The organism is Streptomyces ruber, assembly GCF_014648075.1.
In the GTDB taxonomy this organism is placed as follows: domain Bacteria; phylum Actinomycetota; class Actinomycetes; order Streptomycetales; family Streptomycetaceae; genus Streptomyces; species Streptomyces ruber.
Genome location: NZ_BMQK01000004.1, coordinates 239082 through 295930, shown reverse-complemented (window position 1 = coordinate 295930; position 56849 = coordinate 239082). Strand labels below are relative to the sequence as shown.

Sequence of the window (56849 nt, the reverse complement as noted above, 5' to 3'; positions counted from 1 at the left end):
GCCGTGGCGGACCTCGTGGCGGCCCAGGCGAAGGGGTACCGGAGCGCCGGGGTCGCGGCCACCGCCAAGCACTTCCCCGGGCACGGCGACACCGACCTGGACAGCCACGTCGACTTCCCCACCATCGGGCACACCCGCGAGGAGTGGGAGCGGCTGGACGCGCCGCCGTTCCGGGCCGCCGTCCGGGCCGGCGTCGACTCGGTCATGACGGCGCACCTCGCGGTCCCGGCCCTCGACCCGTCCGGCGATCCGGCCACCCTCTCCCGGCCGATCCTCACCGGCGTCCTGCGCGGGGAGCTCGGCTACGACGGCGTCGTGGTGACGGACTCCCTCGGCATGGAGGGCGTGCGGAAGAAGTACGGCGACGACCGGGTGGCGGTGCTCGCCCTGAAGGCGGGCGCCGACCAGCTCCTCAACCCGCCCTCCCTCGGCATCGCCTGGCACGCGGTCCTGGACGCCGTGCGCGAAGGCGAGCTCACCGAGGCGCGCCTGGACGAGTCGGTCCTGCGCGTGCTGCGGCTGAAGCGGCGGCTGGGGCTGTTCGAGAGGCCGTACACCGGCGGGGCGGACGTGGGCCGGGTGGTGGGCGCGCGGAAGCACCTGGCCGCCGCCGACCGCATCGCCGGGCGCACCACGACCCTGCTGGCCGACGAACGGCGGCTGCTGCCGCTGTCCCGCCGTACGCACCGCGACATTCTGGTCGTCGGCGCCGACCCGGCCTCCCCGTCGGGCACCACGGGCCCGCCCACCACCGTCCTCGCGGACGCCCTGACCGAGCTGGGCTTCACGGCCACGGCCCTGTCCACCGGCACGGCGCCCGCCGCCGCGGCCGTCGACCGGGCGGTGGCGGCGGCCGGGGGCAGGGACGCGGTGGTCGTGGTGACGTACAACATCACGGCGGCCAGTGCGCAGCGCACGCTCGTGGAGCGGCTGGTCGCCACGGGCGTCCCGGTCGTCGCGGTCGCCGTCCGCAACCCGTACGACGTGGCCCACCTGCCGGGCGTCGGCGCCTTCCTCGCCACGTACGGCTGGACCGACGTCGAGGTCAGGGCCGCCGCGCGGGTGCTGGCCGGACGCGTGGGGCCGCGCGGGAGGCTGCCGGTGCCGGTGCAGCGGGCGGACGATCCGGCGCAGGTGCTGTACCCGGTCGGGCACGGCCTGACGTACTAGACCTACGCCGCACATCGGGCAGACCACCACCAGTCAACGCAAAGCGTTCCCCACATCTGGCGTGACTCCCCGCGCGGGCGTCACGCTGGACCGGGGGTGCCCCGAGGGGCGCCGGGGGGACGGTGGTCATGCGAGGTGTTCAGGTGGTTCGACCCGCGGTGGCGGCGGTCGTCCTGGCGGCAGCGGCGGTACTGGCCGGCTGTCACCAGTCGTCGGGGGTGGCCGGGGCGCCCGGGACATCGGCGGCGCCGGGGGCCGGCCCGGGGCTGGACGGGACGGCTCCGGCGGCGACGCGGACCTCCTCCCACCGGTCCTACGGGGCGGTGTTCCTCGGGATCGACGAGTGCAGCTCCTTCGGCACCACCAGCTTCACCGAGGTGTCCTGCGCGGGCGAGCGGGCGGCGGCGCGGGTGGTGGCCCGGCACGACGGCAAGGTCTCCGAGGGACCGCCCTGCCCGGCGACCACGGACTTCGTCCTGCACATCAGCGAGTCCGGCTCCTCCTACGACGAGTACGACGAGGACGGCGACGGCAGGGTCGTCCGGGGCTACGCCTGTATGCGCAGGCTCCAGCCGCCGCACCCCGGCGACCCGGGCGCCGGGGGCGGGCCCCGCACGATCCCCGGCGACTGCGTCTACGGCGCGGGCAGGGGCGAGGTCCGCGAGACGGCCTGCGACGGCGGAGGCAGGAACGCCCCCGAGTACAAGGTGACGCGGGCCGTCACCGAACGCGCGCGGTGCCCCGCGTCGACCACCCTGTACGTCGATCTCGGCGGCCCCGAGCCGGTGGGATGCGCACGGCCGTTGTGACGGCAGGGGGTGTGCGATGGTGCGGCCCGGCCGACCACCCGGACCGCACCACCGCACCACCGCCTGCCTATGCCGCCGGTACCGCCGACGCGACCGCGACCGTCACGGCCGCAGCCTCCGCTCCCGCTCGACGTCGTGCCGGTCGAGCTGCGCGTCGTACGCCGCCAGCGGCCGCGCGGCCTCCGGGTCGGCCTGGACCGCCGGTGACGCCACGCCCGCCCACTGCTGGATCCGCGCGGTCGCGAGGTCGCGCTCGGACTTCACCAGACCGGCCACGTTGGCGCCGTGGTTGGCGCCGGGGGCGGTGAAGACGTACGAGTCGCGCGCCTTCTTCCCGAGGCGGAACGGTTCGGCACCCCACGGGTCGTTCTCGCCGTACACGAAGAGCATCCGGTGCGCGTTGTTCCGCACCCAGGTGTCCACGTCACGCATCGCGTTCGGCTGGAACTTCATCCCTATGTCGCGGGGCACGAAGTTCCGCGGCGGCTGGTAGCCGTAGCGGATGTACTTCTTCTCGATGTGCGGGAAGTGGATCGTCGGCGCGCCCAGCTGCGTACCCGCCTGGTAGTAGTACGGCGTGTACGCGCTCAGCCCCTGGTCGGTGTAGGCGGAGAAGCCGGAGACCGTGTCGATCGACGCCCATATCTCCTCGTCGCTCGCGTCCGCGGCGTCGGCCGGGACGAGGTCGCTCTCGCAGTCCGCCGGCGTGCTGTACTGCCAGAAGCCCCACACGTAGTCGAGGACGACCGCCTCGTACGCCCGGTCCAGGCCGCCGATCGTGTCGAAGGTGTAGCCCTCGGCGGCCGCGTACGCCTCGTACTTCTCCTTCAGCGGCGCGCGGCGTACCAGGGCCTCGCGCTGCACCGCGTTCAGCCGGTCGCGGCACTCCTCGGTGCCGACCCGCCGGAAGAACCGGTCGTACGCCGAGTCCTCCTTGTTGTTCACGTCGTTCGGCGCGACGTACGCGACGACGCCGTCCATGTCGCGCGGGTAGAAACGCTCGTAGTACGTGGCGGTCATGCCGCCCTTGGAGCCGCCCGTCGCGATCCAGTTCTCCGGGTAGACCGGCTTCAGCGCCCGGAAGAGGCGGTGCTGGTCGCTCGCCGCCTGCCATATGTCGAGCTTGGACCAGTCGGCCGGGTCGGGCCGGGACGGGGTGAAGAAGCGGTACTCCATCGAGACCTGGTTGCCGTCCACGATCTGGGTCGGCTCGCGGCGGCTCGGGTTGGCCGAGACGTTGTATCCACCGGTGTAGAAGACCGTGGGGCGGCTGGTGTCCTTGTGCAGCACGGTGATCCGCTGCTGGAACGTGCCCTCGGACGGCCGCCGGTGGTCGACCGGCTGGGTGTAGTTGAGCACGAAGAAGCGGTAACCGGTGTACGGCTTCTCCTCGATCAGGCTCATGCCCGGGATCGCGAGCAGCCGGTCCTTGATGTCGGCGGAGGCCGCCGTTCCGGTGTCACCGTCGACACCGATGCCACCGATGTCGTCCGTGCCACCGAGGGCACCGGCCGTCGCCGGCTGAGCGGCGACCGCCACCCCGGCCGTGCTCGACGTGCCTATGAGCACCGTGAGGGCCAGCAGCGATCTGAGCGCCTTGCGCATGGACTCTCCCCTGTGAAACAACTGTGCGCCGGAACCTAGCGGTCGCCCGGCGCGCGCACCAGAGGGACCGGCGCCAACCGGAGCAGTCCCGGCCGTGTCGGCCGGGGCCAGGGGGGCGCCTCAGCAGAGGGTCCAGCCCGAGCGGACGCTCCCCTTCCCCACCACGCCCTCGACCCACACGCAGCGCCCTCCGGCGTGCACGGTCACCGGTCCCGCGTGGTACCGGAACCGCCCCCGGTCCACCACCGGCCGCCCGCCGCGCGCCCGCACGCTGACGGACATCCACTGCCGCACGCCCTGTTTCCCGGCCACCGCGATGGCGCAGACGTACCCCCGGCGCTTGTGGACGTGGACGGTCCCGGTGGAGAAGGGGAGCGTGCGGACCACGCGGCCCGCGCAGGGCCCGGCGGCGGCCTGCGCGTCGGCCGGGTCCGCGATCAGGAGCAGGCCGGCGGCGGTCAGCAGGGCCGCCGCGAGTGCCGCGCTCCTGCGGAGCGCACCGCGGACTCCTCTCGGTCCACAACTCACTGCCGTCCCTCCCGCCACACAGACGTACTGCTGTACGGACGCACAGCGGACTCCGCATGGTTGCGCCACCGGGCACCGCGGCGGACCTGGGCCGTGGTGGTCGCACGCCGCCGTGGTGGTCGCACGCCGCCGTGGTGATCGCACGCCGCCGTGGTGATCGCACGCCGCCGTGGTGATCGCACGCCGCCGTGGTGGCCGCACGCCCGTGGTGGCCGCACGCCGCCGTGGTGACCGCACGCCCGTAGTGGCCCGCACGCCGCCGTGGTGACCGCACGCCCGTGGTGGCCGCACGCCGCCGTGGTGACCGCACGCCCGTAGTGGCCGCACGCCCCCGTAGTGGCCGCACGCCGCCGCAGCGGCCGCCCGCCGCCGTGGCCTCAGCCCGCCGCCGTGGTGGCCGCCGGCTCCCCCACGAACGTCCGCCACAGCCGCGCGTACCGGCCGCCCCGCCGCAGCAGCTCCTCGTGCGTGCCGTCCTCCACCACCCGGCCGTGGTCCATCACGACGACCCGGTCCGCGCGGGCGGCCGTCGTCAGCCGGTGGGCGACGACCAGGGTCGTACGGCGGCCCGCTATCCGGTCGGTGGCCTGGTTGACCTGGGCCTCGGTGGCCAGGTCCAGGGCGGCGGTGGCCTCGTCGAGGAGCAGGATGTCGGGGGCGACGAGCTCCGCGCGGGCCAGCGCGATGAGCTGGCGCTGCCCGGCGGAGAGGTTGCGGCCGCGTTCGGCGACCTCGTGCAGATAACCGCCGTCCAGCGTGGCGATCATGTCGTGGGCGCCGACGGCCCGGGCCGCGGCCTCCACCTCGGCGTCGGTGGCGTCGGGCCGGCCGTACGCGATGGCGTCCCGGACCGTGCCCGGGAACAGGTACGCCTCCTGCGGGACCACCCCGAGCCGGTGCCGGTACGAGGTCAGGTCGAGCTCGCGCAGGTCCGTGCCGTCGACGGTCACCCGGCCGCCCGTCGGGTCGTAGAAGCGGGCGACCAGCTTCACCAGCGTGGACTTGCCCGCGCCCGTCTCGCCGACGAAGGCGACGGTCTGCCCGGCCGGGATGGTCAGGTTCACCGCGCTCAGGGCCTCCTCCTCCGCCCCGTACGCGAAGTGCACGTCCTCGAAGGCGATGTCGCCGCGCAGGGAGGTGACCTCCCGCGGCTCCGCCGCCGCCCCGGTGGACGTGGGCTCCCGCAGCAGTTCCTGGATGCGGCCGAGCGAGACCGTGGCCTGCTGGTAGCCGTCGAAGACCTGCGAGAGCTGCTGCACGGGCGCGAAGAACAGGTCGATGTAGAGCAGGTACGCGACCAGCGCGCCGGTCGTCAGCGTCCCGGCGTCGACGCGTCCCGCGCCCACGATCAGCACGGCCGCGGCGGCCACGGACGACAGCAGCTGCACGAACGGGAAGTACACGGAGATCAGCAGCTGCCCGCGGACGCGCGCCCGGCGGTAGCCGTCGCTGCCCGCCGCGAACCGCGCCCCGCCGTCCCGCTCGCGCCGGAACGCCTGGAGGACGCGCAGCCCGGCCACCGACTCCTGGAGGTCGGCGTTGACGCCGGACACGCGCTCACGGGCGAGCTCGTACGCCTTCACGCTCGCCCGGCGGAAGAAGAAGGTGCCGACGGCCAGCGGCGGCAGCGTCGCGAAGACGACCAGCGCGAGCTCCACGTCGATCACGAGCAGCGCGGCCATGATGCCGAAGAAGGTGACGACGGAGACGAATGCGGTGACCAGACCGGTCTGCAGGAACGTCGACAGCGCGTCGACGTCGGTCGTCATCCGGGTCATGATCCGCCCGGTCAGCTCGCGCTCGTAGTAGTCGAGACCGAGCCGCTGCAACTGGGCGAAGATCTTCAGCCGGAGCGCGTACAGGACCCGCTCGCCCGTCCGCCCGGTCATCCGGATCTCACCGGTCTGCGCGGCCCACTGCGCGAGCACGGCGAGCAGCCCGAGCGCGGAGGCGGCCCACACGGCGCCGAGGGCGAGCCGGCTGACCCCGTCGTCGATGCCGTGCCGGATCAGCACGGGGAGCAGCAGCCCCATGCCCGCGTCGACGGCGACGAGCAGCAGGCTGAGCAGGAGGGGCCGCCCGAAGCCGCGCAGCAGCTGCCGCAGCCCGTACGCGCCCGTCCCGTCCTTCCCGGACTCCGGGCGGACCGCCCGGGCCTCGTCGACGTCGGGCGTGTCGGTGGCCGGGGGCAGCGCCTCGACCTGGGCGAGGAGCTCCGGGGTGGCGGGCGTCCCGGAGAGGGCGGTGTCGCGCGGCTCCCGGTCGCCGGTCCACAGCCGGGGGGTGATCCCCCGCTCGGCGTCGAACTCGGCGTCCAGCTCGTCCCTCCCCCACTCTCGGAAGGGCTCGAGCGGGGGGACCCCCATGGACACGTCCTCGGCCGGCGCGGCGGGCTGGACGTGCCCGGGCGAGACCCCGCCCAGCTCGTCGGGGTCGGTGAGCAGCCGCCGGTAGAGGGCGGACCGCCGCTCCAGCTCCTCGTGGGTGCCGATGTCGGCGAGCCGCCCGCCGTCGAGGACGGCGACGCGGTCGGCGAGGTTGAGGGTGGACCGGCGGTGGGCGATGAGCAGGGTCGTCCGCCCCGCCATGACCTGCCGGAGCGCCTCGTGGATCTCGTGCTCGACCCGGGCGTCCACGGCGGAGGTGGCGTCGTCCAGGACGAGGAGCCGGGGGTCGGCGAGGATGGCGCGGGCGAGCGCGATGCGCTGCCGCTGGCCGCCGGAGAGGGTGAGGCCGTGCTCGCCGACCTTGGTGTCGTACCCCTCGGGCAGCTCGGCGATGAACCGGTCCGCCTGAGCGGCCCTGGCAGCCGCCTCGATCTCCTCCTGGGTGGCGTCGGGACGCCCGTACGCGAGGTTGGCGCGCACGGTGTCGGAGAAGAGGAACGAGTCCTCGGGCACCAGCCCGATCGCGGCGCGCAGCGAGTCGAGGGTCAGCTCCCGCACGTCGTGCCCGCCGACGAGGACGGCGCCGCGCGTGACGTCGTAGAACCGCGGCAGCAGCAGCGACACGGTCGACTTGCCGGATCCGGAGGCCCCGACGACCGCGAGGGTCTCCCCGGCCCGGATCTCGAAGGACAGCCCGTCGAGCACGGGCGGCTGCCCGGTGTCGTAACCGAAGGAGACGTCGTCGAACTCGACGGTGGCGGGGGCGTCGGCGGGCAGGTCCTTGCTGCCGTCCGTCATCACCGGCCGGGTGTCGATCAGCTCCAGCACCCGCTCGGTACCGGCGCGGGCCTGCTGCCCGACGGTGAGCACCATCGCGAGCATGCGTACGGGCGAGACGAGCTGGGCGAGGTAGCTGGAGAAGGCGACGAAGGTGCCGAGCGTGATGTGCCCGTGCACCGCGAGCCACCCGCCGAGCGCGAGCATCGCTACCTGCCCGAGGGCGGGCACGGCCTGGAGGGCGGGGGTGTACCTGCTGTTCAGCCGGATGGTCCGCAGCCGCCCGGCGAACAGCCTGCGCCCGACCTCCCGCAGCTTCCCGGTCTCCTGCTCCTCCTGCCCGAACCCCTTCACCACGCGTACGCCGCCGACGGCGCCGTCGACCACACCGGCGACGGCGGCGGCCTGGGCCTGCGCGTACCAGGTGGCGGGGTGCAGCCGGGAGCGGCTGCGCCGGGCGATCCACCAGACGGCGGGCGCGACGGCGAGGGCGACGAGGGTGAGCGGCGGCGACAGCCACGCCATCACCACGAGGGAGATCACGAAGAGGGCGATGTTCCCGATGGTCATCGGCAGCATGAACAGCAGCCCCTGGATCAGCTGCAGATCACTGGTGGCCCGCCCGACGACCTGCCCGGTGGACAGCTCGTCCTGCCGCCGCCCGTCGAGCCGGGTGACCGCGTCGTACATCTCGGTACGCAGGTCGTGCTGGACGTCGAGGGCGAGACGGCCGCCGTAGTAGCGCCGTACGAAGGTGAGCGCGTACACGAGGACGGCGGCACCGATCAGCAGCCCGGCCCAGGGAGCCATCTCGCGCGTGCCGTCCCCGATCACGTCGTCGATGATCACCTTGGTGATGAGCGGCACGAGGGCCATGACGGCCATACCGGCGAGCGAGGCGCCGAGCGCGAGGACGACGTCCTTGGGCCGCCGCCAGGCATAGGCGGCGAGCCGCCGGGCCCAGCCCGGACCCGTAGGTCTCCCCGCCCCGCCCTTACAGTGCTCGTCCCCCTGCTGCGCTGCCACCCGGGTGCCTCCCTCATCTGCTGTTCTGCCCGCTGTCTGCCGGAAGGCACCAACGCGGGCGGGGCGGGATTTCATCCCGCTGCAACAATCGGCCGGGGCCGCCCCTCGTCCGGGCGGTGGCGCAGGTGTTCGGGCCCGACAGGCTGCCGCGCTGGAGGATCATCGCGCCCGTGCCTGACGTCCCCCAGCCCGCTGCCACGGTCACCACGCTCCGGCAGGCCGTCAGCCAGATCGCGCCTGCCGCGCTTCCGGCCTTCACCCGGGAGCCGGACCAGGCGGCCGACCGGTCCCGCCAGGGCTCCGACCCGGCACCGTTCCAGCGGTTCGTCGCCCAGTGGGCCGTCCATGTCCACGTCCGGCGTCAGCCCGGCCTGGCAGCGGACCTCCGTCACTGGGTGGACACCGCCAGGACGGGTGACGCGGACCGGGCACGACGGGCCGCCTCCGAGATCGGACGGATCCTGGACGCGGCCCACGCGGCCGTCGGCCTGTCGGCGCGGTGAGCAGAAGCACGATGCTTGCGTTCGACGCGTTGTATCCGCTTCACCGCACGTCGCTCGCGCCTCGGCGCCGTGCACGGTTAACGCGAATATCGGTTGGCCATGGTCACCGATACGTGTAGCTTCCGAGCATGGTGAGGCTGGAGCGGCTCCGAAGTGATCACGCGGCGGCCCTGCTGGCCTTCGAGCGGGAGAACCGGGAGTACTTCGCCCGGTCGGTGCCGGATCGCGGGGACGCGTACTTCGCCGGGTTCGCCGACCGCCACCGTGCGCTGCTGGCCGAGCAGGACGCCGGGGAGTGCCACTTCCACGTGGTGTTGGACGAGGACGGCGAGCTGATCGGCCGCGTCAACCTCGTGGACGTGGGCGCCCAGGAGGAGGGCAGCGCCGAACTCGGCTACCGGATCGGCGAGCGCGCGGCGGGCCGGGGTGTGGCGACGGCAGCGGTGCGGGAGGTGTGCGGTTCGGCCGCCACGGCGTACCGGCTGTCCTCACTGACCGCGGTCACCACGCTCGACAACGCGGCCTCCATGACCGTGCTCGGACGCACCGGGTTCACCGCGGCGGGGTATGTCGACGTCGGCGGGCGGCCCGGGGTCCGATTCGGGCGCCGGCTCGTGACGACACACTGACCAGCATCACTGACGCCGTACCGGCAGCTCGCGGAGACAGGACCGGTCAGGGAAGAGCTCCGGCCCGGGCGTTCCGGCGCCGCCGTCGAGGTCCTCCGGCGATGCGGCCCGAAGGGGATCCGGTCATGTGGCGGCCCTCACGGGGGCACGGCGTGCCAGGGTCCGTCCAGTCCGGAGCGGGTGTGGACCGCCGGCCGGCGCACCGGTGCCGGGGGACGGGAGATGGGAGGGGCCGGGAGGGATGGCGCGAAGAGGACCGGCGTACCTGCACGTGGCAGCCGGTCGTGGTTCTCTGGCGTCAGGCCCCCTTCCCCCGAACTCGGGAGACGGAGACGTGAGCGCGTCGTGTCCGAGGGCCGTGTCGGCCGATCGCCGACGCCCGCGACGTACCTCGGCGCCGGTGCACCACACGGCGCCCGCGCACCCGCGGCGACGCCCGCCTGTCCGCCACATCCGCGGACCGGCGTCACGGCACCCCGCACACGCCGCACCCATGCCGATCGCCGGCTCTCCGCGCGGTTCGGCGTACCCGGGTGTGGTCGGCGCCGGTTCCGGTGCCGACCGTTCCGTACGAGGAGGGAGGACCGCGGATGCCCGTCTTCCTGCCGGCGACGCCGGCCGGCCCGCTCGCCGAGCGGATCACCGGTCGCCTCGCCCGCGCCCTGCTGGCCGCCGCCGGTCGGCTGACCAGCCCGCTCACCCCTGACGACTACCTCGGCCTGATCGACCCGCTGCTGTCCGCGCGGCACCCCGCGGGCCGCGTGACGGCCGTACGTCCCGAGGGGCCGGGTGCCGTCACGCTGGTGATCCGGCCGGGGCGGGGCTGGGCGGGACACCGGGCCGGCCAGTACCTGCCGGTGGGGGTCGAACTGGACGGCGTACGGCACTGGCGTACGTACTCGCTGACCTCCCCGCCGGAGGACGGCACGAGAAGCCGGGTGCTGACCGTCACCGTCAAGGAGGACCCGCGGGGCGCGGTCTCCCCGCACCTGGTGCACCGCACGTCCCCGGGGACGGTGCTCCGGCTCGGGCCCGCGCAGGGGGAGTTCGTCCTGCCCGAGCCGTCGCCCGCCCGGATGCTGATGGTGACGGCCGGCAGCGGCATCACCCCGGTGATGGGAATGCTGCGCACGCTCGCCCGCCGTCCGCCCCCGGCCCGGACCGACGTCCTCCTCCTGCACAGCGCACCCGGTCCCGGCGACTGCCTCTTCCGCGCCGAACTGACCGGGCTGGCACGCCGGGCGCCCTGGCTCCGCCTGCACCTGCACTACACCCGGTCAGCCGGCCGGCTGACCGCGGAGCACGTCGGCCGGCTGTGCCCCGACTGGGCGGCCCGGGAGACCTGGGCCTGTGGTCCCGCCGGGCTGTTGGACGCGCTCCGGGCACGCTGGGACGCGGCCGGCGCGGCCCGGCGTCTGCACGTGGAGCACTTCCGGCTCCTGCCCCTCGCCCCGCTCGCGCCCGCCGCCGACGGCGGCGGCCGGGTGCGGTTCGAACGCAGCGGAGTCGAGGCCGAGTCGGCGGCGTCCGTCCCCCTGCTGCACACCGGTGAGGCCGCCGGTGCCGTGCTCCCGTACGGCTGCCGCCGGGGCATCTGCTTCGGGTGCCTGGCGCCGCTGCTCCACGGCCGCGTACGGGACCTGCGCACCGGTGAAGTGCACGGCGAACCCGGCGAGTTGATCCAGACCTGCGTCAACGGAGCCGCGGGCCCGCTCGCCCTCGACCTGTGAACCCGGTGCCCGCCGGTGCCGGTCGTCCCAAGGAGCCCCCATGACCTCGACCCCCGCAGCCCTCCCGCCCCTCTCCCCCGCCCGCGCCGAGGAGTTCGGCGCCGCGCTCGACCGTATCCGCGCCGAGGTCGTCGCCACGCGCGGGGACGAGGACGCCCGTTACATCCGTACGGTGATCGCCGTGCAGCGCGGCCTGGAGGCCGGCGGACGTCTCGCGCTCGCCGTCTCGCTGCTGCCGCCCGCGTGGTGTGCGGGCACGGCGATGCTCACCGTCGCCAAGACCCTGGAGAACATGGAGCTGGGTCACAACATCCTGCACGGCCAGTGGGACTGGATGGGCGATCCGGCGATTCACTCGACCACCTGGGAGTTCGATTTCCTCACCCCCGCCGACGCCTGGAAACACACCCACAATCACCTGCACCACACGTACACCAACGTCGTCGGCCGTGACCGCGACCTCGGTTACACGATCCTGCGCATGAGCCCCGAGCAGCCCTGGCACCCGGTGCATCTGCTGCAGCCGCTGTACGCCGCCCTGCTCGCCCCCGTCTTCGAGTGGGGCATCGCCCTGTACGACCTGGAGGCGGACGCGGTCACCGACGGTCGCAAGAGCGTGCGGGCCTTCCTCGGTGAAGTCGCGCACCTGGCGCGGAAGGCGGTGCGCCAGTGCGCCAAGGACTATGTCCTCTTCCCGCTCCTGGCCGGCCCCTCCGCCCTGCCCTGCCTGCTCGGCAACGTCACCGCGAACGGGCTGCGCAACGTCTGGGCGCACACCGTCATCTTCTGTGGCCACTTCCCCGGGGACGTGCGGACCTTCACCGAGGAGGAGATCGAGGACGAGAGCCGCGCCCAGTGGTACCTGCGGCAGGTCCAGGGCTCGGCGGACTTCGAGGGAGGTCTCCTCCTCCGTGTGCTCAGCGGGAACCTCGGCCACCAGATCGAGCACCACCTCTTCCCCGACCTGCCCAGCAACCGTTACGCCGAGATCGCCCCGCGGGTACGCCGACTCTGCGAGAAGTACGGCGTTCCCTACGCGACCGGACCGCTGTGGCGGCAGTACGCGTCGATGTGGGGGCGGGTGCTGCGGCACGCCGTGCCGTGGGACCTGCGGCGCTGATCGGCGGCGGCGGTCCTCGGCTGCCGCGTGCCGCGCCGCTCGGGCGTCCCGTCGGCGAGGCGCGGAAAGGACGGGCCGGTCCGGGAGTCCCGGAGCGTCCCGCCCCGGGTGACGGCCGGGTGTCAGTCGAGCTGTGCGGTCGTCGTCCGCCAGGGGGCGAAACGGTACACCGGCGCGGCGGGCGGGGCCGGATGACAGGTGAAACCGAGCCTGGTCAGCGCCCTGCGCATCTCGCTGGTGGTGATGTCGCGGCGGTCCTGCCTGGTGATCACTTGCCCGACCTGCATGACGGGGTAGGTGCGGCGGCAGATGGTCACGGACATGCCGGTGACGGGTTCGGGTCTGACGCCCCCCATCGACTGCTCCACTTGGCCCTTGGTGAGGTCGAAGGGGAAACCGGCGATGACACAGCGCATGATGCCTCCGGGAGTGAGGGAGTGAGGGAGTGAGGGAGTGAGGAAGTGAGGGAGTGGATCGCCGGACCGGTCCGACGCCGTGGGGGATCAAGGGAGGAGGGCGAGGGTGCCCAGGGTGTAGCCGTTCTCGTCGACCACGGGGGACAGCCCCAGTGTCCGCTCCCGCATGGCGGTCTCCGCGTCGCCGAGTGCGGCCGAGGACGAGGTGAACGGCCCTCGGTCGAGCGCGATGTCCCGCAGGCATGTCCGGTCGCGGTACCACGTTCCACCGCGGTGCGCGGCGAGCTGGGCCCGGGTGACCAGGCCGGCACACCGGCCTTCCTCGTCGCGGAGGAGCAGGTGCGTGACGTGGGCGCCGAGAAGAACCGACAGTGCCACGTCGACGGCCATGTGGTCCTCCACCTGGAGTCCAGGGTTGTCCATGGCGTCACCGGCCGTCGGGACGGCGCCGAAGGTGTCATCGGCTCGCTGGGGCCACGGTGTTCGATCGGACGGCGTCAATGGTTGCTCCTTCTCCATGGGATGGGCGGGGACGGCCGACGTCTCGATACGGCACCTGTCGGAGAATTGCCGTAGGCGGTCGCAGGCGGCACAGAACCGAACCGTGAACGAGGACCGATACACCGAGGTGAAATTGGCGGGTGTTTCGCGGATGCGGCGAAGAGGGCTCCGATGCGTATCAGCCTCGGCGGCCGATGTATTCCCACGGGAAGAATCGAGGGAACGGATAAACGCAATGAACCGGGGTCCGCACCCCAGATGTGCGGGCCCCGGTCGTACGGAAAGCTGTGGTGTCAGGCGGCAATGATGTTGCCGGCCTGCGGACCCTTTTGACCTTGCGTGAGGTCGAAGGTCACCTTCTGGCCCTCCTGGAGTTCACGGAATCCCGAGGCGGCGATGTTCGAGTAGTGGGCGAACACGTCGGCGCCGTCACCATCCTGCTCGATGAAGCCGAAACCCTTTTCCGCGTTGAACCACTTCACTGTGCCGGATGCCATGGCGAATCTCCCTTGGGGCACTGCCCGAGTCCACGCTCTGCGGACCTGAAGTCGCCGCAATGATCGCCCTTCCGGGCAACATCCGAGAAGAAACGGAAATCACAGGAAAGGCAGGAGTGCTCATCGATGGAAATCGTACGAGCATTCGATCTTTCCAGTGACCAGAACTGCAACTTTTATCAAGGTAGCACAGGTCCCAGCAAAGGGCCTACATGCGTCTGCTATTACGTCCGCCGGTCCGGGAAAATCTGCGGGGATCCGCCCGCAAATCCGCACCGTCCGCAGTACGTCGAATGTCGGCCCCCACGCCTCTCACTTCGCCGTGCGCACCCGCAGTGAATAGAACCGCGTCGTCTGGGCCGCGTTCTCGTTGTCGTCGCTGGCGAGGAGGACGTCCAGGCGGCCGCCCTTGCCACGGCCCGTGACCGTCATGGCCTCGATGTTGTCGAGGAGCGGATTGGGCTGGGGCTGCTTGGCGGTGGCGCCCAGGGTCGGGCAGTTCACCAGGTCGGCGAGGAGCGTCTTCCTGATCAGTCGCACGCCCCGCTGACCGGTCAGCGTGTCGACGCCACCGACGTCCGTGGCGTGCCGCGGGTCGGCCAGGTAGAGGCGGACCGTGTTGCCGACGCCGGCGGTGAAGCCGCGTTCCAGGACGAGGAGGCGGCCGTCCGGAATGGCGGTGACCTCGGGGACGCCGAGGCCGGGGTCGGTGCGGTAGGCGTACTGGGCGGACAGCCGGAACTGTCCACCGCGCGCGTTCTCCTTTCGCTGCCAGGTCTGGAAGCGCACGATGTCCGTGCTGTCACCGGAGATCGCGTACTCCATGGCGGCGAGCAGCGTGCGGTCGCCGGGCAGCATGGTCAGGCCTTCGAAGGTCCCGTTCGTGGTGGCGCGCCCGGCCGGGGCGACCCGGAGTCCGGCCGGTACGGGCAGTTCCTCCAGGACCCGGCCGTCGCGGGCGTGACGTCGTACGGCGGGCCCGGTCTCGTCGCTGATCAGCCGCGTACCGTCACGGTCGACGACCAGGCCCTCGGCGTCCAGCGCGGTCCCGTTGCCGTCGGCGAGCTGCACGACACCGGTCGGCCGGAGGCTGCGGCGATCCAGCGAGAACAGGGCCGACCGGTCGGAGACCGCGAGGAGGCCGCCGTTGCGGTCCATGGCGAGGGCCGAGAAGTTGCCGACGTACGTGTTCTCGTACGTCGTCTTGTCGAGGGCGTCGGAGAAGCCCTCGACGGAGACGGCGGGCGAGCAGGCGTTCACGGTACGGGGGCCGCTCGCGGCGGCCGGTCCGGCGGCCGTCAGCGTGGTGGCCGCCGTGAGGCCGGCGGCCAGGGTCGCGAGGAGAAGTCTCAGACGCATGGCGTCACCGTAGGCCGGGAGGGGTGGTCCGCAGGTGGACTCACCGTGAACGCACGGGTGTTCAGCTTCCGGGCGGCACGGGTACGTACGCCTCTTCCGGTTCGTCCGGGGGCTCGTACCGACGCCCTCCAGGGGTGGCGGGCACGAGGTCCGCGTGGACGGCTCGGGCTATGCGCTCGATCGTGGCCACGCCGTAGTTCATGGTGCTGTTGCCGTGGGTCAGGACGACGATCGTGTAGTCGTGCCCGTTTCCCCGGAACGCCCCGATGCTGTGCACGCGCCATCCGTACGCCGACCGGCACAGCCACCCGTTCTTGACGTGCACCGAGACGTCGGCGGGCGCCCCGGCGGGCGTGCCCCAGCGCTGCGAGGGGATGACCTCGCCCATCAGTTCGAGGATGTACGCGCGGTTGTCGTTGCTCAGCACGGAGTTCTCCGTGGTGATCAGCACGAGGAGCTTCTGCTCGTCCCGGGCGGTGATCTGGGTGAGTCCCCAGTAGCCGCCTGTGCCCGCCCTGGTCTCGGTCATTTCCGCCGCCGTGAGGAAGCCCCTGATCTTCGTCATGCCCAACTGCCGCCACAGCGCGCTGGTGGCCGCGTTGTCGGACCTGGTGATCATGGCGGTGGAGAGCTTCTTCTCGCGCTGTGTGAGCATGCGCCCCTCTCTGCGCGCGTCCCAGAGGAGGGTCGCCAGCACGGTCACCTTGACGACGCTCGCCGAGTCGAAGGCGGTGTCGGCGCGCAGGGTGCAGGTGGTGTCGGTGGCCCGGTCGCGCAGGCCCACCGCGATCGTGCCCCTGCGGTGCGCGAGCGCGGTGGTGATGTCCCGACGCAGGGCGGCGGCCAGGCCCGTCCGGGCCGACGTGCACTGGAGCCGCGGTACGTCGCCTCCCCCGGCCGGGCCGGCGACGGCGGCGGTAGGTACGAGCAGGGCGGCTCCCACAGCACCGACGACGGCCATGCGTGCGTGTGCGAGCTTGCGGTGAGTCATGAGGGGTCCCCTCTCCCTGCCCCCCGCCGTACTCGCCTTCTCGATGCACCGCAATGACCGAGTGTGCTGCGGATACGTGGCGCAGCGGTTACCGGTCAGGCTTCGGGCGGGCGCCTCGGCTCTCCGCGATGCGGTGTACGTCGGCCAGCGCCTCGTACATGCGTGCGAGCAGGTACCGGAGCTGCGAGGACGTCGCGCCGCGGTCGGCGAGCATGTCGGCCGCGTGTCCGAGGATGTCGCCCGCCATCCCCATCTGCACGGTCTCGATCGTGTCGGCCACCCGTGAGAGATGGCCGGTTCCGTCGGTGATCAGGTAGCAGCGCTTGCCCTCCGGGCCCGACCAGGGCAACAGGCGGGCCCTTTCCATGCCGCCGTCACTCATGCCGCCGCCTCCACCCCGTCGAGGTGCGCCAGGACATACGGACGCACCAGGTGGTTGTCCTCGCCGCGGAGGGGGCGCGAGCCGACCCGGTGGACGGTCGGCATGTCCGGGTAAGGGGTGAGCGGCGGCGGGACGGACCGGACGGCGGTGCGGCGGTGCCGTCCCCGGCCGGGGAACAGCAGTCGCAGCAGCGGCTCGACGAGCCAGGCGATACGGTGACTCATGTCGTCAACTCCTTTGGTTGCCTTGATGACCACGCCCCCGGACCGGTCGCTCGGTCGCGGGGGTATCGCTTTGTGTAGCGATGCACTCACAGAGTGAGGCGGCTGTGGCTAGGCTCGCCAGAGGGCTGTTGGTGACAAAGCGGCTGTCACACGGGAGTTGACACGTTGAGCGATATCTACGGCGACTGGCTCAAGGAGCGGCGCGAAGCCGCGGGATTGACTCAGCAGGAGTTGGCCGACGCAGCGACCATGACGCGTTCGCACATCGCGCACATCGAAGCGGGCCGCAGAATCCCGTCGAAGGAGGACGCGCGGCGGCTGGACGAGGTTCTGAACACGGGGAATGTGCTGAGCAGCTTCCTGCCGCGGGAAAAGGCGGCAGTCGCCGACTACTTCGAAGCGGCCCGGCAGTTCGAACAACAAGCGGTGATGATCCGCGAGTTCGCTCTGTCACTCGTCCCCGGGCTCCTGCAGACGGAAAGGTACGCGCGTGCGGTACTCAGCGCGATGTTCCCTCCTGTGAGTGAAGAGGCGTGTGACAGACGCCTTGTCACACGCCTTGAGCGCGCGGCGATTCTGGACGATCCGGTGACCCCTGTCGTCTGGGCGTTGCTGGACGAGGCGGTGCTGCGCCGCGTCGTGGGTGGGCGAGAGGTGATGGCGGAGCAGTGCGAGCACCTCATCCGACTCGTGGACCACAGGCGGGTGCGCGTGCACGTACTGCCGTACGGAGTCGGCGCGTACCACTTGTTGCAGGGCATGCTCACGCTGATGCACTTCGAGGACCAGCCGCCGATCGCCTACTCGGAAGGGGTCCACGTGGGCACGGTGCACGACTCCCCAGCCGTGGTCACCAGGCTTCAGGGCGCCTACGATCTGGCACTGAGCGACGCTCTCCCCCTGAAGGAGTCCGTCGCCATGCTGAAGACGACAGTGAGGGAGTACGAGCGCCGTGGCTGAGCGAACCAGGTGGCGCAAGTCGTCCTACAGCGGCCCCGAAGCCGGCAGCTGCCTCGAAGTCCTCGACCACCACCCCACAGGCATCCCCGTCCGGGACTCCAAGGTCCCGGACGGCCCCGCACTGCTCTTCCCCCCAGCCCCTTGGGCGTCGTTCGTCACCGCCGTCAAGAACGGCGAACTGCCCGCCTAGGACGAAAGCTTTCGGCGCGCGAACAGCGTCGCGTCATGGGCGTGGACGGTCTCGCCCTCCCGGTTCAGCTCCCGTGGACGCTGTTCCGCGACCAGGACCTCGAAGTCGTCCGGCAGGCCGGGCAGCAGTTCCTCGGCGAGGAACATCGCCTTGCGGTGGCTCGCGGAGAGCTCGGCGAAGACTCCCGACGGCGCGTGGCCGACGACCAGCAGGTGACCACCGGGGGCCACCGCGTCGGTGAGGCGGCGGGTGACCTCCACCATTCCGCCGTCCGGTGCGTGCAGGTAGTGGGTGGTCACCAGGTCGTACGAGCGTCCGTCCGCCGTGAGGGTCCGGGCGTCGACCTGCCACCAGTCGACGCGGTCGGCGACCCCGGCCTCCGCCGCGTGCCGGGCGGCGCGGGCGAGGCCGTTGGCGGAGAAGTCGGCGCCGGTGACCTTCCAGCCCTGGCCGGCCAGCCAGACCACGTCACCGCCCTCACCGCAGCCGACGTCCAGCGCCGTTCCCGGGGTCAGCCGGGAGGCGACGGCGACGAGCTGCGGGTTGGGGTTCCCTCTCCAGAACCTCTCCTCGCCCGCGTACCGCTCCTCCCAGGCCGACGGCTCGAACATGTCGGCCGCCTCCTCGTGCCTGTGCTCGTGCTGGGCGACATCGTCGTGAGTACTCATGCCGCGATGGTGCACGCGACCCCGGAGGACCGTCACGAAAGATTGCCGGAACGGCAAAGCCTGAGGCGCGCGCCGCCCGCGCTCAGACCGTCTCGCCGGCGGGGCCACTCGTCCCGGCCACGACGTCCTCGGGTCCGAGGGGCTTGCCCTCCCACAGCAGCGCCCGCCAGCCCTGGTCGGGTGAGCCTTCGAGGACGACGATGCCGGTGTTGCGCAGCTCGTGGGTGGCCGCGTAGTCCATGCCGACGTTCCGCGCGCGGGCGGCGACCCACATGCGTATCACCGCACCGTGGCTGACCATGGCCACCGTCTCCGCTCCGGTGGCGGCGGCCTCCTCGACGACGGCGTCGTAGCGCGCGAGGGCCTCCACGCCGTTCTCCCCGCCCGGCATGCGGAGCTCGGTGTTCCCCGCGGACCAGGCCAGGGCGGTGGCCATGTAGGTGTGGGCGGCCTCGTCGTCCCCGCGCATCTCCAGGTCACCGGCGGAGACCTCCCGGATGCCGTCCCGGACACGGGGCTCCAGCTGCTTCGCGGCGGCCAGCGGGGCGGCCGTGAGGTGGGTCCGCACCAGCGTCGAGACGTACAGGGCGTCGATCTTCTCGTCCGCCAGCGCCTCCGGCAGTGCGGCTGCCTGCTCCTGCCCCAAGGGGGTCAGCCCGGGGCCCGGCTCCGCGGTGTCGAGAAGGTGCTTGACGTTGGAAGGGGTCTGGCCGTGGCGGATGAGCAGCAGGCGCATGTAAGGGTCTACCTCCTGGAAGGCTGGTCACGTCCTTCCACTCTGCCAGTCTCCGGCCTCGCCCGATCGTCCGGCTCCTCTCACCCGGATGGCCGCGCGTTTACAGATACCTGCCGCGGGACTCCACCGGCCGAGGACACGGTGTCCCCGCGACGCGGGCCACCGTGTCGGCACGGCCCCTCGCCCTGCGCGTTCCGGTGCGGGGCACCTCGCCACGCGCATACCGCTATCCCACCCCCCGGAAGGTGTTGCGGTATGCGCGTGGCGACACGCCGAGCACGTCCCGGAAGTGCTGGCGCATGGCCGTTCCGGTGCCGAAACCCACCAGGGCGGCGATCCGGTCCACCGGTTCGTCGGTGCGTTCGAGGAGCCGCCGGGCCTGCTGGAGGCGCTGGTGGGCCAGCCACTGTGCGGGGGTCATGCCGGTCTCCTGGCGGAACTTCCGGCTCAGGGTGCGCACGCTGGCCGATGCCTCCCTGGCCAGATCGGAGAGCGTGACGGGGTCGCCGAGATGGCGCAGGGCGTAGGTACGGGCGGCGGCCGTCGAGGTGTCGTGGGGCTCGCGGACGGGCTGTTCGATGTACTGGGCCTGTCCGCCCTCGCGGTGCGGCGGCACGACCGTGCCACGGGCCACCGTGTTGGCCACGTCCGCGCCGTGGTCGCTGCGGATCATGTGCAGGCACAGGTCGATCCCGGCGGCCACGCCGGCCGAGGTGAGGACGCCCCGGTCCTCGGTGTACAGGACGCCGGGGTCGACGTCGATCTCCGGGTACAGCGCGCGCAGTTCGTCGCACGACTTCCAGTGCGTCGTCGCCCGTCGGCCCGCCAGCAGGCCGGCGGCCGCGAGAACGAACGAGCCCGTGCAGATCGAGGCCAGCCGCGCGCCCGCGGGGACGCGGGCGAGAGCCTCCCGCACCGGTCCGGCCAGCCGCCCCCGCTCCTGCGGCACGTAGTCCTCCGACGCCGCGGGCACGATCACCGTGTCCGCGTCCGCCAGCACCTCGGGTCCGTGGGCCACGTTGACCGTGAAGTCCGTGTCGGTGGTGACCTCGCCGGGCACGGGCGTGCAGGTGGTCACGGAGTACAGCCGCTCTCCCGCCGGCCCGGCCGCCGTCGTGAACAGACGGTGCACGATGCCCAGTTCCATGGGCAGCAGCCCGGGACGGACCAGCACCGCCACGCGATGTAGACCCTCACTGCTCATGGCCGGATTCTTTCAGTACCTGTCCAGGTGGCCAGTGGCAGGGGCATGCAGACACCCGAAGGATGACATCCATGGAGACGACGACCGGACATCCCCGTACCGCTCTGGGCCACCGTGCCTGGTGGGTGGCTGCCGCAGCCGGAGTATCCATCGTGGTCGCCGGGGCCTTCTCCACGATGCCCGGGATCCTCCAGGCACCGCTCCAGCAGGAGTTCCACTGGTCCCGGGGCTCCATCGGCCTCGCCTCGTCGGTGAACATGGTCCTCTACGGCCTCACCGCCCCCTTCGCGGCCGCCCTGATGGACCGTTTCGGCATCCGCCGCGTGGTGCTCGCCGCCCTGAGTGCCGTCGCGGGTGGCGCCCTTCTCACCACAGTCATGAGCGCCTCGTGGCAGTTCGTCCTCTTCTGGGGCTTTCTGGTCGGACTGGGCACGGGTTCGCTGTCCATGACCCTCGGCACCACCGTCACCAACCGCTGGTTCGTCAGGCGTCGCGGACTGGTCACCGGAATCCTCTCCTCCGGCAGCGTTCTCGGGCAGATGGTCTTCCTCCCCGCGCTCTCCTGGATCATCGACCACCACGACTGGCGGCCGGCCCTCGTGACCCTCGCCCTGGCCGCACTGGCCACCGCGCCCCTGATCCGGCTGACCCTGCGCGACCATCCCGCCGACACCGGTCACCGCCCCTACGGCAGTGACACCTTCGTGCCCAAGCCGCCCCCGGTCACCGGCGCGGCCCGCCGCACCCTCACCGTCCTCCGGGACGCCGCCCGCACCACCCCGTTCTGGCTGCTCGCCGCCGTGTTCGCCATCTGCGGCGCCTCCACCAACGGCATCATGTGGACCCACTTCGCCCCGGCCGCCCACGACCACGGCATGCCCGTCACCACCGCGTCCACGCTGCTCGCCCTCATCGGCGTCTTCAACGTCGCAGGCACCATCGGCTCCGGCTGGCTCACGGACCGCACGGACGCCCGCCGCCTGCTCGCCGTCTACTTCATGCTCCGCGGCCTCCTCCTGGTGAGCCTGCCGCTGATGCTGGCCGCGACCGTCAACCCGCCCATGATGTTCTTCGTGTTCGCCTTCGGCCTCCTCGACCTGGCGACGGTCCCGCCGGTCATCGCCCTGTGCCGGCACTTCTACGGAGCGGACAGCGCCATCGTGTTCGGCTGGACCAACGCCGCCCACCAGATCGGCGCGGCCCTGGCCGCCTTCCTCGGCGGCGTCGCCCGCGACGTCTTCGGCAGTTACGACCCCGTCTGGGTGGCCCTCGGCGCCGCCTGCGCGGCCGCCGCGCTGCTCTCCCTGGTCATCCACCGCGCCCGCGCACCGCGGAGCACCGGCGCCGAGGAGAAGGAAGCCCCGGAGACCGTGACCGCGCCGTAGAGCGGACCGCCCCGGCCGGCCGGTGGCTGTTCCGGCGTCTCGTCCCCGGACTCATCTCCGGACCGACGCACCCCGTTCATCTGTGCGAGTACTTGGGCATGTCACCCTTCGCCCTGTCGGCTGCTCAGCAACTCGCGCAGAACGGACCGCCCATGCCCGCCACGCACATACGCCGCCCCCTCCGCACCCACGGCCGGAGAACGCCGGCCCTGCTGCTCTCCGCCCTGCTGGCCGGCCTCGCCGTGCCGACCGCCGCGGCGTCCACCGCGCCCTCCGCCGCCTCCCCCGCTGCCGCGACCACCACCGCGTACGACGACACGTACTACGCCGACGCGGCCGGCAAGACCGGTACCGCTCTCAAGGCATCCCTGCACGACATCATCGACGACCACAGGACGATCTCGTACTCGGCGGTCTGGGAAGCGCTGAAGGTCACCGACCAGGACCCGGCGAACAGCAACAACGTCAAGCTGCTCTACTCGGGCCTCTCCCGCAGCAAGTCGCGCAACGGCGGCGACGTCGGCGACTGGAACCGCGAGCACGTGTGGGCCAAGTCCCACGGCGACTTCGGCACGACCACCGGACCCGGCACCGACCTCCACCACCTGCGCCCGGAGGACGTACAGGTCAACTCCGTCCGCGGCAACAAGGACTTCGACGACGGCGGCAGCGCGGTCGCGGGCGGCGGCGGCAGCCTCACCGACTCCGACTCCTTCGAGCCGCGCGACGCCGTCAAGGGCGACGTGGCCCGGATGATCCTGTACATGGCCGTCCGCTACGAGGGCGACGACAGCTGGCCCGACCTGGAGCCCAACAACACCGTCTCCAACGGCAGCGCCCCGTACCACGGGCGTCTCTCCGTCCTGAAGCAGTGGAACGACGAGGACCCGCCGGACGCCTTCGAGCGGCGTCGCAACGAGGTCATATACAGCTCCTACCAGGGCAACCGCAATCCGTTTATCGACCACCCGGAGTGGGTCGAGGCGATCTGGTGACGACCGTCGGGGCGATCTGCTGACCGGCCCGCCGGCGCGTCCGGGCCTACTCGCCCGGACGCGCCGGCGCGAACTCCCGCAGCACCGCCGGCAGCACGACCACCGAAGGACCCGGCCGTGACAGCGCCTCGCGGAGGTCCGTCTCCAGTGCCCCGGGGCTCGTCCGTACACCCGGTACGCCGAACGACTCCGCCAGCGCCACGAGGTCCGGACGCGTCGGCTCCGCGCCCGTCGGCTCCCCGGACGCGTCCGTCGTGGACTCGCGCGGGCTGTCGTGGCCGCCGTCGTCGACGATCAGCCAGGTGACGTCCAGGCCGTACCGGCGGGCCGTGGCCAGCTCGGCGATCGAGTACAGCGCGCCGCCACCGTCGGAGACCGCGAGGACCGGCTGCGTCGGGTCGGCCACCGCCGCGCCCAGGGCGGCCGGGAAGGCGTAGCCGGGGCCGCCCGCGCCCTGGGCCGCGTGCATGGTGTTGGGGTGGCGGGCGTCGAAGGCGGACCAGGCCCAGTACGTCAGGGCCGTCATGTCCCAGAAGGAGGGCGCCCGGGGCGGCAGCGCCCGGCGGACGGACGCCGGCACGTCCTGTTCCACGGCGAGGTCCCGCGCGGCGATCCGCTCCTCCACCCGGTCCAGCAGGGCCCGTACGCGCGCGGGCGCCGTGTCGTCCTCGCGCGTGCCGGCCGTCTCCAGCAGCGCCTGGAGCGCGAGGCGGGCGTCCGCGTGGATGCCGAGGGCCGGGTGGCCGGACTCCAGCTTGCCCGCGTCGGCCTCGATCTGGACGACCCGGCCGCGCGGGGTGAACGGGCGGTGGCCGGCGGTGAGTCCGCCGAGGCCCGAGCCGATCACCAGCAGGACGTCCGCGTCCTCCAGGAAGTCCGTGGTGGGGCGGTCCGCCGGCCAGGACCGCAGCGACAGCGGATGGTTCCAGGGGAACGCGCCCTTGCCGCCGAAGGTGGTGACCACGGGGGCCGACAGCCGCTCGGCGAGCTGCCGCAGCTTGCCGGCCGCGTCCGCCCGTACCACTCCGCCACCGGCGATGATCGCGGGCCGTTCGGCGCGCGTCAGCAGGTCGGCGGCGACGGCGGTGAGCTCGGGGCGCGGCGGCAGTTCCTCCGGTGTCGCGTCCACGCCCGTCACCACCGGGATCGCCGTCCCGGCCCGCAGGACGTCCTGCGGGACGCCCACCCAGACCGGGCCGTGCGGGGCGGTCAGCGCCGACTGCCAGGCGGCGGCGAGCGCCGAGGGGATCCGGGACTGGGTGCGGACCGTGTGGACGGACTTGACGACGTCCCGGAACGGGGCCGACTGGTCCGGGAGCGCGTGCGGGTGGCCGTGGGGGCCGCCGCCCGGGCCCACCGTGGGGACCAGGCTGCCGACCGCCAGGACGGGGGCCGAGGCCATGGCCGCCTCCTGGAGCGCGGCGAGCGCCGTCAGCGCGCCCGGGCCGGCGGGGAGCAGCAGCGGCGCCGCCTCGCCGGTGATCCGGCCGTACGCGTCCGCCGCGAAGCCCGCGTTGCTCTCGACGCGCAGGCCCACGTAGCGCAGGTCCGCACGGCGCAGCGCGTCGGACATGCCGGACGCGTGCCGGCCGGACAGCCCGAACACGGTCGTCGCGCCGAGCCCGGCGAGGGTCTCCATGACGAGGTCGCCGCCGGTGCGGCCGGCCGGCGGGTTCAGTGCCGCCTCCGTCTGGGCGGGCGTCGGACGGAGTACCAGGTCGTGGTCGTGGGTCACTGGGCGCGTGCCTTTGCGGTTCGGCGGGTCATGAGGGTCGTGCGTGCGTACGCCGGGCGGGACGCGGCCACCGACGTGATCTCGGCGCGATGGTACGCGGGCGCCGCCCCGTCCACGGTGACGCGCGTCCCAGCGGCCGGGAGGCCGGGCCCCCGCACGGGTGTCTGCCCCACAATGGGAGGCATGCCGATACCCGGGACCCCCAGCCGCGCCGAGCTCGTCGACCACCTCGTCAGAACCCGTATCGCGGGCGACGTCGCCACGCCCCGCGAGAACAACCTCGACCACTACCGCAAGCTCGCGAACGGCGACCGCCACTACTGGCTGGGCCTGGAACTCGGTGACCGCTGGACCGACGAACAGGACGTCCTCGCGGTGATGGCGGAGCGCGTCGGCGTGGTCGACGACCCCGAGCACCGTCGCGGGCAGGACACCATCGACCCGGAGCTGACCGTCGACGCCCTGGAGCGCATGGCGGCGCGGCTGCGCAAGGCGGCCGACGGCGAGCAGCGCGTCCTGTTCGCCACCGGTCACCCGGGCGGCCTGCTGGACGTGCACCGCGCCACGGCCGCCGCCCTGCGCGCGGCGGGCTGCGAGATCGTGGTGATCCCGGAGGGGCTGCGGACGGACGAGGGATTCGTCATGCAGTTCGCGGACGTGGCCGTCCTGGAGGCCGGCGCCACCCTCTGGCACACCCACTCCGGCGACCCGATGCGGGCCATCCTCACCGGCCTCACGCGCGAGGGCCGCCCGCTGCCCGACCTGGTGGTGGCCGACCACGGCTGGGCGGGGTACGCGGGGCAGCACGGCGTGGACTCCGTCGGCTACGCCGACTGCAACGACCCCGCCCTCTTCCTCGCCGAGGCCGAGGGCACCGTGCAGGTGACGGTGCCCCTCGACGACCATGTGCTGAGCCCGCGCCACTACGACCCGATGACGGCGTACCTGCTGGACCGGGCGGGGCTCACCGGCTGAGCCGCTAGCACACGGTCACGCGGGACACGCGGGGCGCCGTACGGATCACCTGGGTATCCGTACGACCCCCTCCTGGATCACCGATACGGCCAGCCGCCCGTCCTGGGTGTAGATGCGGGCCTGCCCGAGTCCCCGGCCGCCGTGCGCGGACGGGGACTCCTGGTCGTACAGGAGCCATTCGTCGGCGCGGAACGGGCGGTGGAACCACATCGCGTGGTCCAGGGAGGCGCCGACGACGTCCCCGACCGCCCAGCCGCCGCGCCCGTGCGCGAGCAGGACGGAGTCCAGGAGCGTCATGTCGGAGACGTACGTGGCGAGGACGACGTGCAGCAGCGGTTCGTCGACCGCGCCGCCGAGCTTGCCGTTGGTGCGGAACCAGACCTGGGAGCGCGGTTCACGGGGCTCGCCGAACCGGCCGTACGGCGGCTCGTCGACGTAGCGCAGGTCGACCGCGGCGCGCGCCTCCAGCAGCCGCTCCACGACGTCGGGGGCGAGGTGGCCGTAGTCGCGCAGCCGGTCCTCGCCGGTCGGGAGCGTGACGGGGTCGGGTGCGGGCGGCATCGGCGCCTGGTGGTCGAGGCCCTCCTCGTACCGCTGGAAGGACGCGGACAGCGTGAAGATCGGTTTGCCGTGCTGGACGGCGACGACGCGGCGCGTGGTGAAGGAGCGGCCGTCGCGGAGCCGGTCGACGTCGTAGACGATGGGCGCGCCCGGGTCGCCCATGCGCAGGAAGTACGCGTGGAGCGAGTGGGCGGGCCGGTCCGGGGGGACCGTCCGGCCGGCCGCGACGAGTGCCTGGGCCGCCACCTGTCCGCCGAAGACGCGGGGGACGACGGCGGACCGGGACCGGCCGCGGAACATGTTCTCCTCGATCTGCTCGAGGTCGAGCAGATCGAGGAGATCCTGCAGTGCCTGGCTCATGGGACGAGTCTGTCAGCGAGGTGTGACAGCGGGGTGTACGCCGGTCACAGCCCCATGTCCTTGGCGATGATCGTCTTCATGATCTCGCTGGTGCCGCCGTAGATGCGGTTGACGCGGTTGTCCGCGTACAGACGGGCTATCGGGTACTCGTTCATGTAGCCGTAGCCGCCGTGCAGCTGGAGGCAGCGGTCGATCACGCGGTGCGCGACCTCGGTGCAGAACAGCTTGGCGCTCGCGGCCTCGGCCGGGGTCAGCTCGCCCGCGTCCAGGGCCTCCAGGGCGCGGTCGGCGACGGCCTCGGCGGCGTCCACCTCGGCCTGGCAGGCGGCCAGCTCGAACTTGGTGTTCTGGAAGTGGGCGACCGGCTTGCCGAAGACGACGCGCTCCCGCACGTAGTCCTTGGCGAACCCGACGGCGGCCTTGGCCTGCGCGTACGCGCCGTAGGCGATGCCCCAGCGCTCGGAGGGCAGGTTGGCGCCGAGGTAGTGGAAGCCCTTGTTCTCCTCGCCCAGCAGGTCCTCGGCCGGCACCTTCACGTCGACGAACGCCAGCTCGGCGGTGTCGGAGGTGCGCAGGCCGAGCTTGTCGAGCTTGCGGCCGACGGAGTAGCCCTCGGACTTCGTGTCCACGGCGAAGAGGGAGATGCCGTGGCGGCGGTCCTCGGCGGTCGGGGCGGCGGTGCGGGCGCAGACGATGACCTTGTCGGCGTGGACGCCGCCGGTGATGAAGGTCTTGGCGCCGTTGAGGACGTAGTGCGAGCCGTCCTCGGAGAGCTTCGCGGTGGTCTTCATGCCGGCGAGGTCGGAGCCGGTGCCCGGCTCGGTCATCGCGATGGCCCACATCTCCTCGCCGGAGACGAACTTCGGCAGGTACCGCTTCTTCTGCTCGTCGGTGGCGAGCATCTTGATGTACGGCAGGGCGAGCAGCACGTGCACGCCGGAGCCGCCGAAGGTGACGCCCGCGCGCGCGGTCTCCTCGTACTGGATCGCCTCGAACTTGTGGGTCTCCAGGCCGGCGCCGCCGTACTCCTCGGGGACGTTGATGCCGAACAGGCCCAGCTCGGCGAGCTTGTAGTAGAACTCGCGCGGCACCTGGCCGGCCGCGAACCACTCGTCGTGGACGGGGACGACCTCGGACCGGATGAAGTCCCGCAGGGTCTCCCGGAACGCCTCGTGGTCCTCGTTGAACACGGTACGGCGCACGCCGTCCACCTCCACTGCGTACGTTCGGGCACGTCTAAGCGCTTGCTCAGCCCAACCGTACCGGCCGGTACGAGAACCCGTCCAGACCCGTCCGGACCGGCCGTCCCGTAACGCTCGTCACGCCCCGGCCGCCGCGAAGGCCCCCTTCGCCATCCGGTGCAACAGGGCCGCCGTCGCGCCGCGCCCCGGCAGCGAGCCCGCACGCCCCAGGTGCGGTGTCGAGTTCAGCAGCCCGAAGACGGAGTGCACCGCCGAGCGGGCGGCGGGCTCGGACAGCTCCGGGTGGACCTCGCGGACGACCCCCACCCAGATCTCCACGTACTGCCGCTGGAGCTGGCGCACCAGCTTGCGGTCGCTGTCCCGGAGGCGGTCCAGCTCACGGTCGTGCAGAGTGATGAGAGGACGGTCGTCGAGCGCGAAATCTATGTGCCCCTCGATGAGCGAGTCGAGGACCTTCTCCGGGTCGCCCGCCGACTCGGCCAGCCGCCGCTTGCCCCCCGTCAGCAGTTGCCCGCTGATGCCGACCAGCAGCTCGGCGAGCATCGCGTCCTTGCCCGCGAAGTGCCGGTAGAGGCCGGGACCGCTGATACCGACGGCCGCCCCTATCTCGTCGACGCCGACGCCGTGGAAGCCGCGCTCGGCGAAGAGCCGGGCGGCCTCCTTGAGGATCTGTTCGCGGCGGGTGGGGGCGTCGGTTCTCGTGGCCATGAGAACAATTCTAGACAGGGAGGTTAGCGGTCGTTAACCTGAAGGGAATGCGTTAACGCTCATTAACAAAGTGAGGGGACCGCGGGATGGACCAGGCACCGGAGCTGACGACCGCGGCGGATCCCGCGTCGGACGCCTTTCGGGCCAACGAGGCCGCGCACCGCGCGCTCGGCGAGGAGCTGCGGGAGAAGCTGGCGGCCGCCCGGCTCGGCGGGGGCGAGAAGGCGCGCGAGCGGCACACCGCGCGCGGCAAACTGCTCCCGCGCGACCGCGTGGACACACTGCTCGACCCGGGCTCGCCCTTCCTGGAGCTGGCCCCGCTGGCGGCCGACGGGATGTACGACGGGCAGGCACCGGCCGCCGGGGTGATCGCGGGGATCGGGCGGGTCAGCGGCCGGGAGTGCGTGATCGTCGCCAACGACGCCACGGTCAAGGGCGGCACGTACTACCCGATGACGGTGAAGAAGCACCTGCGGGCCCAGGAGGTGGCGTACGAGAACCGCCTCCCCTGTGTGTACCTGGTGGACTCCGGGGGCGCGTTCCTGCCCCTCCAGGACGAGGTGTTCCCGGACCGCGAGCACTTCGGGCGGATCTTCTACAACCAGGCGCGGATGTCGGGCGCGGGCATCCCGCAGATCGCGGCCGTGATGGGCTCGTGCACGGCGGGCGGGGCGTACGTCCCGGCGATGAGCGACGAGGCCGTGATCGTGCGGAACCAGGGCACGATCTTCCTCGGCGGCCCGCCCCTGGTGAAGGCGGCGACCGGCGAGGTCGTGACCGCCGAGGAGCTGGGCGGCGGCGAGGTGCACGCGCGCGTGTCGGGTGTCACGGACCACCTCGCGGAGGACGACGCGCACGCCCTGCGGATCGTGCGGACCATCGTCTCCACGCTCCCCGCGCGCGGGCCGCTGCCCTGGGCGGTGGAGCCGTCCGTTGAGCCGAAGGTGGACCCGTACGGGCTGTACGGGGTGGTACCGGTGGACTCCCGCACCCCGTACGACGTGCGCGAGGTCATCGCGCGGGTGGTCGACGGCTCGCGGTTCGCGGAGTTCAAGGCCGAGTTCGGGCAGACGCTCGTGACGGGCTTCGCCCGCATCCACGGTCACCCGGTCGGCATCGTCGCCAACAACGGCATCCTGTTCTCCGAGTCGGCCCAGAAGGGCGCGCACTTCATCGAGCTGTGCGACCAGCGCGGCATCCCGCTGGTCTTCCTGCAGAACGTCTCCGGCTTCATGGTGGGCCGCACCTACGAGGCCGGCGGCATAGCGAAGCACGGCGCCAAGATGGTGACGGCGGTGGCCTGCACGCGCGTGCCGAAGCTGACGGTGGTGATCGGCGGTTCGTACGGCGCGGGCAACTACTCGATGTGCGGCCGGGCGTACTCCCCGCGCTTCCTGTGGATGTGGCCGGGCGCCAAGATCTCGGTCATGGGCGGCGAGCAGGCCGCGTCGGTCCTCGCCACCGTCAAACGGGACCAGCTCCAGGCGCGCGGCCAGGAGTGGACGGCCGAGGCGGAGGAGGACTTCAAGGCCCCGGTCCGCGCCATGTACGAGCGCCAGGGGAACGCGTACTACGCCACCGCCCGCCTCTGGGACGACGGCGTGATCGACCCGTTGGAGACCCGGCAGGTGCTGGGCCTGGCCCTGACCGCGTGTGCGGGCGCACCGCTCGGCGAGCCCGGCTTCGGCGTCTTCCGGATGTGAGGGGGGCCTGCAGACCATGACGACGACGATGTTCGAGACGGTGCTCGTCGCCAACCGGGGCGAGATCGCCGTACGGATCATCCGTACGCTCAGAGCGCTCGGTGTGCGTTCGGTGGCCGTGTACTCCGACGCCGACGCGGACGCCCGGCACGTCCGGGAGGCCGACACGGCGATACGCATCGGCCCGGCCCCCGCGGCCGAGAGCTACCTGTCGGTGGAGCGGCTGCTGGCCGCCGCCGCCCGCACCGGGGCGCAGGCCGTGCACCCGGGCTACGGCTTCCTCGCGGAGAACGCCGGCTTCGCGCGCGCGTGCGCCGACGCCGGGCTGGTCTTCGTCGGCCCGCCCGCGGAGGCGATCGCGCTGATGGGCGACAAGATCCGCGCCAAGGAGACCGTGCGGGAGGCCGGGGTGCCGGTGGTGCCCGGCTCCGGCGGCAGCGGGCTCAGCGACGCGGAACTGGCCGCGGCCGCCCGGGAGATCGGCATGCCGGTGCTGCTCAAGCCCAGCGCGGGCGGCGGCGGCAAGGGCATGCGGCTGGTGCGCGACGCGGACCGGCTGGCGGACGAGACGGCCGCCGCCCGCCGGGAGGCCCGCGCGTCCTTCGGGGACGACACGCTGCTCGTCGAGCGGTGGATCGACCGCCCCCGGCACATCGAGATCCAGGTCCTGGCGGACGGCCACGGGAACGTGATCCACCTCGGCGAGCGCGAGTGCTCCCTCCAGCGCCGCCACCAGAAGATCGTCGAGGAGGCGCCGAGCGTGCTGCTCGACGCCGCCACCCGGGCGGCGATGGGCGAGGCGGCGGTCCGCGCGGCCCGTTCCTGCGGGTACCGGGGCGCGGGCACGGTGGAGTTCATCGTCCCCGGTGACGATCCCTCGTCCCACTACTTCATGGAGATGAACACCCGCCTCCAGGTCGAGCACCCGGTGACCGAGCTGGTCACGGGCCTGGACCTGGTGGAGTGGCAGTTGCGGGTGGCGGCGGGCGAGCGGCTGCCGATCACCCAGGACGACGTGACGACGACCGGGCACGCCGTCGAGGCGCGGCTGTACGCGGAGACGTTGTCCGTCAAGGAGGGCGCGCGCGGCTTCCTGCCGTCGGGCGGCACGGTGCTCGCCCTGCACGAGCCCGAACGGGAGGGGATACGCACCGACTCGGGCCTCAGCGAGGGCACCGAGGTGAGCAGCCTCTACGACCCGATGCTCGCCAAGGTGATCGCGCACGGCCCGGACCGCGCGACCGCGCTGCGCAGGCTCCGCGCGGCCCTGGCGGAGACGGTCACGCTGGGCGTGCCGACGAACGCGGGCTTCCTGCGCCGCCTCCTCGCGCACCCGGCCGTGGTGGCGGGCGAGCTGGACACCGGGCTCGTGGAGCGGGAGACGGACTCCCTGGTGCCCGACGGGGTGCCCGTGGAGGTGTACGAGGCGGCGGCCGCCGTACGGCTGGACGCGCTGCGGCCGCGGGGCGACGGCTGGACGGACCCGTTCTCGGTGCCGGACGGCTGGCGGCTCGGGGGCGAGCCGAGGCCGGCCGCCTTCTGGCTGCGGGTGCCGGGCACGGACCCGGTGCGGCACGTCCCGCGCGGCACCCACACCGTGACGGACGACCGGGTCTCGGTCACCCTGGACGGCGTCCGTCACACCTTCCACCGGGCCGGTGACTGGCTGGCCCGCGAGGGCGACGCGTGGGAGGTGCGCGACCACGACCCCGTGGCCGCCTCGCTCACCGGGGCCGGCGCGGGCGGCGCGGGCTCCCTGACCGCGCCCATGCCCGGCACGGTGACCGTCGTGAAGGTGGCCGTCGGCGACGAGGTGGCCGCCGGGCAGAGCCTGCTGGTGGTCGAGGCGATGAAGATGGAGCACGTCATCTCCGCGCCGCACGCCGGCACCGTCGCCGAGCTGGAGGTCGCCCCGGGCACGACCGTCGCGATGGACCAGGTCCTCGCGGTGATCGCACCGCACCACGAGGAGGCGGAGGCATGACGACCCGGGAACTGCCCATGACCGTGCCGTCCGAAGGCCTGCCCGCGCGCGTGCGCATCCACGAGGTCGGCCCCCGGGACGGCCTGCAGAACGAGAAGGGCACCGTCCCCACGGCGGTCAAGGCGGAGTTCGTCCGCCGGCTGGCCGCCGCGGGCCTGACGACCATCGAGGCCACGAGCTTCGTCCACCCGGAGTGGGTGCCCCAGCTGGCGGACGCGGAGCAGCTGTTCCCGCTCGTCGCCGGTCTCCCGGTGGCGCTCCCGGTCCTCGTCCCCAACGAACGCGGCCTGGACCGCGCCCTGTCCCTGGGGGCGAGCCGGATCGCGGTCTTCGCCAGCGCCACCGAGTCCTTCGCCAAGGCCAACCTCAACCGGACCGTCGACGAGGCACTGGCCATGTTCGAGCCGGTGGTGGCCCGCGCCAGGGCGGCGGGCGCCCATGTGCGCGGCTATCTCTCCATGTGCTTCGGCGACCCGTGGGAGGGCCCGGTGCCGGTCCCGCAGGTCGTACGGGTGTGCAAGGCGCTGACGGACATGGGCTGCGACGAGCTGAGCCTCGGCGACACGATCGGCGTGGCGACGCCGGGCCACGTTGGGGCACTGCTGACGGCGCTGGCCGGGGCGGGCGTGCCCGCCCCGGTGATCGGCGTCCACTTCCACGACACCTACGGCCAGGCGCTGGCCAACACGTATGCGGCCCTGCAGCACGGCGTCACGACCGTCGACGCCTCCGCGGGCGGCCTCGGCGGCTGCCCCTACGCCAGGTCCGCCACCGGCAATCTCGCCACCGAGGACCTCGTGTGGATGCTGCGGGGCCTCGGCATCGACTCGGGGGTCGACCTCGGCCGTCTCACCGCGACGAGCGTGTGGATGGCCGGGCAGTTGGGCCGGCCCAGCCCGTCCCGCACGGTAAGAGCCCTTTCGCAGCAGCAGGAGCAGTGACAGCGATGGATCACAACCTCACCCCGGAACTGCAGGAACTGCGCCGCACTGTGGAGCGGTTCGCCCACGACGTGATAGCCCCCCGGATCGGCGCCCTCTACGAGCGCCACGAGTTCCCGTACGAGATCGTCAGGGAGATGGGCCGCATGGGCCTGTTCGGGCTGCCGTTCCCGGAGGAGTACGGCGGCATGGGCGGCGACTACCTGGCGCTGGGCATCGTGCTGGAGGAGCTGGCCCGCGTGGACTCCTCGGTGGCGATCACGCTGGAGGCGGGGGTCTCGCTGGGCGCGATGCCGATCTACCTCTTCGGCACGGAGGCGCAGAAGCGCACCTGGCTGCCGCGCCTGTGCACGGGCGAGATCCTGGGCGCGTTCGGCCTGACGGAGGCGGACGGGGGCTCGGACGCGGGCGCGACCCGCACCACGGCCCGGCTGGACGAGTCGACGAACGAATGGGTGATCAACGGCACCAAGTGCTTCATCACCAACTCCGGCACGGACATCACGGGCCTGGTGACGGTGACGGCGGTGACGGGCCGTTCCCCGGAGGGCAAGCCGCTGATCTCCTCGATCATCGTCCCCTCGGGTACGCCCGGCTTCACGGTCGCGGCCCCCTACTCGAAGGTCGGCTGGAACGCCTCGGACACCCGTGAGCTCACCTTCTCGGACGTGCGGGTCCCGGCGGAGAACCTGCTGGGCAAGGAGGGCCGGGGCTACGCGCAGTTCCTCCGCATCCTCGACGAGGGCCGTATAGCGATCTCGGCACTCGCCACGGGCCTGGCCCAGGGCTGTGTGGACGAGTCGGTCAAGTACGCGAAGGAGCGGCACGCCTTCGGCCGCCCGATCGGGTCCAACCAGGCCATCCAGTTCAAGATCGCCGACATGGAGATGAAGGCGCACACGGCCCGCCTGGCGTGGCGGGACGCGGCCTTCCGGCTGGTCGCCGGGGAGCCCTTCAAGAAGGAGGCGGCGCTCGCCAAGCTGTACTCCAGCACCGTCGCGGTGGACAACGCCCGTGACGCCACCCAGATCCACGGCGGCTACGGCTTCATGAACGAGTACCCGGTGGCCCGCATGTGGCGCGACAGCAAGATCCTGGAGATCGGCGAGGGCACGAGCGAGGTGCAGCGGATGCTGATCGCCCGGGAGATGGGGCTGGCGGGCTGAGACGCCCTCCCCGCACGGCCACCGGGGCGGCCCCTCGGATCCGGGCCGCGGGAGACAGGACCCGGGGGCGGCACCACGGCGCCCCCGGGTCCGTTTTCATGCCCTTCCGAGCCATGGAAAGGTTAGGCTAACCTTCGTTTCCATTGCCGTCCTTCACCGCCCCGCCCCCTCCTCCGACCTCCACCCAGGACCACAGATGACCACGGCCGTAGTCACCCCGTTCCGCTTCTTCTCCCTGCAGGTCACCCGGACGGAGCGGCTCGGCCCGTCCCTCGTCCGCGTCACCTTCGCCGGCCCCGACCTGCTCGGCTTCCACTCCGACGGCCGGGACCAGTCCCTGTCGCTGTTCCTGCCGCACCCGGGACAGCCCGAGCCCGTCGTGCCGATGGAGTACGGGGACCAGTGGTGGCAGGCCTGGCGCGAACTCCCCGAGGACGTACGGGCCGTGATGCGCTCGTACACGCTGCGGGCGCTGCGCCGGGACGCGGACGGCGACACCGCCGAGATCGACATCGACTTCGTGCTGCACGGGGTCGGGCCGGGGGCGGGCGCCCCCGCCGGCCCCGCCTCCCGCTGGGCGGCCACGGCCGCCCCCGGCGACCGCGTCGCGCTGATCGGCCCCGCGGTCGCCGACAACCGGGCGATCCGGTTCCGCCCGCCGGAGGGCACCGACCTGGTGCTCATGTGGGGCGACGAGACGGCCCTGCCCGCCGCCTCCGCGATCCTGGAGTCCCTGCCGCCGGGCCTGCGTGCCCGCGTGTGGCTGGAGGTGCAGCACGCGGAGGACATCCAGGAGCTGACCACCGCGGCGGACGTCGAGATCACCTGGCTGGTGCGCGCCGCCGGCGCCCCCGCGGCGCTCGACGAGATCCGCGACGCCCGGCTTCCGTACGCGGAGCGCCCGTACGCCTGGATCGCCGGTGAGGCGGGGCGGGTCAAGGAGCTGCGCCGCCATCTCGTGCGTGAGCGCTGCGTCGACAGGCGGGCCGTGACCTTCGTCGGGTACTGGCGCGAGGGCCTGACGGAGGAGCAGCTGCGCGCACGGGGTGAGTGAGCGCGCCCGGGCCGCGTGACCGCGAGACGCACGGGAGCGACGTGACGGCGGTCACGGATGGGGCGCGTTTCGGCGACGTAACGTTAGGTTAGGCTTGCCTAAGTTGAAGCCGCGCGACTTCGTCCCCACCCCGTCCCGCACGGACTGTCTCCCACCCGGAGGACCCCCACCATGCGCTCGCACCTGCTCAATGACACGACCGCGGAGCAGTACCGCCGCTCCGTGACCGAAGGCGTGGAGCGGGTGGCGGCCAAACTCGCCACCACCGACCGGCCGTTCACCGGTGTCACCGTCGACGCCCTCGCCCCCCGCATCGAGCAGATCGACCTCGACCGCCCCCTCAACGACACCACCGCGGTCCTGGACGAGCTGGAGGACGTCTACCTCCGGGACGCGATCTACTTCCACCACCCCCGTTACCTCGCTCATCTCAACTGCCCCGTCGTCATCCCGGCAATCCTCGGCGAGGCGATCCTCTCCGCCGTGAACTCCTCCGTGGACACCTGGGACCAGTCGGCGGGCGGCACCCTCATCGAGCGCCGGCTCGTCGACTGGACCGCCGGGCGCATCGGCCTCGGCCCGGCCGCCGACGGCGTGTTCACCTCCGGCGGCACCCAGTCCAACCTCCAGGCACTGCTGCTGGCCCGGGAGGAGGCCAAAAGCGGTGACCTCGCGAAACTGCGCGTCTTCGCCTCCGAGGTCAGCCACTTCAGCGTGAAGAAGTCCGCGAAACTGCTGGGCCTCGCCCCCGACGCGGTGATCTCCGTACCGGTCGACCAGAACAAGCGGATGCAGACGGTCGCCCTCGCCCGCGAGCTGGAACGCTGCCACCGGGACGGCCTCGTCCCCATGGCCGTCGTCGCCACCGCCGGCACCACCGACTTCGGCTCCATCGACCCGCTCCCCGAGATCGCCGAGCTGTGCGCCCGGTCCGGGACGTGGATGCACGTGGACGCGGCCTACGGCTGCGGGCTGCTCGTCTCGCCGGCGCGCCGCCACCTCCTCAAGGGCATCGAGCGCGCCGACTCGGTGACCGTCGACTACCACAAGTCCTTCTTCCAGCCGGTCAGTTCCTCCGCCGTGCTGGTCCGCGACGCCGCCACGCTGCGCCACGCCACCTACCACGCGGACTACCTCAACCCGCGCCGCATGGTGCAGGAGCGCATCCCCAACCAGGTCGACAAGTCCCTGCAGACCACCCGCCGCTTCGACGCGCTGAAACTGTGGGTGACACTGCGCACGATGGGCGCCGACGGCATCGGCCGGCTCTTCGACGAGGTGTGCGACCTGGCGGAGGAGGGCTGGAAGCTGCTCGCCGCCGACCCGCGCTTCGACGTGGTGGTCGAGCCGAGCATCTCCACGCTCGTCTTCCGCTACATACCCGAGGCCGTCACCGACCCGGCCGAGATCGACCGCGCCAACCTGTACGCCCGCAAGGCGCTGTTCGCCTCCGGTGACGCGGTGGTCGCGGGCACCAAGGTGGGCGGCCGCCACTACCTGAAGTTCACCCTGCTCAACCCCGAGACCACGGCCGACGACATCGCGGCCGTCCTCGACCTCATCGCCGGCCACGCCGAGCAGTACCTGGGAGACTCCCTTGACCGCGCTTCCTGAACGCACCGCACCCGTGAGCGGCGTCCACGACTTCGTGGGCATCGGCCTCGGCCCCTTCAACCTCGGGCTGGCCTGCCTCACCGAGCCGATCGCCGAGCTCGACGGGGTGTTCCTGGAGTCCAAGCCGGACTTCGAGTGGCACCGGGGCATGTTCCTCGACGGCGCCCACCTCCAGACCCCGTTCATGTCGGACCTGGTGACACTCGCCGACCCGACGTCCCCGTACTCCTTCCTCAACTACCTCAAGGAGCGCGGGCGGCTGTACTCGTTCTACATCCGCGAGAACTTCTACCCGCTGCGCGTCGAGTACGACGACTACTGCCGCTGGGCCGCGTCGAAACTGGGCAGCATCCGCTTCGACACGACGGTCACCGAGGTCACCCACGACGCGGCGGACGAGCTGTACACCGTCCGCACGGAGGCCGGCGACACCTACCGCGCCCGCCACCTCGTCCTCGGCACCGGCACGGTCCCGTACATCCCCGAGGCCTGCCGGGACCTGGGCGGCGACTTCTTCCACAACGCGCGGTACACGGACCGCAAGGCGGAGCTGCAGACGAAGAAGTCGATCACGATCGTGGGCAGCGGCCAGAGCGCCGCGGAGATCTACCACGAACTGCTCGCCGAGATCGACACGCACGGCTACCAGCTGAACTGGGTGACGCGCTCCCCGCGCTTCTTCCCCCTCGAGTACACCAAGCTGACGCTGGAGATGACGTCCCCGGACTACATCGACTACTTCCGCGCGCTGCCCGAGGAGACCCGCTACCGGCTGGAGAAGGAGCAGAAAGGCCTGTACAAGGGCATCAACTCGGACCTCATCGACTCGATCTTCGACCTGCTCTACCAGAAGAACGTCGAGAGCGGCGGCCGTCCGGTCCCCACCCGGCTGCTCAGCAACTCGACGCTGAACACCGCCCGGTACGAGGACGGCGTCTACCACCTGGGCTTCCGCCAGGACGAGCAGGGCAAGGACTTCGAGATCACCACCGAGGGCCTGGTCCTCGCGACCGGCTACCACTACCGGCGGCCGGCCTTCCTGGAGCCCGTCCGCGACCGCCTGCGCCTCGACGGCCACGGCCGCTTCGACGTGGCCCGCAACTACGCCGTCGACGTGACGGGCCGGGGGATCTTCCTCCAGAACGCGGGCGTCCACACCCACTCGGTCACCTCGCCCGACCTGGGCATGGGCCCCTACCGCAACAGCTGCATCATCCGCGAGCTGCTCGGCACCGAGTACTACCCCGTGGAGAAGACGATCGCGTTCCAGGAGTTCGCCGTATGAGCGCCACCGGTATAGGCACGTTCACGTTCCGCCCCTTGGACCCCACGAAGGACGCCGAGCTGCTGCACGACTGGGTGACCCACCCCAAGTCGGCGTTCTGGATGATGCAGAACGCGAAACTGGAGGACGTCGAGCGGGCCTACATGGAGATCGCCGCCGACGAGCACCACCACGCGTACCTCGGCCTGCACGACGGCGAGCCCGCCTTCCTGATGGAGCGGTACGACCCGGCCCAGCGCGAGCTGGCCGGTCTGTACGAGCCCGAGCCGGGCGACGTCGGCATGCACTTCCTGGTGGCGCCGACCGACACCCCCGTCCACGGGTTCACCAAGGCGGTCATCACCGCGGTGATGGACGAACTCTTCGCCGACCCGCGGACCCGGCGGGTCGTCGTCGAACCCGATGTACGCAACAAAGCGGTGCACGCGCTCAACGAGGCCGTCGGCTTCGTGCCCGCGCGCGAGATCGACAAGCCGGAGAAGCGCGCGCTGCTCAGCTTCTGCACCCGCGAGGACTTCCTCGCCGCCCGAGGAGTGGCCGTATGACCCTGTCCGACGCCGTGGCGCACCTGTCTCCCGACCGCTGGGCGCGGGCCAACCGCCTGCTGATCCGCAAGGCGCTCGCCGAGTTCACGCACGAGCGGCTGATCACCCCGGAGCCCCTGGGCGAGGAACGGGAGAACCGGTACCTCGTCCGCAGCGACGACGGCCGCATCGAGTACGCCTTCACCGCCGTCCGGCGCGCCCTGGACCACTGGCAGGTCGACGCGGACTCCATCACCCGGCACCGCGACGGCACCGAACTCCCCCTCGCGGCCCTGGACTTCTTCATCGAGCTGAAGGAGTCGCTCGGCCTGAGCGACGAGATCCTGCCCGTCTACCTGGAGGAGATCTCCTCCACCCTCTCGGGCACCTGCTACAAGCTCACCAAGCCCCAGGTCCCGGTCGCCGAGCTGGCGGCGAGCGGCTTCCAGGCCATCGAGACCGGGATGACCGAGGGCCACCCGTGCTTCGTCGCGAACAACGGACGGCTCGGCTTCGACATCGGCGAGTACCGCGCGTACGCCCCCGAGGCCGCGAACCCGGTCAGGCTGGTCTGGCTGGCGGCGCACCGCTCCCGGGCCGCGTTCACCGCCGGCGTGGGCATCGAGTACGAGACGTTCCTCCGCGACGAGCTGGGCGCGGAGACCGTCGACCGCTTCCACGCCGTCCTGCGCGAGCAGGACCTCGACCCGGCCGACTACCTGTTCATCCCGGTCCACCCCTGGCAGTGGTGGAACAAACTCACGGTCACCTTCGCCGCCGAGGTCGCCCGCCGCAACCTGGTCCTGCTGGGCGAGGGCGACGACGAGTACCTGGCCCAGCAGTCGATACGCACCTTCTTCAACACCTCGCACCCCGCGAAGCACTACGTCAAGACGGCGCTCTCGGTGCTCAACATGGGCTTCATGCGCGGACTGTCCGCCTCCTACATGGAGGCCACCCCGGCGATCAACGACTGGCTCGCCCAGCTGATCGAGGGCGACCCGGTGCTGAAGTCGACGGGCCTGTCCGTCATCCGCGAGCGCGCCGCGGTCGGCTACCGGCACCTGGAGTACGAGGCCGCCACGGACAAGCACTCCCCGTACCGCAAGATGCTGGCCGCGCTGTGGCGCGAGAGCCCGGTGCCCTCGCTCCAGGACGGCGAGTCGCTCGCCACCATGGCGTCCCTGCTCCACGTCGATCACGAGGGCCGCTCCTTCGCGGCCGCGCTGATCGAGCGCTCCGGGCTCACCCCCGAGGAGTGGCTCTCCCGCTACCTGCGGGCGTACTTCGTGCCGCTGCTGCACAGCTTCTACGCGTACGACCTCGTCTACATGCCGCACGGCGAGAACGTCATCCTCGTACTGAAGAACGGCGCCGTGGAGCGCGCGGTCTACAAGGACATCGCCGAGGAGATCGCGGTGATGGACCCGGACGCGGTGCTCCCGCCCGAGGTCGCCCGCATCCGGGTCGACGTCCCCGAGGACAAGAAGCTGCTGTCGATCTTCACCGACGTCTTCGACTGCTTCTTCCGCTTCCTCGCCTCGAACCTCGCCGCCGACGGCGTCATGGAGGAGGAGACCTTCTGGCGCACGGTCGCGCGGTCCGTCCGCGACTACCAGGAGGCGGCACCGGAGCTGGCCCACCGGTTCGAGCAGTACGACATGTTCGCCCCGGAGTTCGCCCTGTCCTGCCTGAACCGGCTCCAGCTGCGCAACAACAAGCAGATGGTCGACCTGGCGGACCCGTCGGGCGCCCTCCAGCTCGTCGGGAACCTGAAGAACCCGATCGCGGGGCTGTAGGACCCGGGGCCGCGGCCACGGAACGGGCGGGCACCTCGGAGTACGGTCCTCCGAGGTGCCCGCCGTCATCCGGGAACGCGTCCGTGCCGTACGGTCACCGGTCGGGCCAGGGCACGTCCGGCGCCCGGTGGTAGCCGATGCCCAGCGCGTCCCAGCGCGGGCCCTGTGCCGCGAGCCGCTCCCGGTAGGCGTCCCAGCCGTGCGTGGACGCCGGCGACCAGCCCAGCTCGGCCACGCCCGCGAGCCGCGGGAACGCCATGTACTCGAGGTCCCGCGAGTCGTCGAGCGTCTCGGTCCACAGCGGCGCCTCGACCCCCCGGACGGCCGACGCCGGAACGCCCGGCAGATAGCTGCCCGGGTCCCAGTCGTACGACCGCCGCACGTCGACGAGACCGGCCCAGTCCAGGCCGAGCGGAGTGTCCTCGTCGTACTTCATGTCGAGGTAGGACCGGTCGGCGGGCGAGACGATCACCCCCGTGCCGTTCCGTGCCGCCGCCGCGACCTGCTCCTTCTCCTCCACGGTCGCGCGGTCCGTCCCCCAGTACTGCACGAGCGCGCCGGGCGCGGGCCCCGCCCCGGCGAGCTGGTGCCAGCCGATCACGGTCTTCCCGTACTTCGCGACGACCGGCTGCACCCGGTCCATGAACGCCACGTAGTCCCCGTGGCTGGTGGAGTGCGCCTCGTCGCCGCCGATGTGCAGGTAGCGGCCCGGCGTGAGCGCGGCCAGCTCCCGGACCACGTCGTCCACGAAGTCGTACGTGACCTCCTTGCCGACGCACAGCGAGCTGAAGCCGACCTCGGTGCCGGTGTACAGCGGGGGTGCCACGCCGTCGCAGTTCAGTTCCGGGTACGAGGCGAGGGCCGCGTTGGTGTGGCCGGGCATGTCGATCTCGGGGACGACCTCCAGGTGGCGGGCGGCCGCGTACCGCACGATCTCCCGGTAGTCGTCCTTGGTGTAGTGGCCGCCCGGGCCGCCGCCGACCTCCGTCGAGCCGCCGTACGCGGCGAGCCTCGGCCAGGAGTCGATCGCGATGCGCCAGCCCTGGTCGTCGCTGAGGTGCAGGTGCAGCTTGTTGAGCTTGTAGAGGGCGAGCTGGTCGATGTACCGCTTGACCTCGTCCACGGAGAAGAAGTGCCGGGAGACGTCGAGCATCGCGGCGCGCCAGGCGTAGCGCGGGGTGTCCTCGATGGTGCCGCCCGCGACGAGCCACGGGCCCGGCTGCCGGGAGTCCTCCTCGACGGCCGCGGGTAACAGCTGGCGCAGGGTCTGCACCCCGTGGAACAGCCCGGCGGGTTCGCGCGCCGAGATGGTCACCCCGCGCCGGCCGCTGTCGAGGCGGTAGCCCTCGTCACCGAGGGAGGCGTCCCCGCCGCGCAGGGTCAGCCGGATGGCGCCGCCGTCCCGGTCCCGGCGGTCCGTCACGGGCAGCCGGTAGCCGGTCGAGGGCCGCAGGACGTCCGCGAGGTAGCCGCCGATCCGGCGCACCTCCCACGAGTCGTCCACCTGGATGCGGGTGTCCCCGGTGATGCGGTACGGCGCGCCGCCCGCCGTCACGGAGGCGGGGGCCGGGATCACCCGGTCCAGCGAAGTGGTGTCCGCGCGGTCCGGCGCCGCGGGCACCGGGGGTGCCGCGCCGACGGCCAAGACCCCGGACGCCGCCACGAGCAGCAGCGTCCCGAGAAGGCGAGTCGTTCTGCGGTGCTGTTTCACCTGCGCTCCCTCCTGTACGTCCTTCTGGGCGTCACCCATCCCCCGAATGGGTATAGACCACTCTCCCGCAGCACCGATGGGAGAATCACCCCCATGGCGGAAATCATCCAGCGGGACGGCACATGGGCCTTCGACGGTGACGCGCTGCGGATCACCCCGGGCCGCGACAAGAACGTGAGCCTGCTGCGCAAGACGCTGGGTGAACTGACCGTGCCGCTGGGAGCGTTGGCGGGCGTCTCGTTCGAGCAGGGCAGGAAGTCGGGCCGGCTGCGGCTGCGGCTGCGGGACGGCGCCGATCCGCTGCTGCAGGCGACCGGGGGCCGGCTCACCGAGGGCAACGACCCCTACCAGCTCATCGTCGAGTCGGACCGGTACGGCGTCGCCGAGTACGTCGTGGACGAGATCCGCGGCGCCCTCTTCCTCGACCAGGTCCCCGCCGACGCCGTCGACGCGTACCTGCTGCCGGGGCCCGCCGTCCCGCTCTCCGTCTCCGCCGGGGACGGCACGGCGAGCTTCGACGGCGAGCACGTACGGCTGGAGTGGAACTGGAAGACGGAGGACGCGAAGGCCGCCGCCGGTGCCCGCACCCTCGCGCTCGGCGACATCCAGGCCGTGGAGTGGCAGCCGGCGGTCGGCCTGGACAACGGCCACCTGCGCTTCTCCGTGCGCAACGCGCCCACCAAGGCCCCGCCGAAGTACGACCCCAACTCCGTGGAGCTGTGGGGCTTCAAGAAGGACCCGCTGATGGCCCTGGTCGCGGCGGCGGTCCAGGCGCGGCTCCCGCACCCGGCGGCACCGGCCCCCGCGCCCGTGCCCGTGCCGCCCCGGGACCGCAAGCCCCTCCCGCCGCCCCCGCCCGCACCGGCCCCCGAGGACGACCACGACGCCCTGCTGCGCCGACTTCGCGAACTGGGCGAACTGCACAAGTCGGGCGTACTGACGGACGAGGAGTTCACCCTGGCCAAGCAGGCGGTCCTCAAGCGCATGTGACACCGCACACCGGTCCTCCACCACCCCTCCGCCTCCCCTCCCTCGCCCGCCTGCCCGATATCGGGCAGATTTCTTGCGAAACGGCCCCCTGGTACCTCAGGATCATCGAGTGCACGACGAACTCGTTGATCACCTGACGCGGTCCACGCCCCTCAGCCGGGGCGAGGCGGCGCGCGTGGTCCAGGACGTGCTCGCCTACTTCGACGAGACGACCGAGGAGTTCGTCCGCCGACGCCACCGCGAGCTCCAGGCCCAGGGCCTGGTGAACGCGGAGATCTTCGAACGGATCGGGACGGACCTCACGTACCGCGCGGTCGCACCGCCGGAGCTCACCCTCCGGCAGCTGCGCCGCATCGTCTACGGCTGAGGACCGGGCCCCTACGGGGAGACAAGGAAAGAACGATATGTGCGGAATCGTCGGTTACATCGGCAAGCGCGATGTGGCGCCCCTGCTACTGGAGGGTCTGCAGCGGCTGGAGTACCGCGGCTACGACTCCGCGGGCATCGTCGTCACCACCCCCAAGTCGTCCGGGCTGAAGATGGTCAAGGCCAAGGGCCGCGTCCGTGACCTGGAGGCGAAGGTCCCCGCGCGCTTCAAGGGCACCACCGGCATCGCCCACACCCGCTGGGCCACCCACGGCGCCCCCTCCGACGTGAACGCCCACCCGCACATGTCGGCGGACAACAAGGTCGCCGTCGTCCACAACGGCATCATCGACAACGCCTCCGAGCTGCGGAGGAAGCTGGAGGCGGAGGGCGTCACCTTCCTCTCCGAGACCGACACCGAGGTCCTCACCCACCTCATCGCCCGCTCCCGGGCCGAGAAGCTGGAGGACAAGGTCCGCGAGGCGGTGCGCCTGGTCGAGGGCACGTACGGCATCGCCGTGCTGCACGCCGACTTCCCCGAGCGCATCGTGGTGGCCCGCAACGGCTCCCCGGTCGTCCTCGGCATCGGCGAGAAGGAGATGTTCGTCGCCTCGGACATCGCCGCCCTGGTCACCCACACCCGGCAGATAGTGACCCTCGACGACGGCGAGATGGCCACCCTCAAGGCGGACGACTTCCGCACGTACACCACCGAGGGCACCCGCACGACGTCCGAGCCGACCACCGTGGAGTGGGAGGCCGCCTCGTACGACATGGGCGGCCACGACACCTACATGCACAAGGAGATCCACGAGCAGGCCGAGGCGGTGGACCGCGTGCTGCGCGGCCGCATCGACGACCGCTTCTCCACCGTGCACCTGGGCGGCCTCAACCTGGACGCCCGCGAGGCCCGCCGGATCCGCCGGGTGAAGATCCTCGGCTGCGGCACCTCGTACCACGCGGGCATGATCGGCGCCCAGATGATCGAGGAGCTGGCGCGCATCCCCGCCGACGCCGAGCCGGCCTCCGAGTTCCGCTACCGCAACGCCGTCGTCGACCCCGACACCCTGTACGTCGCGGTCTCCCAGTCCGGTGAGACGTACGACGTGCTGGCCGCCGTGCAGGAGCTCAAGCGCAAGGGCGCCCGGGTCCTCGGCATCGTCAACGTGGTCGGCTCGGCGATCGCCCGCGAGGCCGACGGCGGCATGTACGTGCACGCCGGACCCGAGGTCTGCGTCGTCTCCACCAAGTGCTTCACCAACACCACGGTCGCCTTCGCGCTGCTGGCGCTGCACCTCGGCCGCACCCGTGACCTGTCGGTCTCCGACGGCAAGCGGATCATCGAGGGCCTGCGCAAGCTGCCCGCGCAGATCGACGAGATGCTGAAGCAGGAGGAGCAGATCAAGGAGCTGGCCGCGGAGTACGCCGAGGCCCGCTCGATGCTCTTCATCGGCCGGGTCCGGGGCTACCCGGTGGCCCGCGAGGCCTCGCTGAAGCTGAAGGAGGTCTCCTACATCCACGCCGAGGCCTACCCGGCCTCCGAGCTCAAGCACGGCCCGCTGGCGCTGATCGAGCCCGCCCTGCCGACGGTGGCGATCGTCCCGGACGACGACCTGCTGGAGAAGAACCGCGCGGCCCTGGAGGAGATCAAGGCCCGCAGCGGCAGGATCCTCGCGGTGGCCCACCAGGAGCAGGAGAAGGCCGACCGGACGATCGTCGTCCCGAAGAACGAGGACGAGCTCGACCCGATCCTCATGGGCATCCCGCTGCAGCTCCTCGCCTACCACACGGCGCTGGCGCTGGGCCGGGACATCGACAAGCCGCGCAACCTCGCCAAGTCGGTGACGGTGGAGTAGGACTCCCGCGCCGGCCCGCGCGACGCGCCTCGCGGACGGATGGGAACGACCCCCTGTGTGCCACCCGCACAGGGGGTCGTTCCGTGTGGGACCGGGACCGCCCAATGCCCCGGCCCGCCGGGGGTGCCTCAGCCGGTGGCCGTCACTCCCCGGCCGGCTCCTTCCCGTCGCGCCCGTGTCGCGTTCTCGCCGTGCGGATGCACGTGCGGATGCTCGGTGACCGATATATGCCCTTCACAAACACACAAACACCTGTACGCGTCAGTAGGTTCGCCAATGGCTCGAAAGCGCGACGAGAAGTGTGACGAGAGCTCAGGGAATGACGATCACGGGGCGCTGCGCGCGCCGGGCGAGACGGCCGGCGACCGAGCCGAAGATGCGGCCGACGATGCCGTGCGTGGAACCGACGACGATGGCGTCCGCCTCGTACTCCCGGCCCACCTCTTCGAGTTCGTGGCAGATGTCGCCGCCGCGCTCCACCAGGATCCAGGGGACCTCGGCGAGATGGTCCGCGCAGGCCAGCTCCAGACCGAGCACCTCGGTGCGGTGGTCGGGCACGTCGACGAAGACGGGCGGCTCGCAGCCCGCCCACACCGTGGTCGGCAGCCGGTTGGCCACGTGCACGATGATCAGACCGGCGCCGGAACGGCGGGCCATGCCGATGGCGTAGGCGAGGGCGCGTTCGCTGGACGTCGAGCCGTCGAAGCCGACGACGACGCCGTGTTTGAAGGCGGGGTCGCACGCGGGGCGCGACTCCTCCGCCGCCAGGGGATCGGCCGCCGTCGGGTCGGCGACCGGCCGCTTGCGGTCAGCGGGATCGAAGAATTCGTGACCGGCCATGGGTGTCTCGGCGTTCGGATCCTCGGTGGGTGGGACAACAGTGTGCGGCGGAGCTGTGTCCGGGAATCATCTTCCCAACCCCATACCCCCAAGGGTACGGCGGCACGCCTCCTTGAGCCCAGACCCGCGCACGCCGCACGGGGGTTCCCCGGAGCATGCACGAGCGGACGCCCGTAACGCAATGGTTGCTGCCTCGTACAGGCGGTTCGCACAGGGTTCACCGATCATCGGCACACTGTGTCCGTGGAGGCAGGAGGGACGGTGAGCGGAGCACGCACCGCGGTGACGGCCGCTCCCGCCTCGCGGAGGCGAGCGTTGCGGCGCGCTCCCGTGCGCCCGGTCCCGCGCCCCCGGACACGCCCGGCCGCGCGGCCCGGCAGTGACCGACCGGTCGAACAGGCGTTGAACCCGGGTAAGCCATCCGCACCGAGAGGACGCCGTGCCGTGCCCGGACATCGGACCGCATCCCGGCCCGCCTCCCCCGCCCCGGGGCCCGCGGAACCCCCCGCCGTGGACACCGCGAGCGACGTCATCCGCTGGGCGGCGTTCAGCTGCGTGCTCGTCCCCGTGACCCTCGTCTGGTACGGCACCTCGCTGGCGGGCGCGGCCGGGACGGCCCTGGGTCTCGCGGCCGTCACCGGGGTCTGCCGGCTGCTGCTGCGGCAGTCGGAGCGAGTGGCGGCGCGGTCACTCGCGGAAAAGGCCGTTCCGCACCGCGGCCGGCATGGCAGAAGCGGTGCCGGGGCACACCGAGGTGGGCGTCGTTCCGGGGGTCATACTTCGGTCGACTGACCGGTATGCGCACACGCTTCCGCTTCTTTTCAGCCAACTTCACCTTCCTGGGCATGCCTTGCGGTAACACCCCCCCTCCCCACCCCCGACCTGCGCTGAAAGGGGCCCGCCGGGCGCGCACACCCTACGGGGACCGGCCACCGCGACAAGGCGCACTTCCCTGAGCGTCGCGTGGGTGCAACGCTTCGTGATCGAATGCTTCACGCCAAGTTGCCATGTCGACAATGTGCCGGGTGGAGAACTGGTCACGCCGGTACGCCACGACACAGTAGATTCGATCTTGACTGTCTTTACGGCGGGGGACTCGTGCAGGACCGAGGGGAAACGTGCAGGAGCGACACAACCGAGGAGCCGCGACCACCGAGGGGGGCTTAGCAGCATGAGCCACGACTCCACTGCCGCGCCGGACGCAGCGGCCCGGAAACTCTCCGGGCGACGTCGCAAGGAGATCGTCGCGGTGCTGCTGTTCAGCGGCGGCCCGATCTTCGAGAGTTCCATACCTCTGTCGGTGTTCGGCATCGACCGCCAGGACGCCGGGGTACCGCGCTACCGACTGCTCGTGTGCGCCGGCGAGGACGGCCCGCTGCGCACCACGGGAGGACTCGAACTCACCGCACCGAACGGACTGGAGGCGATCGCCCGGGCGGGCACCGTCGTCGTGCCCGCCTGGCGGTCGATCACCTCACCGCCACCGGAGGACGCGCTCGACGCGCTGCGCCGGGCGCACGAGGAGGGTGCCCGGATCGTCGGGCTGTGCACCGGCGCCTTCGTCCTGGCCGCCGCCGGCCTGCTGGACGGACGCCCGGCCACCACGCACTGGATGTACGCGCCCACGCTGGCCAAGCGCTACCCGTCCGTCCACGTGGACCCGCGTGAGCTGTTCGTGGACGACGGGGACGTCCTGACCTCCGCGGGCACGGCGGCGGGCATCGACCTCTGCCTCCACATCGTGCGCTCGGACCACGGAAGCGAGGCCGCGGGCGCGCTCGCCCGCCGGCTGGTGGTCCCGCCGCGCCGCAGCGGCGGCCAGGAGCGCTATCTCGACCGCTCTTTACCCGAGGAGATCGGCGCCGATCCGCTCGCCGAGGTCGTCGCCTGGGCGCTGGAGCACCTCCACGAGCAGTTCGACGTGGAGACGCTCGCGGCGCGCGCGTACATGAGCCGGCGCACCTTCGACCGCAGGTTCCGCTCACTGACGGGGAGCGCTCCCCTGCAGTGGCTGATCACCCAGCGGGTGCTCCAGGCCCAGCGGCTGCTGGAGACGTCGGACTACTCGGTGGACGAGGTGGCGGGCCGCTGCGGCTTCCGCTCGCCGGTGGCCCTGCGCGGCCACTTCCGCCGGCAGCTGGGGTCGTCCCCGGCGGCGTACCGGGCGGCGTACCGCGCCCGGCGGCCACAGGGCGACAAGCCCGACATGCCGGACGGCGCACCGGGAGCCTCGGGGCCGGGCGGTCCGCCGTCGATGCCGCAGGAGGCCGCGCCGGTGCCGTTCCAGACCCGCCGCACGGCGGCCGCGGGCGCCCTGGCCGGGGCGGGCTCGCTCTCCGCGGAGGGCGCCAAGCCTGAGCTCTACGCGACGGGCCGCCTGCCCGGCCAGCGCAGCGCCCCGTAGCGCGAACGGCACCCGCAGACCGTACGGCCCGGCACCGCCCCGAACCCCGGACGCGGCACCGGGCCGTACGGCTCGCACGGGCCCCTCGCCGGCCGCCCACGCGCAGGCCCCGTCCCGCCCCCAGGCGCACGGCCGGGCCGGACCGCTCGGGTGGGCCGTAAGGTGAGACACATGAACGATCGCATGGTGTGGATCGACTGCGAGATGACCGGGCTCTCGCTGTCCGACGACGCTCTCATCGAGGTGGCCGCGCTGGTCACCGACTCGGAGCTGAACGTGCTCGGCGAGGGCGTGGACATCGTGATCCGCCCGCCGGACGCGGCCCTGGAGACGATGCCCGAGGTGGTGCGGCAGATGCACACCGCGTCGGGCCTGCTGGCCGAGCTGCCGGGCGGGACGACCCTCGCGGACGCCGAGGAGCAGGTGCTCTCCTATGTACGGGAGCACGTCAAGGAACCGGGCAAGGCCCCGCTGTGCGGCAACTCGGTCGGCACGGACCGCGGCTTCCTGTTCCGTGACATGCCGACCCTGGAGGACTACCTCCACTACCGGATCGTGGACGTCAGCTCGGTCAAGGAGCTGGCCCGCCGCTGGTACCCGCGGGCGTACTTCAACAGTCCCGAGAAGAACGGCAACCACCGCGCGCTCGCCGACATCCGCGAGTCGATCGCCGAGCTGCGCTACTACCGCGAGGCGATCTTCGTCCCCCAGCCCGGTCCCGACTCGGACACGGCCAGGACGATCGCCGCGAAGCACGTCCTGCCTGCGCAGTAGCCCGCCCGGACGGCCCCGCCCGGCCCCACGGAAAGCCGGGCGCGAGCACCCCTTCGGACCCTGTACACTTTTTCTCGGCCGGTCGGTGAACCGCACGGAGAACCGCCGGTCATGGTGGGTGTAGCTCAGCTGGTAGAGCACCTGGTTGTGGTCCAGGATGTCGCGGGTTCAAGTCCCGTCACTCACCCTGATCGATGAAGGGCCGACTCGCGGAAGCGAGTCGGCCCTTCATCGTCTCCCGGCGGTCCCGGGTCTCGGGCCTCAGGACGAAGCCCGCGCCACCAGCTCCGTCGGCAGCACCACCTGGCGCCGCTCCAGCCCCCGCGACACCGCCGGGCGCCGGTCCGCGATCTCGTCCAGGAGGAGGCCGAGCATGGCACGGCCCATCTCCTCTATGGGCTGGCGGACGCTGGTCAGCGGCGGATCCATGTGGCGGGCGATCGCCGAGTCGTCGTACCCGACGAGCGCCACGTCGTCGGGTATGCGGCGGCCGGCCTCGCGGAGCACCTGACGGGCCCCCGCCGCCATCACGTCCGACTCGGCGAAGACCGCGTCCAGGTGCGGACAGCGTTCGAGCAGCTCGGTCATCGCCCGGCGGCCGCCCGCCTCCGTGAAGTCCCCCGGCACGATCAGCCGCTCGTCCACCTCGCGGCCCGCGGCGAGCAGCGCGTCCCGGTAGCCCTCGATGCGCCGCTGGGCACCGTACACGTCGAGGCGGCCGGTGATCGTCGCGATCGTCGACCGGCCGCGGGCCATCAAATGCTCCACCGCCGAGCGGCCCCCGCCGTAGTTGTCGGAGTCCACCGACGGCAGCGTCTCGTGCTCCGAGCGCGGGCCGCTGATCACCGCGGGGATCTCCAGCTGGCCCAGCAGATCGGGCAGCGGATCGTGGGCGTGCACCGAGACCAGCAGGACGCCGTCCACCCGGTGCGCCGCGAGGTACTGGGCCAGCCGGCGCCGCTCCCGGTCGCTGCCCGCGAAGATCAGCAGCAGCTGCATCTCGGTCTCCGACAGCGCGGCGCCCACGCCCCGGAGCATGTCGGAGAAGTACGGCTCCGCGAAGAACCGGGTCTCCGACTCGGGCACCACCAGGGCGATCGCGTCCGTGCGGTTGGCGGCCAGCGCGCGGGCGGCCGTGTTCGGGACGTAACCGAGCTCCGCCACCGCCGCCTCGACCGCCGCCCGGGTCGCGTCGCTGACCCGGGGCGAGCCGTTGATCACTCGGGAGACGGTGCCGCGGCCGACACCGGCCCGTGCGGCGACCTCCTCCAGCGTCGGCCGCCCGCCGCTCCGGCCCCGCCCACCGTGACCTGCCATGGTCGCCTCCTGTCGCACCCCGCTGGCGTGGAATCTAACAGTCCCGGCCCTCGTACGGCGTTCGGGAGTGTTCGCAACGTTTCCGAACCGCTTCCGATACTCCGCGCCGTGTCAACTGCCGATGCCTGCCGCGTTAGTTAACAGGCCGATAACCGAAGACAACTTGCCGCGTCCGTTCCCTTGACACCCCCGCACGAACCGACGACTCTTCAACCAATCACCTGTGGGAGCGCTCCCACGGTACCTGACACATACACAACCCGCACGTTCCCCGCCCGAGCCGCAGCATGAAAACACGGGTCCAACAACGCAGTTGGCCGGGGGGTCGGCACGTCAGGGCAACAGGAGGACGCAATGCGAGCACGTACCCTCCCCCACCTCCGGCTTCGGGGCAACGGAAGGTCGTCGGCCGCCCGCAGGGCACTGGCCGTCGCGGCCGTGGTGTCGATGGGCACCGGGCTGCTGGCAGGCTGCGCCGACGACGGCGACAGCGGTTCGGACGGGTCGTCGGGCGACAGCGCCGGCAAGACCACGATCACTCTGGGCCTGTTCGGGACGCAGGGCTTCAAGGAGGCGGGTCTCTACGCCGAGTACGAGAAGCTGAACCCGGACATCAAGATCGCGGAGACCGTGGTCGAGCGGAACGAGAACTACTACCCGGCTCTCGTCAACCGCCTCACCAGCAACAGCGGTCTCCAGGACATCCAGGCCGTCGAGGTCGGCAACATCGCCGAGGTCGCCACGACCCAGGCCGACAAGCTGATGGACCTGTCCAAGGTGGAGGGCGTCGACAAGGGCGACTGGCTGGACTGGAAGTGGCAGCAGGCCACCACCAGGGACGGCGCGACCATCGGCCTCGGCACCGACATCGGCCCGATGGCCATCTGTTACCGCAAGGACCTCTTCGAGCAGGCGGGGCTCCCCACCGACCGCGAGGAGGTGGGCAAGCTGTGGGCCGGCAGCTGGGACAAGTTCGTGGAGACGGGCCAGAAGTACCAGGAGAAGGCGCCGGACGGCACCACCTTCCTGGACTCGCCGGGCGGTCTGATCCTGGCGATCCTCAGCGGTGAGAAGGAGAAGTTCTACGACGCCGCCGGCGAGGTCGTCTACAAGGACAACCCCGCCGTGAAGAACGCCTTCGACCTCACCGCCCAGGCCGCCGAGGACGGGCTGATCGGCAACCAGACCCAGTTCCAGCCCGCCTGGGACCAGACGATCGCCAACAACAAGTTCGCCGCGGTGGCCTGCCCGCCGTGGATGCTCGGCTACATCAAGGGCAAGTCGCAGCCGGACGCCGCCGGCAAGTGGGACGTGGCCGCCGCGCCCAAGCCCGGCAACTGGGGCGGCACCTTCCTCTCCGTGCCGAAGTCCGGCAAGAACGCCGAGGAGGCGGCGAAGCTCGTCGCCTGGCTGACCGCGCCCGAGCAGCAGGCCAAGCTGTTCGCCAAGCAGGGCAGCTTCCCGAGCGCCCCGGGTGCGTACGAGCTGCCGCAGGTCACCGGCGCGAAGAACGAGATGACCGGGGACGCCCCGATCGGTGAGATCTTCGCCAAGGCCGCCGAGGGCGTGCCGAACCAGCCCATCGGCCCGAAGGACCAGATCATCCAGCAGGGTCTGACGGACAACGGCGTGATCCTGGTGACCCAGGGCAAGTCGCCCAAGGAGGCCTGGGAGACGGCCACGAAGACCATCGACAACAACCTGGACCAGTGACCGACATGTCGACCAGGCACGACACCGCCGCGCCCCCCGTGAAGGAGGGGGGCGCGGCCCCTGGCCACCGTCCGTCCGGCACGGTGTCCGACGAGGCGGCGAAGAAGCGGGCCCGGCTGTCCCGTCGCTGGCAGCGGGACATGCGGTGGAGCCCGTACGCGTTCGTCTCGCCGTTCTTCCTGCTGTTCGCCGCGTTCGGGCTGTTCCCGCTGATCTACACCGGCTGGGCCTCGCTGCACCAGGTGGAGCTGACCGCGCCGACCGACATGTCGTGGGTGGGCCTGCGCAACTACACCCGGATCTTCGACGACGACTTCTTCTGGAACGCGGCGCGGAACACCCTCACCATCGGCGTCATCTCCACCGTCCCGCAGCTGCTGATGGCGATGGGCCTGGCCCACCTCCTCAACTACAAGCTGCGCGGCTCGATGTTCTACCGCGTCGCGATGCTGGCCCCGTACGCCACATCGATCGCCGCCGCCTCGCTGGTCTTCGTGCTGCTCTTCGGCCGCGACTACGGCATGATCAACTGGGCGCTCGGCTTCGTCGGCATCGACAACATCGACTGGCAGAACGACCACTGGGCCTCCCAGTTCGCCGTGTCCACGATCGTCATATGGCGCTGGACCGGCTACAACGCGCTGATCTACCTGGCGGCGATGCAGGCGATCCCGCAGGACCTGTACGAGTCGGCGGCGCTGGACGGCGCCAACCGGTGGCAGCAGTTCCTCCACGTCACGCTGCCCTCGCTGCGGCCGACGATCCTGTTCACCGTCGTCGTGTCGACCATCGGCGCCAGCCAGCTGTTCGGCGAGCCGCTGCTGTTCGACGCGAACAAGGGCGCGTCGGGCGGTTCCCAGCACCAGTTCCAGACGCTCGGTCTGTACCTGTACGAACAGGGCTGGGTCAACCAGCACCTGGGCCGCGCCTCGGCGATCGCCTGGACGATGTTCCTGATCCTCATCGTGATCGGGCTCGTCAACTACGTCATCTCGCGCCGGCTGCGCGCCAGCAGTAGCAGTGATTAAGGAGACGGCCGTGACGACGACCCTGACGAAGCCCCCGGCCGATCCGGTCCCCGAGAAGAGCAAGCGCACGCGGGGCCCGAAGTCCGCGCGCGCGGGCGGCCAGATGCACGCGGGCCCCGTCGCCTACGTGATCCTCGTGCTGTTCACCCTGGGCTCGCTGTTCCCGCTGGTGTGGTCGGCGATCGCCGCCTCCCGCGACAACCAGCGGCTCGCGGAGACCCCGCCGCCGTTCTGGTTCGGCTCCAACCTGATCAAGAATCTCGACCTCGCCTGGAACGACGCCAACCTCGGCGAGGCCTTCCTCAACACCACCATCGTGGCGGGCGTCTCGGCGGGCACCATCGTCTTCCTGTCGACGATCGCCGGGTTCGCCTTCGCCAAGCTGAAGTTCAAGGGCCGCGGCGCCGCGATGCTGGTCGTGGTCGGCACGATGATGGTGCCGCCGCAGCTCAGCGTCATCCCGCTGTACATGATGGTGGCCGAGCTCGACTGGGCCGACCAGCTCCAGGCGGTGATCCTGCCCTCGCTGGTCAGCGCGTTCGGTGTGTTCTTCATGCGGCAGTACCTGCTGCAGGCGCTGCCGAACGAGATCATCGAGGCCGCCCGGGTCGACGGCGCCAGCAGCTGGCGCGTGGTGTGGCACGTGGTGTTCCCCACCGCGCGGCCCGCCATGGCGGTGCTCGGCATGCTGATGTTCGTCCAGACCTGGAACGACTTCCTCTGGCCGTTCCTGGTGCTGACCCAGCACGGCAACCCGACCGTGCAGGTCGCGGTCGCCGGACTGGGCCGCGGCTACACCCCGGACCAGTCCCTGATCATGGCGGGCGCGCTGCTGGGTACGCTGCCCCTGCTGCTCGTCTTCGCGATCTTCGGCAAGCAGATCGTGGGCGGCATCATGCAGGGCGCCGTGAAGGGCTGAGCACCGCTTCCACCCGTACGTCCGCACGTCCGCACGTCCGCGGGGCCGGGCCGGCGCCGCCCCGGCCCCGCGCCATCCGCCCCGCGCCGTGATCGCTTCCCCCTGCCCCTCCTCCACCGACGGTGGGTCCCCATACCCCCGTCCCGCCTCATGGGAGCGCTTCCATGCCTGATACAGCTACTTCGGCCAGTACGGCCGCCCCGGTGACCTTCCCGCCCGCCTTCCTCTGGGGCGCGGCGACCTCGGCGTACCAGATCGAGGGCGCGATACGGGAGGACGGGCGCACCCCGTCGATCTGGGACACCTTCAGCCACACACCCGGCAAGATCGCCGGCGGCGACCACGGCGACATCGCGGTCGACCACTACCACCGCTACCGCGACGACGTGGCGCTCATGGCCGAGCTCGGCCTCAACGCGTACCGCTTCTCCGTCTCCTGGTCGCGGGTGCAGCCGACGGGCCGCGGCCCCGCCGTCCAGCGCGGTCTGGACTTCTACCGCCGGCTGGTGGACGAGCTGCTGGCCAAGGGCGTCAAGCCCGCCGTCACCCTGTACCACTGGGACCTGCCGCAGGAGCTGGAGGACGCGGGCGGCTGGCCGGAGCGCGAGACGGCGCTGCGCTTCGCCGAGTACGCGGCGATCGTCGGTGAGGCCCTCGGCGACCGCGTCGAGAACTGGATGACGCTCAACGAGCCGTGGTGCAGCGCGTTCCTCGGCTACGGGTCGGGCGTGCACGCTCCGGGCCGTACCGACCCGGTGGCCGCGCTGCGCGCCGCGCACCACCTCAACCTGGCGCACGGCCTCGGCACGTCGGCCCTGCGCGCGGTGATGCCCGCCCGCAACGCCATCGGGGTCAGCCTCAACACCCATGTGTTCCGGGCCCTGACCGACGACCCCGCGGACCAGGCGGCGCTCAAGCGGATGGACGACCTGGGCAACGGCGTCTTCCACGGCCCGATGCTGCACGGCGCCTACCCGGACAGCCTGTTCACCACGACGAAGTCGCTGACGGACTGGTCGTTCGTCGTGGAGGGCGACCTGACGCTGATCCACCAGCCGCTGGACTCGCTGGGCATCAACTACTACACGCCGACGCTGATCTCGGCCGGTGACCCGGACGCGGCCGGCCCGCGTGCCGACGGGCACGGGAACAGCGAGCACTCGCCCTGGCCGGGCGCCGACGACGTGCGCTTCCACCAGACGCCGGGCGACCAGACGGAGATGGGCTGGACGATCGACCCGACGGGACTGCACGAGCTGCTCATGCGGTGGACGCGGGAGGTGCCCGGCCTGCCGCTCTACATCACCGAGAACGGCGCGGCCTACCCGGACCGGCCGGACGCGGAGGGCCGTGTCCACGACCCGGAGCGGATCGCCTATCTGCACGGCCACCTGCGGGCGGTGCGCCGCGCGATCGCCGAGGGCGCCGACGTCCGCGGCTACTACCTGTGGTCGCTGCTGGACAACTTCGAGTGGGCGTACGGGTACGAGAAGCGGTTCGGCGCGGTCTACGTCGACTACGAGACCCTGGCCCGCACCCCGAAGTCCAGCGCCCACTGGTACGGACAGCTGGCCCGCACCGGAGCCCTGCCGCCGCTGACGACGGCGGAGTGAGGCGGTGGGGGCCCGCCGGAACCGGTGCGGCGGGCCCCCACCGTACGGCACGGGGCGCGGCGCACGGAGGGGAGCGCCGCGCCCCTGCCGCCGCACTCCTCACCAGCGGGCGGCGCACACCCACCAGCGCGCGGTGCACTCCCGGCAACGGGCGGTGCGGGACCTCGCCGGGCGGCTCCGCTCCGGGTACTCAGCGCAGTGCCGTGGGGCGGTCGGCGGCGGAGCCGCGCGGGCCGCTCCGGCCGCGCCGCCGCACCGTCCCCCGGTGCCCGCGCCGGCCCGGCGTCCCCTTCCGGCCGTCCAGCTGGATCCAGATCCGCACCTCGGTGCCGCCCAGCACCGAGGAGCCGATCCGCACGTCGCCGCCCGTCGACTCGGCGAGCCGCCGCACGATGTCCAGGCCGAGCCCGGTCGAGCCGTCGCTGCCGGAGCCGCGTCCGCGCGCCATCGCCGCCTCGGGGTCGGCTATCCCGGGTCCCGCGTCCGAGACGAGCACGATCACCGCGTCCTCGGCGTTGTGCACGTCCACCGCGAAGGCCGTGCCCTCGGGGGTGTGCCGGAAGACGTTGCCGAGCAGGGCGTCGAGCGCGGCGGCGAGGTCGGCGCGGGCCACGGGTATGCGCACCGGCCGATCCACGCCCGCGACGCGCACCTTGCGGTCCTCGTCCTCCGCCAGCGCCGACCAGAACGCCATGCGCTCGCGCACGACCTCCGCCGCGTCGCACCCGGCGCCGGGCCCGGGCGCCACCGTCTGCGGCTTGGACTCGCGGGCCGTACGGATGATCGTGTCGACCTCGCGCTCCAGCTGCTCGACCGCGGTCCGGGTCTGCTCGGCCGCCGGTGTCTCGCCCAGCGAGGCCGCGTTCAGCCGCAGCACCGTCAGCGGCGTCCGCAGCCGGTGCGACAGGTCGGCCG

General features: G+C 71.9%; 51 protein-coding genes and 1 tRNA gene (2 of these 52 cut by a window edge). 31 read left to right on the top strand and 21 right to left on the bottom strand.

Annotated features, from left to right (window positions below):
- Together IEZ04_RS12725 and IEZ04_RS12720 are read left to right on the top strand one after the other, a co-directional pair.
- Positions 1-1170 carry the 3' portion of a glycoside hydrolase family 3 protein gene (locus IEZ04_RS12725; protein WP_189216905.1) on the top strand. 711 nt of this gene lie to the left of the window's left edge, so the window shows 1170 of its 1881 coding nt (coding positions 712-1881); its start codon lies off the left edge, out of view; it ends in the stop codon at positions 1168-1170.
- Between the two features lie 128 nt (positions 1171-1298).
- Positions 1299-1979, top strand: a complete 681-nt coding sequence (locus IEZ04_RS12720) for a hypothetical protein (protein ID WP_189216904.1) — start codon at positions 1299-1301, stop codon at positions 1977-1979.
- A gap of 102 nt (positions 1980-2081) precedes the next feature.
- On the opposite strand, the gene IEZ04_RS12715 is transcribed toward IEZ04_RS12720, so the two are convergent.
- The 3 genes from IEZ04_RS12715 to IEZ04_RS12705 form a co-directional block, all read right to left on the bottom strand.
- Positions 2082-3584 carry a S28 family serine protease gene (locus tag IEZ04_RS12715; RefSeq protein ID WP_189216903.1) on the bottom strand — a complete coding sequence of 501 codons (1503 nt, stop codon included), beginning with the start codon at positions 3582-3584 and terminating at the stop codon, positions 2082-2084.
- Between the two features lie 120 nt (positions 3585-3704).
- Complete coding sequence (locus IEZ04_RS12710) at positions 3705-4112, bottom strand: hypothetical protein (RefSeq protein WP_229821007.1); 408 nt, start codon at positions 4110-4112, stop codon at positions 3705-3707.
- A gap of 377 nt (positions 4113-4489) precedes the next feature.
- Positions 4490-8302, bottom strand: a complete 3813-nt coding sequence (locus tag IEZ04_RS12705) for an ABC transporter ATP-binding protein (protein ID WP_229821006.1) — start codon at positions 8300-8302, stop codon at positions 4490-4492.
- Positions 8303-8472: 170 nt separating this feature from the next.
- Here IEZ04_RS12705 and IEZ04_RS12700 point away from each other — a divergent pair, with 170 nt between their 5' ends.
- From IEZ04_RS12700 to IEZ04_RS12685, 4 genes are all read left to right on the top strand, one after another.
- Entirely contained in the window at positions 8473-8805 is a 333-nt protein-coding gene (locus IEZ04_RS12700) for a hypothetical protein (protein ID WP_229821005.1), read from the top strand.
- Positions 8806-8933: 128 nt separating this feature from the next.
- Complete coding sequence (locus IEZ04_RS12695; RefSeq protein ID WP_189216901.1) at positions 8934-9434, top strand: GNAT family N-acetyltransferase; 501 nt, start codon at positions 8934-8936, stop codon at positions 9432-9434.
- 590 nt (positions 9435-10024) lie between these two features.
- Complete coding sequence (locus tag IEZ04_RS12690) at positions 10025-11164, top strand: ferredoxin reductase (protein ID WP_189216900.1); 1140 nt, start codon at positions 10025-10027, stop codon at positions 11162-11164.
- 40 nt (positions 11165-11204) lie between these two features.
- Positions 11205-12284: a fatty acid desaturase family protein gene (locus tag IEZ04_RS12685; protein WP_189216899.1), complete on the top strand. Its 1080-nt coding sequence runs from the start codon at positions 11205-11207 to the stop codon at positions 12282-12284.
- A 122-nt stretch (positions 12285-12406) separates the two neighbouring features.
- Here the strand turns inward: IEZ04_RS12685 and IEZ04_RS12680 are convergent, their stop codons facing one another.
- From IEZ04_RS12680 to IEZ04_RS12650, 7 genes are all read right to left on the bottom strand, one after another.
- A complete protein-coding gene (locus tag IEZ04_RS12680; protein WP_189216898.1) occupies positions 12407-12700 on the bottom strand; it encodes an SCO5918 family protein in 294 nt (97 codons plus the stop codon).
- Between the two features lie 87 nt (positions 12701-12787).
- On the bottom strand, positions 12788-13123 hold the full coding sequence (locus IEZ04_RS12675) for a CBS domain-containing protein (protein ID WP_189216897.1): 336 nt from the start codon (positions 13121-13123) through the stop codon (positions 12788-12790).
- A 371-nt stretch (positions 13124-13494) separates the two neighbouring features.
- Positions 13495-13698: a cold-shock protein gene (locus IEZ04_RS12670; protein WP_189216896.1), complete on the bottom strand. Its 204-nt coding sequence runs from the start codon at positions 13696-13698 to the stop codon at positions 13495-13497.
- Between the two features lie 312 nt (positions 13699-14010).
- Positions 14011-15057, bottom strand: a complete 1047-nt coding sequence (locus IEZ04_RS12665) for an esterase-like activity of phytase family protein (RefSeq protein WP_189216895.1) — start codon at positions 15055-15057, stop codon at positions 14011-14013.
- Between the two features lie 61 nt (positions 15058-15118).
- Complete coding sequence (locus IEZ04_RS12660) at positions 15119-16048, bottom strand: serine hydrolase (RefSeq protein WP_189216894.1); 930 nt, start codon at positions 16046-16048, stop codon at positions 15119-15121.
- 88 nt (positions 16049-16136) lie between these two features.
- The gene (locus tag IEZ04_RS12655; RefSeq protein ID WP_189216893.1) at positions 16137-16430 is read right to left on the bottom strand and encodes a hypothetical protein; all 294 of its coding nucleotides are present in this window, start codon (positions 16428-16430) and stop codon (positions 16137-16139) included.
- Positions 16427-16654: a hypothetical protein gene (locus tag IEZ04_RS12650; RefSeq protein WP_189216892.1), complete on the bottom strand. Its 228-nt coding sequence runs from the start codon at positions 16652-16654 to the stop codon at positions 16427-16429. The genes IEZ04_RS12655 and IEZ04_RS12650 overlap by 4 nt, the downstream gene beginning before the upstream one ends.
- A gap of 165 nt (positions 16655-16819) precedes the next feature.
- Here IEZ04_RS12650 and IEZ04_RS12645 point away from each other — a divergent pair, with 165 nt between their 5' ends.
- Positions 16820-17614, top strand: coding sequence for a helix-turn-helix domain-containing protein (locus tag IEZ04_RS12645; RefSeq protein ID WP_189216891.1), 795 nt, complete (start codon positions 16820-16822; stop codon positions 17612-17614).
- A complete protein-coding gene (locus tag IEZ04_RS12640) occupies positions 17607-17804 on the top strand; it encodes a DUF397 domain-containing protein (RefSeq protein ID WP_189216890.1) in 198 nt (65 codons plus the stop codon). Before IEZ04_RS12645 ends, IEZ04_RS12640 begins: the two co-directional genes overlap by 8 nt.
- Here the strand turns inward: IEZ04_RS12640 and IEZ04_RS12635 are convergent.
- The 3 genes from IEZ04_RS12635 to IEZ04_RS12625 all read right to left on the bottom strand — a co-directional run bounded on the left by IEZ04_RS12635 (position 17801) and on the right by IEZ04_RS12625 (position 20412).
- Complete coding sequence (locus IEZ04_RS12635) at positions 17801-18472, bottom strand: class I SAM-dependent methyltransferase (protein ID WP_189216889.1); 672 nt, start codon at positions 18470-18472, stop codon at positions 17801-17803. The two genes, IEZ04_RS12640 and IEZ04_RS12635, sit on opposite strands and share 4 nt — an antisense overlap.
- An 82-nt stretch (positions 18473-18554) precedes the next feature.
- Complete coding sequence (locus IEZ04_RS12630; protein ID WP_189216888.1) at positions 18555-19208, bottom strand: histidine phosphatase family protein; 654 nt, start codon at positions 19206-19208, stop codon at positions 18555-18557.
- Positions 19209-19434: 226 nt separating this feature from the next.
- Complete coding sequence (locus tag IEZ04_RS12625; protein WP_189216887.1) at positions 19435-20412, bottom strand: GlxA family transcriptional regulator; 978 nt, start codon at positions 20410-20412, stop codon at positions 19435-19437.
- Between the two features lie 71 nt (positions 20413-20483).
- On the opposite strand from IEZ04_RS12625, the gene IEZ04_RS12620 reads away from it, so the two are divergent.
- A complete protein-coding gene (locus tag IEZ04_RS12620; RefSeq protein WP_229821004.1) occupies positions 20484-21797 on the top strand; it encodes an MFS transporter in 1314 nt (437 codons plus the stop codon).
- A gap of 152 nt (positions 21798-21949) precedes the next feature.
- A complete protein-coding gene (locus tag IEZ04_RS12615; RefSeq protein WP_189216885.1) occupies positions 21950-22792 on the top strand; it encodes an endonuclease I family protein in 843 nt (280 codons plus the stop codon).
- Between the two features lie 46 nt (positions 22793-22838).
- Here the strand turns inward: IEZ04_RS12615 and IEZ04_RS12610 are convergent, their stop codons facing one another.
- A complete protein-coding gene (locus IEZ04_RS12610) occupies positions 22839-24527 on the bottom strand; it encodes a thiamine pyrophosphate-binding protein (protein WP_189216884.1) in 1689 nt (562 codons plus the stop codon).
- Positions 24528-24710: 183 nt separating this feature from the next.
- Here IEZ04_RS12610 and IEZ04_RS12605 point away from each other — a divergent pair, with 183 nt between their 5' ends.
- Positions 24711-25502, top strand: a complete 792-nt coding sequence (locus tag IEZ04_RS12605; RefSeq protein ID WP_189216883.1) for a phosphatase — start codon at positions 24711-24713, stop codon at positions 25500-25502.
- Between the two features lie 45 nt (positions 25503-25547).
- Here IEZ04_RS12605 and IEZ04_RS12600 read toward each other — a convergent pair whose 3' ends face one another.
- The 3 genes from IEZ04_RS12600 to IEZ04_RS12590 all read right to left on the bottom strand — a co-directional run bounded on the left by IEZ04_RS12600 (position 25548) and on the right by IEZ04_RS12590 (position 28333).
- The gene (locus tag IEZ04_RS12600) at positions 25548-26423 is read right to left on the bottom strand and encodes an acyl-CoA thioesterase (protein ID WP_189216882.1); all 876 of its coding nucleotides are present in this window, start codon (positions 26421-26423) and stop codon (positions 25548-25550) included.
- Positions 26424-26467: 44 nt separating this feature from the next.
- Entirely contained in the window at positions 26468-27625 is a 1158-nt protein-coding gene (locus IEZ04_RS12595; RefSeq protein ID WP_189216881.1) for an acyl-CoA dehydrogenase family protein, read from the bottom strand.
- A 117-nt stretch (positions 27626-27742) separates the two neighbouring features.
- On the bottom strand, positions 27743-28333 hold the full coding sequence (locus IEZ04_RS12590; RefSeq protein WP_189216880.1) for an SACE_7040 family transcriptional regulator: 591 nt from the start codon (positions 28331-28333) through the stop codon (positions 27743-27745).
- An 86-nt stretch (positions 28334-28419) separates the two neighbouring features.
- Here IEZ04_RS12590 and IEZ04_RS12585 point away from each other — a divergent pair, with 86 nt between their 5' ends.
- The 9 genes from IEZ04_RS12585 (at position 28420) to IEZ04_RS12545 (ending at position 40403) form a co-directional block, all read left to right on the top strand.
- Positions 28420-30036 (top strand): carboxyl transferase domain-containing protein, encoded by a 1617-nt coding sequence (locus IEZ04_RS12585; RefSeq protein WP_189216879.1) that lies wholly within the window; start codon positions 28420-28422, stop codon positions 30034-30036.
- Between the two features lie 28 nt (positions 30037-30064).
- Positions 30065-32020 carry an acetyl/propionyl/methylcrotonyl-CoA carboxylase subunit alpha gene (locus IEZ04_RS12580; protein ID WP_189217142.1) on the top strand — a complete coding sequence of 652 codons (1956 nt, stop codon included), beginning with the start codon at positions 30065-30067 and terminating at the stop codon, positions 32018-32020.
- A complete protein-coding gene (locus IEZ04_RS12575) occupies positions 32017-32961 on the top strand; it encodes a hydroxymethylglutaryl-CoA lyase (protein WP_189216878.1) in 945 nt (314 codons plus the stop codon). Before IEZ04_RS12580 ends, IEZ04_RS12575 begins: the two co-directional genes overlap by 4 nt.
- Positions 32962-32966: 5 nt before the next feature.
- Entirely contained in the window at positions 32967-34127 is a 1161-nt protein-coding gene (locus IEZ04_RS12570) for an acyl-CoA dehydrogenase family protein (RefSeq protein WP_189216877.1), read from the top strand.
- Between the two features lie 196 nt (positions 34128-34323).
- Entirely contained in the window at positions 34324-35181 is an 858-nt protein-coding gene (locus IEZ04_RS12565; protein ID WP_189216876.1) for a siderophore-interacting protein, read from the top strand.
- A 171-nt stretch (positions 35182-35352) separates the two neighbouring features.
- The gene (gene desA, locus IEZ04_RS12560; protein WP_189216875.1) at positions 35353-36795 is read left to right on the top strand and encodes a lysine decarboxylase DesA; all 1443 of its coding nucleotides are present in this window, start codon (positions 35353-35355) and stop codon (positions 36793-36795) included.
- On the top strand, positions 36779-38080 hold the full coding sequence (locus IEZ04_RS12555) for a lysine N(6)-hydroxylase/L-ornithine N(5)-oxygenase family protein (RefSeq protein WP_189216874.1): 1302 nt from the start codon (positions 36779-36781) through the stop codon (positions 38078-38080). Before desA ends, IEZ04_RS12555 begins: the two co-directional genes overlap by 17 nt.
- Positions 38077-38625 (top strand): GNAT family N-acetyltransferase, encoded by a 549-nt coding sequence (locus tag IEZ04_RS12550; RefSeq protein WP_189216873.1) that lies wholly within the window; start codon positions 38077-38079, stop codon positions 38623-38625. The genes IEZ04_RS12555 and IEZ04_RS12550 overlap by 4 nt, the downstream gene beginning before the upstream one ends.
- Complete coding sequence (locus IEZ04_RS12545; RefSeq protein WP_189216872.1) at positions 38622-40403, top strand: IucA/IucC family protein; 1782 nt, start codon at positions 38622-38624, stop codon at positions 40401-40403. Before IEZ04_RS12550 ends, IEZ04_RS12545 begins: the two co-directional genes overlap by 4 nt.
- 94 nt (positions 40404-40497) lie before the next feature.
- On the opposite strand, the gene IEZ04_RS12540 is transcribed toward IEZ04_RS12545, so the two are convergent.
- Entirely contained in the window at positions 40498-42153 is a 1656-nt protein-coding gene (locus IEZ04_RS12540; RefSeq protein WP_189216871.1) for a beta-N-acetylhexosaminidase, read from the bottom strand.
- A gap of 54 nt (positions 42154-42207) precedes the next feature.
- Between IEZ04_RS12540 and IEZ04_RS12535 the strand changes: the two genes are divergently transcribed.
- The 3 genes from IEZ04_RS12535 (at position 42208) to glmS (ending at position 45326) form a co-directional block, all read left to right on the top strand.
- Entirely contained in the window at positions 42208-43104 is an 897-nt protein-coding gene (locus tag IEZ04_RS12535; protein WP_189216870.1) for a DUF4429 domain-containing protein, read from the top strand.
- Positions 43105-43213: 109 nt separating this feature from the next.
- On the top strand, positions 43214-43471 hold the full coding sequence (locus IEZ04_RS12530) for a hypothetical protein (protein WP_189216869.1): 258 nt from the start codon (positions 43214-43216) through the stop codon (positions 43469-43471).
- Positions 43472-43508: 37 nt separating this feature from the next.
- Complete coding sequence (glmS, locus tag IEZ04_RS12525) at positions 43509-45326, top strand: glutamine--fructose-6-phosphate transaminase (isomerizing) (RefSeq protein ID WP_189216868.1); 1818 nt, start codon at positions 43509-43511, stop codon at positions 45324-45326.
- 312 nt (positions 45327-45638) lie between these two features.
- Here the strand turns inward: glmS and IEZ04_RS12520 are convergent, their stop codons facing one another.
- The gene (locus IEZ04_RS12520; protein ID WP_189216867.1) at positions 45639-46166 is read right to left on the bottom strand and encodes a universal stress protein; all 528 of its coding nucleotides are present in this window, start codon (positions 46164-46166) and stop codon (positions 45639-45641) included.
- Positions 46167-46676: 510 nt separating this feature from the next.
- On the opposite strand from IEZ04_RS12520, the gene IEZ04_RS12515 reads away from it, so the two are divergent.
- The 4 genes from IEZ04_RS12515 (at position 46677) to IEZ04_RS12500 (ending at position 49531) form a co-directional block, all read left to right on the top strand.
- On the top strand, positions 46677-46958 hold the full coding sequence (locus IEZ04_RS12515; RefSeq protein ID WP_189216866.1) for a hypothetical protein: 282 nt from the start codon (positions 46677-46679) through the stop codon (positions 46956-46958).
- A 379-nt stretch (positions 46959-47337) separates the two neighbouring features.
- A complete protein-coding gene (locus IEZ04_RS12510) occupies positions 47338-48570 on the top strand; it encodes a helix-turn-helix domain-containing protein (protein ID WP_189216865.1) in 1233 nt (410 codons plus the stop codon).
- Positions 48571-48741: 171 nt separating this feature from the next.
- Positions 48742-49344 (top strand): oligoribonuclease, encoded by a 603-nt coding sequence (gene orn, locus IEZ04_RS12505; RefSeq protein WP_189216864.1) that lies wholly within the window; start codon positions 48742-48744, stop codon positions 49342-49344.
- A gap of 114 nt (positions 49345-49458) precedes the next feature.
- A tRNA-His gene (locus IEZ04_RS12500) sits at positions 49459-49531 on the top strand.
- A gap of 74 nt (positions 49532-49605) precedes the next feature.
- Here the strand turns inward: IEZ04_RS12500 and IEZ04_RS12495 are convergent.
- Complete coding sequence (locus IEZ04_RS12495; protein WP_189216863.1) at positions 49606-50661, bottom strand: LacI family DNA-binding transcriptional regulator; 1056 nt, start codon at positions 50659-50661, stop codon at positions 49606-49608.
- A gap of 354 nt (positions 50662-51015) precedes the next feature.
- Between IEZ04_RS12495 and IEZ04_RS12490 the strand changes: the two genes are divergently transcribed.
- The 4 genes from IEZ04_RS12490 to IEZ04_RS12475 all read left to right on the top strand — a co-directional run bounded on the left by IEZ04_RS12490 (position 51016) and on the right by IEZ04_RS12475 (position 55934).
- On the top strand, positions 51016-52374 hold the full coding sequence (locus tag IEZ04_RS12490; protein WP_189216862.1) for an ABC transporter substrate-binding protein: 1359 nt from the start codon (positions 51016-51018) through the stop codon (positions 52372-52374).
- Positions 52375-52379: 5 nt separating this feature from the next.
- A complete protein-coding gene (locus tag IEZ04_RS12485; protein WP_189216861.1) occupies positions 52380-53402 on the top strand; it encodes a carbohydrate ABC transporter permease in 1023 nt (340 codons plus the stop codon).
- A gap of 10 nt (positions 53403-53412) precedes the next feature.
- A complete protein-coding gene (locus IEZ04_RS12480; RefSeq protein WP_189216860.1) occupies positions 53413-54321 on the top strand; it encodes a carbohydrate ABC transporter permease in 909 nt (302 codons plus the stop codon).
- A gap of 164 nt (positions 54322-54485) precedes the next feature.
- Positions 54486-55934: a GH1 family beta-glucosidase gene (locus tag IEZ04_RS12475; RefSeq protein ID WP_189216859.1), complete on the top strand. Its 1449-nt coding sequence runs from the start codon at positions 54486-54488 to the stop codon at positions 55932-55934.
- A 190-nt stretch (positions 55935-56124) separates the two neighbouring features.
- Here the strand turns inward: IEZ04_RS12475 and IEZ04_RS12470 are convergent, their stop codons facing one another.
- Positions 56125-56849 carry the 3' portion of a HAMP domain-containing sensor histidine kinase gene (locus IEZ04_RS12470; RefSeq protein ID WP_189216858.1) on the bottom strand. It continues 688 nt past the right edge of the window, so the window shows 725 of its 1413 coding nt (coding positions 689-1413); the start codon falls outside the window, past its right edge — the gene reads right to left on this strand; its stop codon occupies positions 56125-56127.

What these genes read in the sequence shown, in the direction of transcription:
- IEZ04_RS12715 (WP_189216903.1), bottom strand. Translation starts at nt 3,584, where the DNA reads ATGCGCAAGGCGCTCAGATCGCTGCTGGCCCTCACGGTGCTCATAGGC.
- IEZ04_RS12670 (WP_189216896.1), bottom strand. Translation starts at nt 13,698, where the DNA reads ATGGCATCCGGCACAGTGAAGTGGTTCAACGCGGAAAAGGGTTTCGGC.
- IEZ04_RS12695 (WP_189216901.1), top strand. Translation starts at nt 8,934, where the DNA reads ATGGTGAGGCTGGAGCGGCTCCGAAGTGATCACGCGGCGGCCCTGCTG.
- IEZ04_RS12685 (WP_189216899.1), top strand. Translation starts at nt 11,205, where the DNA reads ATGACCTCGACCCCCGCAGCCCTCCCGCCCCTCTCCCCCGCCCGCGCC.
- IEZ04_RS12655 (WP_189216893.1), bottom strand. Translation starts at nt 16,430, where the DNA reads ATGAGTGACGGCGGCATGGAAAGGGCCCGCCTGTTGCCCTGGTCGGGC.
- IEZ04_RS12630 (WP_189216888.1), bottom strand. Translation starts at nt 19,208, where the DNA reads ATGCGCCTGCTGCTCATCCGCCACGGCCAGACCCCTTCCAACGTCAAG.
- IEZ04_RS12680 (WP_189216898.1), bottom strand. Translation starts at nt 12,700, where the DNA reads ATGCGCTGTGTCATCGCCGGTTTCCCCTTCGACCTCACCAAGGGCCAA.
- IEZ04_RS12485 (WP_189216861.1), top strand. Translation starts at nt 52,380, where the DNA reads ATGTCGACCAGGCACGACACCGCCGCGCCCCCCGTGAAGGAGGGGGGC.
- IEZ04_RS12545 (WP_189216872.1), top strand. Translation starts at nt 38,622, where the DNA reads ATGACCCTGTCCGACGCCGTGGCGCACCTGTCTCCCGACCGCTGGGCG.
- IEZ04_RS12615 (WP_189216885.1), top strand. Translation starts at nt 21,950, where the DNA reads ATGCCCGCCACGCACATACGCCGCCCCCTCCGCACCCACGGCCGGAGA.
- glmS (WP_189216868.1), top strand. Translation starts at nt 43,509, where the DNA reads ATGTGCGGAATCGTCGGTTACATCGGCAAGCGCGATGTGGCGCCCCTG.
- IEZ04_RS12495 (WP_189216863.1), bottom strand. Translation starts at nt 50,661, where the DNA reads ATGGCAGGTCACGGTGGGCGGGGCCGGAGCGGCGGGCGGCCGACGCTG.
- IEZ04_RS12590 (WP_189216880.1), bottom strand. Translation starts at nt 28,333, where the DNA reads ATGGCCACGAGAACCGACGCCCCCACCCGCCGCGAACAGATCCTCAAG.
- IEZ04_RS12625 (WP_189216887.1), bottom strand. Translation starts at nt 20,412, where the DNA reads ATGAGCAGTGAGGGTCTACATCGCGTGGCGGTGCTGGTCCGTCCCGGG.
- IEZ04_RS12535 (WP_189216870.1), top strand. Translation starts at nt 42,208, where the DNA reads ATGGCGGAAATCATCCAGCGGGACGGCACATGGGCCTTCGACGGTGAC.
- IEZ04_RS12570 (WP_189216877.1), top strand. Translation starts at nt 32,967, where the DNA reads ATGGATCACAACCTCACCCCGGAACTGCAGGAACTGCGCCGCACTGTG.
- IEZ04_RS12490 (WP_189216862.1), top strand. Translation starts at nt 51,016, where the DNA reads ATGCGAGCACGTACCCTCCCCCACCTCCGGCTTCGGGGCAACGGAAGG.
- desA (WP_189216875.1), top strand. Translation starts at nt 35,353, where the DNA reads ATGCGCTCGCACCTGCTCAATGACACGACCGCGGAGCAGTACCGCCGC.
- IEZ04_RS12510 (WP_189216865.1), top strand. Translation starts at nt 47,338, where the DNA reads ATGAGCCACGACTCCACTGCCGCGCCGGACGCAGCGGCCCGGAAACTC.
- IEZ04_RS12475 (WP_189216859.1), top strand. Translation starts at nt 54,486, where the DNA reads ATGCCTGATACAGCTACTTCGGCCAGTACGGCCGCCCCGGTGACCTTC.
- IEZ04_RS12675 (WP_189216897.1), bottom strand. Translation starts at nt 13,123, where the DNA reads ATGGACAACCCTGGACTCCAGGTGGAGGACCACATGGCCGTCGACGTG.
- orn (WP_189216864.1), top strand. Translation starts at nt 48,742, where the DNA reads ATGAACGATCGCATGGTGTGGATCGACTGCGAGATGACCGGGCTCTCG.
- IEZ04_RS12575 (WP_189216878.1), top strand. Translation starts at nt 32,017, where the DNA reads ATGACGACCCGGGAACTGCCCATGACCGTGCCGTCCGAAGGCCTGCCC.
- IEZ04_RS12620 (WP_229821004.1), top strand. Translation starts at nt 20,484, where the DNA reads ATGGAGACGACGACCGGACATCCCCGTACCGCTCTGGGCCACCGTGCC.
- IEZ04_RS12585 (WP_189216879.1), top strand. Translation starts at nt 28,420, where the DNA reads ATGGACCAGGCACCGGAGCTGACGACCGCGGCGGATCCCGCGTCGGAC.
- IEZ04_RS12660 (WP_189216894.1), bottom strand. Translation starts at nt 16,048, where the DNA reads ATGACTCACCGCAAGCTCGCACACGCACGCATGGCCGTCGTCGGTGCT.
- IEZ04_RS12600 (WP_189216882.1), bottom strand. Translation starts at nt 26,423, where the DNA reads ATGAGCCAGGCACTGCAGGATCTCCTCGATCTGCTCGACCTCGAGCAG.
- IEZ04_RS12720 (WP_189216904.1), top strand. Translation starts at nt 1,299, where the DNA reads ATGCGAGGTGTTCAGGTGGTTCGACCCGCGGTGGCGGCGGTCGTCCTG.
- IEZ04_RS12520 (WP_189216867.1), bottom strand. Translation starts at nt 46,166, where the DNA reads ATGGCCGGTCACGAATTCTTCGATCCCGCTGACCGCAAGCGGCCGGTC.
- IEZ04_RS12690 (WP_189216900.1), top strand. Translation starts at nt 10,025, where the DNA reads ATGCCCGTCTTCCTGCCGGCGACGCCGGCCGGCCCGCTCGCCGAGCGG.
- IEZ04_RS12580 (WP_189217142.1), top strand. Translation starts at nt 30,065, where the DNA reads ATGTTCGAGACGGTGCTCGTCGCCAACCGGGGCGAGATCGCCGTACGG.
- IEZ04_RS12650 (WP_189216892.1), bottom strand. Translation starts at nt 16,654, where the DNA reads ATGAGTCACCGTATCGCCTGGCTCGTCGAGCCGCTGCTGCGACTGCTG.
- IEZ04_RS12540 (WP_189216871.1), bottom strand. Translation starts at nt 42,153, where the DNA reads ATGGGTGACGCCCAGAAGGACGTACAGGAGGGAGCGCAGGTGAAACAG.
- IEZ04_RS12605 (WP_189216883.1), top strand. Translation starts at nt 24,711, where the DNA reads ATGCCGATACCCGGGACCCCCAGCCGCGCCGAGCTCGTCGACCACCTC.
- IEZ04_RS12635 (WP_189216889.1), bottom strand. Translation starts at nt 18,472, where the DNA reads ATGAGTACTCACGACGATGTCGCCCAGCACGAGCACAGGCACGAGGAG.
- IEZ04_RS12565 (WP_189216876.1), top strand. Translation starts at nt 34,324, where the DNA reads ATGACCACGGCCGTAGTCACCCCGTTCCGCTTCTTCTCCCTGCAGGTC.
- IEZ04_RS12665 (WP_189216895.1), bottom strand. Translation starts at nt 15,057, where the DNA reads ATGCGTCTGAGACTTCTCCTCGCGACCCTGGCCGCCGGCCTCACGGCG.
- IEZ04_RS12550 (WP_189216873.1), top strand. Translation starts at nt 38,077, where the DNA reads ATGAGCGCCACCGGTATAGGCACGTTCACGTTCCGCCCCTTGGACCCC.